This window comes from Acinetobacter sp. CWB-G5, from assembly GCF_019209785.1.
GTDB lineage: Bacteria > Pseudomonadota > Gammaproteobacteria > Pseudomonadales > Moraxellaceae > Acinetobacter > Acinetobacter johnsonii.
In genome coordinates, this window is the sequence record NZ_JAHUTF010000012.1 from 1 (window position 1) to 57,671 (window position 57,671).

Genomic DNA, 57,671 nt, shown 5'->3' on the forward strand with positions numbered 1-57,671 from the left:
GATTTGATTGTTAGTATGCAACATGAGAAGTTACCTTTATTGATTGAGATTCGACACCTTTAATCAAAATCGGTAACTTCTTCTTTTTCAAGCTCTGTGTCAGATTAAGTCGGAACTAATACACATCAGGAATGTATAAAACTCCCCTTGTATCCAACTCCACATAAATTGTCCTTATCGCATAACACCCTGTTGCAGGCTATATTTCCATGACATTCTAAAGGCAGTATCTTTTGAATATTGCTTATACATATCCATATCTACCTTTCTCTGACGTAACATCACTTCATTCAGAATCTTATCAAAAGCCAAATCTTTGGTATGCGGATCAAGATTATTTAGATACTTGCTTTCAAAATCTGCATGTTCCTTGATCTGTTTTAATATATTCACAAACTTCACTTTTTGCTCTTCAGGTGTAGCAGCCCAACCACCGAACCAACGCTCATTAAATGTTTTAATAATTTCATCCAATGGATCTTCTTCTATTTCTCCTCCATGCGCACCACGGGGATTAGAATTTGTCGGATCTAAAATAGTTTCTTCAGAATCTAATTCAATTTGTTGATTGAGTTTTTTACGCTGCAATCCATATGAATTTAAGTCGACAGAATTTAGTAATTCATCCAATGCATCCGCTTCCGGATCTTCAATTTTAAGTTTCGGAATCAAGAATTTTAAGAACCAATACAGCTTTTCCCAAGCTGGAACTTCATACGGTAAAATTGATGCCATCTGACCATAAATCTTCACAAACTGTTTTGCTTTGATTTTGAAATCTGCTTTGTCCTCAGCACTCAATTCTAATTCTGAGTCAAAACGTGCAACAGCGACATCAATAATCGGACTCAGTTTTTCCGCATCTGCTGAATCAAAGTATTTTGTGGCAAAGTCTTCGACTTCCGATGATTCATATACCCCAACAGCATCTAACTCATCTGTTAGTTCGTTAAGTACATTAATATCGGTGGCTTGTGACAAGGTGGTCGAAGTATAGAAACGATCAAAAGATTGTTTGATATCTTCTATTTCATTAAAAAAATCTAATACAAATAAATCTTCGGTTCGCTTACCTAATTTTGGTGCAGAACGGTTTAAACGAGAAAGTGCTTGAACACATAGTACGTCAGCCAACTTTTTATCAACATACATCGTACACAACTTCGGCTGATCAAAGCCAGTTAGATATTTATTGGCAACAATAAGCAATCGATACTGATCTACATTCACACCTGCAGGTTTTTTTTCACCGACATAGCCTCGATCAAACATATCTTTAGTGTCATTGTCAGAGAAACCATTGAGAATTGATTCTGTATATTCAATACCATCAACTTTCTTCTCACCAGAGAATGCAATAATCGGTTTAAATGGATAACCAGCTTGCTCTAGAAGTCGGTCAATCGCTTTGTAATATCGGATAGCAGACTCAATATTTTGAGTCACAATCATCCCTTTAGCTTTTCCTTTTAATTTCTTGGTATTTACAACATGTTGAATAAAATGATCAAACATTACTTCAGCTTTGATATCAATCGTCTGCTGTGTTTTTTCTACATAACTTCTTAAAGTCTTCTGTGCTTTTTTCGTATCAAATAATGGATTGTCTAAAATAGACTTCTCAATCTCATAGAAACTCTTATAGGTCGTATAGTTCGACAGGACATCTAGAATAAACCCTTCTTCAATCGCTTGTTTCATCGAATACAGATCAAAAGGTTTAAATGATCCATCAGCTTGCTTTTCACCAAACTTTTCTAAAGTCGTATTCTTTGGCGTTGCAGTAAAAGCAAAATAGGAGGCATTGCCTTTCATCTTACGTGCCAACATAGCACTTAGAATTTTGTCTTGCGCATCTACACCATCACTATCTTCGTTAGCCTTCCCCATGACTTCATTCATTTTGTTATGAGCGACACCTGATTGAGAACTATGTGCTTCATCAATGATCACAGCAAAACGCTTATCACTTAAATCTGCGATTCCATCAATAATAAATGGGAATTTTTGAATCGTGGTAATGATGATTTTTTTGCCATTTTCTAAAGCAGATTTCAGCTCTGAGGACTTATGGGCATGTGCCATAATATTCTTCACCTCAGAAAACTCCTTGATGTTTTCTTTAAGCTGTTTATCAAGAATACGGCGATCTGTAACAACAATCACTGAGTCAAATAATGGATGTTCAAGTCCTCTACTTCCAGCAACTGATTCCTTTTCACAGTAAGCCTCTATCAACTGAAATGCTGCCCAAGTAATCGAATTCGACTTACCTGAACCTGCGGAATGCTGAATAAGATAAGTCTGTCCTACACCATTGATTGATACATCATGAATGAGACGGCGTACCACACTGAGTTGATGATAACGCGGGAAATAGAGATTCCTTTTATCTAATAAGGTTTTCTCATCACCGTCTAGTCGCACAAAGTGCTGAATGATATTTGCCAGACTCTCTTTTGAAAGTAGTTCTTTCCAAAGATATGCGGTTTTATGCCCTTCTTCATTTGGTGGATTTCCTGCACCTGCATTATGACCTTTGTTAAAAGGCAAGAATAAGGTATTCGCTCCATCAAGCTTCGTTGTCATATAGACTTCATCGGTATCTACAGCCATATGCACGATACAGCGTGCAAAGCTCAGTAATGGCTGTGTGATATCTCGATCTTGTTTATATTGCTTCTGCCCATGATGACGAGCATTCTGCCCAGTCCATTCATTCTTTAATTCAAAGGTAATGATTGGAATACCATTTACAAACACCACCATATCAATTTCTTGTAATGGATTGGCTTTTGAATAGCGTAATTGGCGAGTCACGCTGAAAATGTTCTGCTTGAATCGATCTTTGATCTTTTGTGAACTGCTTGCCAACGGCGCAGGGTACATCAACTGAAAATGTGCTTGATCGACAGCGAGACCTTTTTTAAGTAGATGAACCACCCCATGCTTACGGATCATTCGATCAAAGCGTTCGTAGATTTTTCTTTGCCAATCATGTGGGTTAAATTTCTGAATCTTTGCCAGTTCATCCGATTGCGTTTGCTCTAAAAACTGCCAGAAATATTGAGTATCTAAGACGTAAAGCATGTCGAAATTTGCAGGTGAACCTGATACAAAGCCATTATGAGGTAGAGCAATGTCGGTTAAACCTGCTTTAATATTTTCAAGGCATGTTCCAGTCAGTACCTTTTCAATTGCCATTTCTAAAGCACGTTCATTGGTTAAACTGACCATTAGGCAACCTCTTCTCTTTCTGGGTATTTAATTTCATCTAGTACTTGTTGTTGTGCTTTGATGATATTTTTAAACTCTTGCATTTCTTCATTTGAAGCTAATCTAGAAACTTCACCAGCTTCTAAATTTTTCTCAATGATTTCATTGATAAATTTACCGTTCTTAAACGTAATTCGAAGCCTATTTTGAACTTTTAAACTTGGCATGATCTCTCTGCTAGAAACAGATAAATAATCGAGGTCTGTGCCTGTTAAACCGTATTCTGCTGTCTGCAAGGTGTGATATAAAACATAACTTCTTAGCTCCGCATGTGTCCCACTAAGCTTTGACTTTTTGAGTAAAAAGATAAGATCATCACTTTCCTTTCTAATCTGCGCATCAGAACAATACTTAAAAATATTTGCATCAAGAATAAAATATTTTCTCCAATCATAGATTTGAGCTAAATTTTGATTCCTAATGGCATTCAGTTTTTCAAAGCTGACATCCCCTTCTAACATATCTAATAAGATTTTAAGCTGAGGGGATTTATTATTTTCAGAGACTCTATTGTGATCAAATACAGCTCGCCAATTTTCTGCTCTATCACGATATGAGTTATAGGTAGCCGAACAAAAACTTAAATTTCTTCCGCGTTTAACGAAATAGTTGTTTAAGCTGTTACCTAAGCTTAATAATGACTGATGTAGTCGATATTTCTTGTCTTTGATAAATTCATCGTCAAATAATTTTTTTGCAGTTTCAGCGTAATAAGTAAACTTGTCCATACAGATAATCTGATCATCTATCTTTGCATAATCAAGTAAAAAATCAACGCGACCGTAGAAATAGTTATGCTCTTCATATTTCTTTAATAATTCTTTCCAAGCTGTATCTTGAAGTATGAGTTTGGCTTTTTCAATCTCATGTTCAATATGTGATTTCTCAAAAGCAGTTTTACTACAAAGCTCTATAATGTTCTGATATTGGTGCAAAGTACTAATTTTATCGAGGACATTGTCATGACCAATATAAATTGCTAATTGTTCTAGTGCTTCGAGTACTGAAAGCATCAACTTTTCAGAGTTATAGTAACCCTTAGCATTTTTTACCAACCAGCCACTGATTCTGTTCCAATCCTCAAATTGATCAATATTTTGAATATACTTAGTAAAATAATAAGTGGTTGCGAAGTTCGCTTGCTCTTCATAGGAAGGCTTATCTTTACTTAATATTTCGAAGATCTTGTGTTGTTTTTGATGTGCTACAGCAAAATCTAACAGCGCTGTTAAGTTATCAATCGTATTGTTGACATCATTTGAGAATAAATCTATATATTCAGTTTGCGAAATAAATAAATTAAGTCTCAAACGACTCACTAAACTTTCTATATCTTTTTCATTCGTATAATCAGAATTTTGATTTTTGAATAAATATTTTTGATGCTCACATAGCAAACAGATTTTAAAGAAATGAATAAAACTCGCATCAAAAGATTTATTCCAGTCTTTACTAGCAGTCCAAATTAAATCGGTCCACTTTGTGTCAATACTCTGAAAAAAATGATTTGCTTTGCTTGTCTCAATTTTATTTTCAAGAAAACCCTGAAGCCATGCTTTAAAGTTTTCGAATTCTGTTAGTTGAACCCCTCTGGCATTCATTTTGATATATAGCTCATCGGTTAATGAAAACTCATTCATTGGTAGCAGATAAAAATTCAGAACTGAATAACTACTCAAACTCACCCATAATTTCTCAAGCTCATTCGCCGTCTTTGACCCTAGTAATGAATCCAACTCATCTAACATCGTTAAGATTGAAATAATGGTTGGATCTTTACGCCATACTGCTAAAAACCACGCTTCGTTTTCAATCGCCACGGAAGGCTTACCCATCCATTCCATTTCGACTAACTTCTCAACCAATTGAGAAATGAACAGCTTAGAACTTGTGCGCGTTTGATAACTGAATTTCTGTAATTGTTCTTTGATTAAATCAATTTCATTTATATTTACCTTATTTTTATTCACAAGATAACAATGTAAAAGGAACAAAGTCGTTAGACGTTGTTGCCCATCTAACAATTCAAGTGTTTTTTGATTTAAAGACCCATAGACAAAATCAAGTTCAAGCTCTTGATTTTCAGTCAAACTTTTTACTAAGGCTTGCAAAAATGCTTTACGGATTTGAGTAATCTTTGGATCATTCTTTCGACCCTGTGCGTAATCACGCTGAATTGTAGGAATAACAATATGATATTGTTCCAATGCTTTCCACAATGTCAATTTAGCCATTTTGATCACCCCTCATTTTCATCGTGAAATTCAATACCATATTGTTTAAAGCAGTCTAATAATGCTTTTTTATAGTTTTTCCTGTCCGCTATATCCCACTTCAGCATGTGGTTTACATCATCACTAAAATATTTAGAGAAGACCTGTTGTGATGCCAAAGGAATAAAGTTCGCTGTGTTAGTTTTAGCTAATTCATACAGCTCTTTTTCTGCTTGTAAAACCTTCTTTCTTTTAATAAAAAACGGATCATTCCCTATAGAGCGATTATCGCTTTCTGGTAAAAGACATAAATTATCAAGTGTCTGAATATTTTCTGAAAAACTACCAATCAAGAGTTCTAAAATTTCATTATATTCACTAAACAAAAGCTCTCTTTGTGTAGGATCAGAGACTGTCTCATATTGGCTTAATATATCTCCAAGCTTTTGTTTCAAAATACTATCTGCTATTTCTCCCAATAATGCCTTTTGCTCAGATACCCAAACCTTGATTTGATCATCCTTGCTAGACAACTCCTCACTTTTTTGGGCATGGATATGCTCAATATCCCACTTTACTTGGTTATAGCGTTTAAAAGAAAAACGTGTGTTGTGTCGCTCATATCTAAAAATATTAAATAATACGAGCATCGATTTAATTTTAGGTCGGCATGAGGTGTCATCAACATCATAGAAAACGTGATCAAAATCTAATTCTTTGGCATTATTGTCTTTCTTGAAAAGATTACTTAATTCAAGTTGGATAAAATTTTTTAGCTTCACTTCAAATTCATCTCGTTTACAAACTTGAGCTACAATCCAGATGTCTTGAATAGTTTTATATTTTTGCCCGATCAAATAGCCAATCAGATGATATAAATGATCATTTTCATACCACTCATTTAAATACTGAAACCCTGTGAGAACCTTTAGCCACTCTGTTTCAATTAAATCTTTCACATCTTGGGCTGATTTAAACTTATTGGCGTAATGGATAAAAGTTTGATGATCCACTTTCAGTTTTAACGCTTTTTTATCAGTCGATTTATCCACAATAAGATCAAAAATAAGTTCAATACGCGTGTGTTTATTGGTTTGTTGTGCTGGACTCAAGAATGCCCAAAATTCATCATTTTGTAGCGCTTGCTCTATAGCATCCCATTGATTCGCCATTTCAGTTTGTTTCTGAACTGCAAGATGATCATTCCCATAAGCTTTCGCAATTTTTTGTAAGAATAATGCTTTAATCAACTCTGCATCGGTGAGTGGAATCTTCCCCTGATTCAGTCGGCTAAAGATTTCAATAGATTGCTTTTTTGAATCTTGATCCCGATCTACACGTACAGCGTACCAAATGACTTTTGTATGATGCAGAAGCTTATTTTTCCAATGTTGTCTGTTAAATTCTGAACCCTTTTCTTCAAACCATTTTTTTACAGCTTGATAAGCCGTATAGAAGTAATAAGCATCAATCGTTGATAGGTTATTTTCAGTGAGTCCAGTTAAGTTATTTAAATGCTCTGTACTAGATTCTCTAGTCTCATAACGAAGAGAGAAATATGGTTCATTGGTTAAGTAATTCAAAATAATAAAAATTGTGGTCATCCGTTGCTGACCGTCAATGAGTTCCCAATAGTATTGGGTCCCCTCGGTCTTTCTTTTTACAACTACAGGTTGCAAGCAATAGAAATCACTTTCTTGCTTTGGTTCAAACTCATCAATGTCATCCAGCAATTCCGTAACCTGTTGTTCCTTCCATTTATAGCCTCGTTGATAACTATCAACAAAAAAATGAGCCTTCTGTAATTCACTGATGGTTTTCAATTCCAATGCGTTTTCTTTTTGTTCTAAATAAGAGATAAGTTTGCCTAGTCGATCATCTGCTATTTCAGATAAGTCCGGCTTATCCTCTAAAAGTTGGCTAATCTGTGCCAATAAATTTGCTGTATTCACCCTATACCCCCATTTTTAAATCTTTAATTCTTACTTAATCACTTGATATGCTGCATTCATATATGGTTTAAAGGCTTGCTCAAGCTTTTGTATATGTTCCAAGTGCCAAGCCGTATAACTTTGCCATAAGTCTGGGTTATGCCCTTCGGTATACAGACTAAATTCAATACGGGATGATTTCTTTGCATCTAATCTCAGCCAGTCTAAAGGCTGACCAAATTTGCGTTCAATCTCATCTTTACGCTCATAGAAAAAATCAAATAACAGTTTATTTTCTACAGCTTCTTTTTTCTCAAAAGCGAGATCTACGCGAATCGCTTTCTGCAATAAAAGAAGACGGTAAGAACATTGTGAGATCCCTGTTGCCGAGCTCAGCCAATGATCAGTCTTCGGGCTAATATTGTTATAAAGTGAATTTTCACTTTGTGAAAAATGAGTAAGCAATTGCTCCCAATATTGGTAGCGAATATTGATTTGATCGTCTTGTTTTACTTTGGCGATGGTTTCTTCATCTTCTTTTCGAGAGAGCCGCACCATATATTCCGATGCTTCAGGAACAGGAATAATTTGTTGAATATCCACTAACAATTGTTCGCCTAGTTTATAAGGTGATACCTTGACGCATTTCAGATCAATTTTACGATCAAGTAACCACAATGCGGTATTGGTCACCTCCTTACGAAACTCGCCTGCAACTAAAATAATTCGTTGGCTATTGCGTGGATTGAGTGTCGTAATCGACACGCCCATTTCCTGATGTTCTTCTAAAAAGCGTTCAATCAGTATTTTGGCTGTGTTTTTAACTTGGTCAGCGTCAAACGCATTCGGCTCTAAATCAGGATATGTCGGTCTATTCTTAAACAAATATTTTGCAAAGACATCTTCAATGTCATCTGAGGTAAACGGTGCAACATAAGACGCATATTTGAGTGCCTGCCATACAGCATCACGTCCACTGTCATCACGTTTATTTTCAATCAATACAAGTTGTCCTTTGGTGTCTAATGCCAAAAGATCAAGACGTTCACCAGTTCCATCAAAGCCATCAAATTCTTTTTGGATAATCAGTAGTTCTTCGCCCAATGCTTCAGGATGGTTGACTAACCATTCTTGCAAGTCATAACGCTCTGTCAACTGTTGTTCGCTGAGTTTCGTACCGTCTAATGGTTTCAGTTTTTTATTGGTTGTGTCTACTGTATATAAGCTCATATTCCCCCCGAAATATTAAAAAACCTAGCCAACCGAGGTTCGCTAGGTTTTATCTTTTATGCCACTTTAATTTTGCCTGTGACCGCATCATTAATGAGTGTGGTTTTATATTCCTTTAGCTTTTCAATTTGATCTTTAATATTTCCTATTAAATAACTAAATTTGATTGTTTCAGTTTCAATATACTCAGTAATCAAAGTTTGTTCTTTCAAACAAGGCATACACAAGTAACTATTTTGAATCGTATTTAAATACACACCTGGTTGTGCCGAAAAACCAGCGTTAGCCCATAAGAAGTTTTGATATTTCGGACTTCTAATAAATGATAAAAGAAAGTTAGGATTTAATACTTTCAGTTGAGTTCTTAGAGTTGCCAAACTACGCTGAGTGACAATGTCCTCTTCAAGGTTCTTTACTATTGCCGCCTTACCTAAAGTACCACCAACAATTGCTAATTGAATGTCATCATTACAAATTAAAAATTTTGAACTAATTTCTTTGAAATATTTTTGAGAAACACAACTATCATCCTCTCTAAAAACAAACTCATTATCTATAATATTTCTTACACTTAACAATCTATATCCTTGTTCCACTCTTGGGTATGACCCATGTGTTCCATCATAGATAAATTGACAAGCTCTTTTAAACTTTAAAATCTTCCAATGCTCAGGAATTTCACCAATCCATTCTACACCCGAATCTTTCATCGGTACATTTGAATCTAAACCTTGGGTCACTGCTTTTTGAATGACAATTTGCTTACGTTCATTCAGTAAAGCAATTTGCTGTTCTTTAATGACAATCGCTTGGTCTATTTCAGAAGTTTTCTGATCAAGAAAGGCTACTATTCTTTCTTGATCTTCTATTTCTGGGAACGGCAATAATAATTCAGCAAAATCAGCAAACCTAAAATCTGTAGAACGCTCTCGTATTCCTTTTGCTAGCGATTCGATAAATCCTGCTAAAGCTAAGTTTCGAAGATAATAAGCGTAATAATGAACATTAATACGGTTTTTTATGCGAGGAATACAAGCAGAATATACAGGCGTAGATTTACCATCAGAATCAGAAACACCTATTGCCCCTGCAAATGCATCCATAGCATGAATAACAAGATCACCCTTCCGTATCCCCTGATATCCATGTTCTTTTAGTGCATTAGTAAATCCGTCTGTACGTCTGTTTGATCGTAGCGTCACCTGACCATCACGAAAACACGTTACGATTCCATCATTAGGGCGTATTGGTCGATCTGCTTTTAAAAAGATCCATTTGGCTTTTTCTATTTCCCAATGTCTTGGGATGTGCCCAATCCACTCCACACCTGAGTCTTTATAAGCATCATATTTTTCAAACATCATGCTTCCCCTTAAAGACCCAAAATCTGTGCAATCAAACCATCCGCTTGCTTCTCAAGACTTAAAATATCCTGAGCTACATCTTCTAAGGAACGCAACGGCTTATGCTGGTAGAAATACTTATTAAAGCTCACTTCACAACCAATCTTCACAGAATCCAGATTAATCCACGCTTCAGCCACATGCGGTTTTACTTCATCTAAGAAATACTGATGAATCTGCTGTTTTATCGGTACTGACTCACTATCACGTAAGTCGCTGTTACTTTCATAAGTGGTAAATTCGCCTTTTTTCGCCGTTGCATAATAGCCAAAGTCAGCTAAATCATTTTCTACACAACCCAAGTGTGCAAGCAAATCGGCAAGCTCGGCTTCATTGAGCTTCACGACTTTTTTCACCACTTTTTCTGCGTTTTCGTCATACCAACTCACAGCATTTAAAATATTGTTCTTTTCAGAATTCGACAGCTTAATCTTTAACGCTTTAATTACTTCATCAACTTTCTTCTTAAAAAGGTTAAAGTCAGAAAATTCATCTGTGCCGACTTGTTGCATAATGCTTAAAGCATTGTCCAACGCTGTTTTTAAAGCATTCCAATGCTTCACATCAAATAACTTGGCTTGGGCTTTATTGTTTAGGGTAATTTCTTGCCCTTCACACCATGCCAATACATCTTTCTTAACCGCATCAAGCTTCGCTTCGGTATAGATGTCATCGCCATAGGTGCTATACATATATTCCATTGGATCAGACAAAGACTTATCAAAACGTAAGCTTTGCAAATGCTCTGCGCTAAACTGTGCTTTACGGCGGTCTGGACGCTCAATATTGACTTTGTAATAACCAAAATCTTGGTTATCAAACACTTTGCTCGCAATACCCATTGCCTCATGTTGTTCATCAAGCTGACGTTCTACATCTTGCCCTGCAAGATAGGTCTGCATAATTTCAGCAATATGTTCAGGTGCAAACTCACAGTTTTTATTTCCTAAGTTTTTACGCAACTTACGGAACATTAAACTTGCATCAATCAGCTGTACTTTGCCTTTACGGTGCTTGGGTTTATTATTCGATAACAACCAAATATAGGTGGTAATCCCTGTGTTATAGAACAGGTTATTTGGCAACTGCACAATCGCATTGAGCAAATCATTTTCGATGATATAGCGACGGATATTACTTTCCCCGCCTCCAGCATCACCCGTAAATAAACTTGAACCGTTATGAACTGAGGCAATATGACTACCAATGCCATTATGCTCAGGCGATTTCATCTTATTAACCATTTCCATGAGGAACAGAAGCTGACCATCGCTTGAACGTGGTGTTGCATCACACGATTCTTCATTACCCCAATAGTCTTTCAACTTCACCACAAAACGTGGGTCAACCACATCCGAGCCATCTTTAATATGCTTTTGCTCAGATGCCCAGCTCTTACCATACGGCGGGTTTGACAGCATAAAGTCAAACTTTGTACCGACAAATTCATCTGTAGTGAGTGTTGAACCGACACGGATATTTTCAGGGTTATTGCCCTTAATCATCATGTCTGACTTACAGATTGCATACGTCTCGTCATTGATCTCTTTACCGTACAAAAGCACGTCACGGTTGCCTTTTTCCACGGCATAACGTTCATCAATAAAGTTTTGAGATTCAGTCAACATCCCACCTGAACCGCATGCAGGGTCATAAACCGTAATGGTTAAAGGTAATTTCTCTTGAATTGGGTCAAAGACAAAATGCGTCATTAACTCAATCACTTCGCGTGGGGTAAAGTGCTCACCCGCCTCTTCGTTATTTTCTTCGTTAAATTTACGAATTAATTCCTCAAAGACATAACCCATGCCTAAGTTGGTCAATGCAGGTAAACGGTAGCCGTCTGGGTCTAATGCATCTTCAGGGGTTAAGTTGATGTACGGTGATAAGAACTTCTCGACCACATCTAACAGCACATTTTTATGTGACATGTGGCGAATTTGAGTATAGAGATTAAAGCATTGAATGATTTCTTTAACGTTATCGCTAAAACCATCTAAGTATTCTTCGAAGTTTGCTAATAAAATTTCAGGGTTATTCGATGCCGCTGTGTAGAGTGAACGTAATGTCCACTTTGATGTGTTATAAAACACATAACCTGATGCTTCTTTTAGAGCTACATCATCAAACTCAGTGAGTTCCATTTCGACTTGTTGATATCGTACTTCTTCAACTACTGAATCTTTAGTTGGTTCTAAAAGTGTATCTAAACGGCGTAATACCACCATCGGTAGAATTACATCACGATATTTACCGCGTACATAAACATCTCGAAGACAATCATCAGCGATTGACCAGATAAATGAAACCAATTTGTTATGTACTGAATGATCCATAAGAACCCAAAATAAAGCGTAAATTTTTAATGCCCGTATTTAACACTATTTTAAAGTCGTATGGCAGTGTATATATGGGTAACTTAAGGGTACTAGACCAAACCTTGTCGCTTAACTAACTTACTGATCAATCGAATAGAAAGGTATCTCGTGGATTTAATGCAATTTAATTTTCAAATCTTGATGAAATTTGATTGTAATATGGGAAAAAACTTAGAACAAGCGGTCAAAAAAGCTAGTCAGATTGAAAAAGAAATGAGCATATCTGAATTAAAAGGACTGCTCTGTGATGCTTTAGGTCTTCAAGTTTTAGACAGTCATTCCAGCCAAATGGCTGATCAAGCTGAAGAACTCAAGCTCAGCTTTGCCTATATCCTGAAATGCCTATCCCTCTACCCCTTAAAAGAAGACATTTATAAAAATTGGAATAAGCATGTCGAGCTATTCGATCAAGCTGAATTAGCAAGTTTTTCAGAAGAAAGTGTCGTTGCGTTGCATCACTTCATTCAAAGCATTGTCAGCTCAGGTCATGAACACAGTTATTTATCGCTCGAAAAGATGAGCCAACCTGCACATCTCATCATGTTGCTCTTGATTCATCTCGATACCATTACTACCTTAGACAGTAAAATGCAGCCGCTCTGCTTTAATCAGTTGTTTAAATTTAGATTCAAAAACAAAAAAAAGCGTTATAGTCCATCGAATAGCTTTTCAGAATTTCTCGTCTATTTGGTAACTTCATTATCAGTAAAAAATCCTTTAGACGAAGTTCCGTCAATAAGTGCACTTGAAAGTTATCCCATCAATACATTATTTAAAGATCAAGACAACATAGATGAAAATGAAGAGCATCCAAATATAAAAAAAATACGTCAACTGATTAAAAAAATGAGAGCTGAAGATCGATTCTGCTACTTAACAGATATCGACCTATTTTTTAAATTTCCTTGTGATGTTAGTAAGTTCTTTAGCGGTGAAAACTATGAAAAAGTTGCAGAGTCGAATGCTCGTTTTTTAATTTCACGAACCGTCAATGATAATGATCCCGTTACCTTCAACGATATGAATGCACTGTGGCTGATTTACTACTTCCAATTCCTTGTCTACGAAGGACAGAAAATGAATGCTCCTGATGTTCTACAAGGACTCTGCTCTACTCGTGAGTTTATGGATTTATGGAAAATGTTTTATGCACACAATAGCAAAAAGGCCACTTTTCAGTGGCCTGCTCAATTTGATGATGTAGCTAAGGTCACTTAGACATTGTTGTAGCGACCTAAACCTGAAGGATTGCCTGTCTTACTCGGCCAACCACCTCCGAAACGAATTTCCTCAAAGAAATTTACGGCGTCTTCATAATCAGTCTGTAACCACAAAGGAGAGTCCACATGTGATTTTCTAATCTGTCGCCAAGCATTGTCTTCAAAGGCACAACTAGCGCTTGGGTTGAAATTATGCTCAGGACGAATGATAAAGCTCCAATCATCCTTTTCTGTACCAATTTCTAGCCCAATGTTTAAAGCCCGAACGGTTCTAAACACATTAATCACACAGCCAAGCCCCAATGCGTATATAGGCTGTTTTAATAGCACAACTGATGCACCTAAGATGTGCTCAACTTCAGCAACAGTTTTAGGTTCGTACAAATATTTGTCATTTGCTTCAGAGACCAATAATTTAATTTTCAGATGATCTCTCATTTATGTGGTGGATTATTATCACGACCACCGCCCGAAGGATTTCCTGTGGTACTTGGCCAACCTGCTTTACTCATTATGTTTTTCCTTATTTCATGTTAATTCAGCCTCATATCGAGCTGATAGATACATTATGGAAGAAGTATTTCTTTGATTTTGCCGGAAACACAGCAATTTAGATTAAAAATCAAACAAGTGAATTTCACATATCATTTTGTTTATTTTTCTATGCAAGCCTATACCAATCACATTCCGCAGCCTGATTTGAATAACATGCTTTATTTATTTGTAACTTTACAATAAATGAGAAGTCCTTCGGTATAGTTGCAATTGTCACCGCTGTACTTACACGAAAACAACTTTTTACTGGAACTTTTTTCTCAACAGCCAGTTTTAGCTGAGAAACGAACATATTTCCATGTGCCTAAATTCCTCATATTTTAGATCAGTCTACTAAAAAAATAAGGGAGCTTTTGCTCCCTTCTATTCACGACTCGCCAACTTACTTTCAATCCATTGGTTAATTTCATAAGCTGACCAGCCGATACGGTTTTGAGTGATTTTTACTCTCTTTGGGAAAGTTGGATCATAGTACGGTGAGAATTCGTCCATCATTTCATATATCGTTGAACGACCTACACCGACAAATTTAATGACTTCCTTAATACTAATCAGTTGATTCATTTGAAAAGTTTCACCAACAAACGCATTCATGACATTTACTCCTGATCATTGATGCGAGCGGGTATTCGCTCAAATGATAGGGACTCGGTATAAAATTTTACATTTATGATTTCACGGCCTGAACCGATTGTTGCAACCCCACCTGAATACCTTGAGCTTGCGTTAAGTCATGAGTTTGTTTCCTATCCTGCCGTTCTGAGCTTTCAGTATAAAATTCATCAATAATTTCAATCCCCTCCTCTCCATCTACTTCAAACCGCGCATTCCCATAGCCCTGTAAAGCGGCCTGATCTAAAGCCACTTGGTTAAAACCACACAGCTTACTTTTCTGGTCAATTTCTTTAGCGGTTTGAATTGCCTCTTGCAAATGGATGCCCTCACGGAGTGCTAAGTCCACGTAATACACTGGGGTGCGATAACTTTGAGTAGTGCTCTTGCCTCTCAGTGTGAGTTGTAGCGGTAAACAAGACAGCAATCCATTCGATGCTGCATGGTAGTAGCTGAGTCTTGCTGTCAGAGTACGGATACTATTAAAACCAGTCGTTCTAAAAACGAAAGTCCCGAATTCATCTGAGTCATCGAGATTCACATAGAGACGACCATAAGGCTTACACAGCTCACCTTGTGCCAAAGGACATAAATTAGGAGATGGACAATGGTGATGTTCAACGCCTTGATTGGTTAAGCGCTGACAAGTTTCACCATTACCTATACAAACGGGACGTCCTGTTTGTCGGTCAAATAAACTGTACTCTGCACGTAGATTTAATTCAGGATCATTAAAGATCATCCGTACTGGTATTGAACGAAGTTTCTGATTGGGTGCTTTGGCTCTAAGTTGTTCATCTAAAGGATGTTTCACCCACCCATCCTTATTTTGGATTTGGGAGGTCAAGGTAAATTGATCATCCTTTTCAGGGACGCGTTTGCCATTCTTCTCGACCATCTTGCCAATACTGATTCGTCCGAGTATTGGCGGTGTAATGGCTAGACCTTTAATCATGGTAATTTCCTCTTTGGTTTAAATATGTTGTTTGCTTAAAATGAAATGGGCATAAAAAACCCCATGTGCTGAGGCATGGGGTTTTTAGGTTGGTTAGGTGCTTCAATATTGAGTGGCTAAATGATTTGTCTAGGCTATGTCGCCTTCAATCATCATTGGTATAAATATTGAAGCGCCGTGTACCCTGCTTGTTTTGTGGGTACTGACTGAGATATTCAGGGTGTGACTTAAGCAGAGTCTTTGTGTCTAAACTGATTGAGTCTTTCGACTTCCTCCATGTCACGGAACCCGTTTTAAAGGTCGCTCGTTCAGCGTTTTGCATCTGGCCTTGCAGTTGGTGTTTGAGTAGGTCAAATTGCTGTTGATATTTCTCAACTTGATTGCGCACTCGAATCAGTTGTTCAAACTGTTGATTGGCATCTTCATTTTCAGAAAGATCTGTTGTGCTTAAGGGGATATGTTCAGGATAAAGTAGCTGTAGGGCTTTGGCTGCCGATTCACTGGCATCCGCTTCAGGTGGCGTATCCTTTTTCACACAATCCCAGAAGTAACGTTCAGCATTAATGATGTGTTGAATCACAGACTCAGAACGTGTCACTTTAAAAATGCAGGCTTCATGTCCACAGATCAGCACACAGATATGTGCTGCTTGCTTACCTGTGACTGCCAATTGATGTTGTACTTGGCAAAGCACATATAAAGGCACACCATCTCGCCACAGCTTGGCACCATACTCACCTGCGGTTTTACACTCCAGTATTTGTACATCGGCATCTCCAACAACTGAGTAATCCAAGTTAGCCAACATGAAATTTTTGTCTGGATCAGGGTGTTGTAATACGGCATTGACCCGACGGACTTTATAGTTCGTATGCATGCTGTAGTATTCCGCAACTAAAGGCTCAAGCCTTTTCCCCCAGTACAAGGGTGCATGGCCTTCACTTTCATCTTCTATATTTTGTTGAATCCGTCCTGTCTTAATCATCCACAGTTCCAACATCGACATATAAGGATTGAGACCACAAGCTGCGGCACAGTCACTGCTGCCAATACCCTTGCGTCTGACTTCCAGCCATTCGGCTTGAGTCATATTTTTAGTCTCTACGAAACGTTTTGCTGTAAACAGTTTTGGGCGATTGGTTTGGATATTCAGTGTGGCGTTGTTTGGATGAATTACGGCTGAGTTCATAGCGATTTCCTGTCATTTTTGAATTTTGGGCATAAAAAAAGCCGTGTCCGTAGACACAGCTTTTAAATAAAAAGAGTTAAGTTTTTGTAATGTTGAGCGTTTCAGTATTGCGATGAGTCCGCTTAGGCTAATCAATAGATGCTTTGAAATTAAGCCAACATGCGTAAAGCTTGTTCCAGTCCACGTTGCTTAAGCCCTGCTCCAGCACCAAACCATGCAGAGTCCAGACGGTGATCTTGACTCATGGCACGACGTTCATGATCGGCAAATTCCGTAATTGAGCATAACAATCCATAAGTGGTATCTTTGGCTGAACTGAGTTCTGCCCCACGACCATGCCCATTAAACATGGTCATAACTTTAGACATGGCGCGTCCATTCGGTTCAGTTTTGTTGTCTGGTTTAGTGGGTTGGCCCCCTTGCGCTGCCACATTACGGTAAAACTGAATAATCCCCTCATCTTGTTCCGCATTGCTTAGACTGGTGTTGTTAAACACCGCATCAAAATAAGCTGCTGCTTCAGTCTGCGTGACTTTCCGTTGGCTCAGTTGTTTCATTTCATACATGTGTTCATCCCATGCACGCACTGAAATCCCCAGTTGCTGTTTAATCTTCTGTGCATCAAACTTGGTACTGTGCGGCACTTTGACCACACCCGCACTGCTGTTCTGACCTTTTAAGGCAATCGCCAAGGTGTTGTTACACACTACTCGAATACTGGTAAATTGAGCGGTGGTTGCAAGGGTTCCATCACACGCCGTAGCCAATAAAATATAGCCATTACTAACATCCTTACTCTTTAAAGCCGAAGTCTGCCCTGTTCGTGCCAATGCCCAGAACTTCTTGCCGCCTTTAAGTACCCCTGCGGTTTCTAGTTCAAAGCCCGATTGTTCGGTCAGATCACGATAAAACTCTAAAATCTGTTTAGGCTGGACTTCTTGATAACGCTGACTGACCACAGACAATGGTGCATGGGTATCAGAACGATACAGCACTCGCTGTTCCTCATAAGGCATAATGATGCTTTGCCCACGATCATTTTTAGCCATAAAGCTGACATCTGAAGATTCAATGCGCCAGTCCATGCCAGCCTGCTGTGCCCAGACTTCAATGGGTTGGTTTTGGGTCAGTTGATTACCTAAGCCATGCCAAGGGGTTTGGCCGACATAAGCCATTTGTTCAAGTTGATGTGCCATGTCATTCTCCTAATTGAGTGGATATCTTCATGGCAATAATATGTATCTGAAATAATCTGCAATGTGCCTATAAGGGCAACATTGCAGACACTGTTATGGAAATAAAATAATTAAAAACCTGTCGCCACTCTACTCCTTGGTCGTCCTAAATTTGGAATATAAGGGGGCAACTTTGCTTTACCAAAGACCCGTCCTAATTCGGAGTAGATAGGTCTTCGCGTTGGGTCATCGCAGTATTGATTGGCTTGATAGCCATAATGCATCAATTCAATATACTCATCATATTTAGTCAGATATTGGCAGGCGAATTTAAGATCACGAATCTTCTCCTCATCATGATAATCAACACGTCCAAGCCCATTACGATAATAATTATTCATGACAGCATTACAATTAAAGGCAACGCCTTCTCCCTCAGTAATCACCTCATTCCAATGATTCGCAATAATCTTGCCATGGCTAATACTTTCCTGCACCCGAGAGCCATCTAGAAAGATCACCATGTGTAAGTGGTAGCCTTTTCTGAGCCCATATTCAAGTTTCCAGACATAACCAACTTGTGCATCACCCTGATGCTTTTCACGTAAATAACGAAGTAACAACTCTCGATGCTTAAAGATCAATTCATAGCTTGCATCCGCATCTTCGTGATATCCAAAATCAATACGTACTGCAACAATGCGGGAATAGCGGAGAAACAGCTGATCGATGTATTGATCTAAACTACGATGTTGCCGTGATGCTAGTTGAGCTGATTGTTTAAGCCTAGCCTTACATTGAGGTTGTCTCATGTACTGATGAATATCATAGGCGCAAGTATTCAGGCGTTCGGCAAAATACGGAGAGAAATCACGTGGATCATAATCGACACGTGTTAAATGATGCGCTTGTACGCATTCAAAGAAGATTTGGAAATGTAAAGGATAGTAATCCAGCGGATAATATTGATCTATTTCCCTCACCACTGATAATGCATAAAGAAAATCATTGGCTAAATCTCTAAGATCAGCATAAGGTATCTTGAAATGCTCGTGATACAAGCGTTGTCTGTGCTGTTGATGATTCGGAAGGGAATAGTACTGACGACTATCAAAGAGATCAGTAAATTGCTTAAAGCTCGTAATCGCTGTCACCACCCGCTTGATGTGTACTAGTTCAAACCTAATCTGACAGTTACCGATATTTGCTTAAGACTGTCAGGTTAAATTTGAGCTATTTAGCAAAACTCATCCAATTTTTTACTTGCTCCCCATACCACTCCATAATTTTTACCCGCTCATCCCAATACTGTGCTCTGTTATAAGCGGATCGAATTCTGTTTTGAGGAACATGCGCAAGTTGGCGCTCAATCGCATCGGGATTAAATAAATTTGATTCATTTACAACTGTACTGAATAGCGATCTAAAACCGTGTGTTGTCATTCGACCTGCATAGCCCGAACGCTTAATGACTGCCAAAATGGATTCACTACGCATCGGTTCTTTATTACTTAGACGATGTGGGAAAAGCAATTCTTGATTATGGGTAAGTCTTAAAGCTTTCAGTTCCTCAATCATCATGTCCGTCAACGGTACGCGATGCGGAAGACGATTCTTCATGCGTTCTTCTGGGATATCCCACTTACGCCCTTCCAAATCAAACTCTTCCCAGCGAGCTTGCAGTAATTCACTGACCCGAACACCTGTCAGCATAATTAATATAATGGCATGATGGGTTTGCTGATCGCTTGGGTAAGCTCTGACTTTTCCTAAAAATTCAGGCATCTCTGAAGCTGGTAACGATGCCAAATTTTTTACACGCTTATTTTTCAGCGCATAAACCAAATCACCAGCAGGATTATCGTAGCGATAGCCGTGTGCAATAGCGTACTTCATGACCATGCCACAGCGGGATAAAGTACGCTTAGCCACTTCAAGTGAGCCTCTGGCCTCAATCTTTTTTATGGTCTGTAAAATTTCAGGTGCTTGAATCTGATTAATACGCTTATTTTCTAATGAAAGATACAATTCATCTAGAGATGCTCTGACATTGCTAATGTGCTTCGGGGACCACGTTTCTTTCTGATTCTCAAACCAATCTTCAGCTACTTCTTTAAAGAAAGGCTTTATGTCCTCATGAAGTACTGATTTTGAATGTTTATACTTAAGTTCATAAGCCATTTCTCTAGCTTTTTTCAAACTAAGTTCTGGGTATGGTCCTAGTGACTCAGATTGACGCTTCCCATGAACAGTATAGCGGACATTCCAATACTTCTGACCTTTAGTTGTAATAATCAGCGATAAACCATGTGAATCTGATAGACGATATTGCTTGTCTTTCGGTTGGGCTTTTCTACATTCCGCATCTGTGAGTGACATATCTTTAACCAGAATTTGTTGTGTTAATTTCTGGGTAAATTTTGCCAATTTTTACCCACACAAAGCAAAAATAGGGTCAAATCGCATAGGACAATATCGGACAATACAGCCAATAAAAAAGCCCTTAAACATTGAGTTTAAAGGCTTTTTTAGATTCCAATGGATTACTTCGGAAAGAATTTTGGTGGAGGTGGCGGGAGTTGAACCCGCGTCCGCCAGCACTACGCTCGAGAATACTACATGCTTAGATATCGTCTATTGTTTTAACTCTTTGTGACCCGACGAACAGGGTACAAATTGCGATCCTCTTAATTTAGTACAAAACCCCGAGGCTTGATTTTATACGGACTTGTGTGCGTGCGCTTCAGTCGGACTCTCTAACCACAAGTATTCGGAGAGGCGGACAAGCTGCCCTTAGGCAGCTAGAGCGTATGATTCGTCGTTTGCGACTAAAAAATGCAAATTTGATTTACGAGAGAAAATGCGCTCTCGACATGCATCTATGAGTTTCATCACCAGCGTCGAAGCCAGAAACACCCCCAAAGTAGCGGTAATCATAGCATAGTTGCTAGAAAATACGATCTATTTTCTAAACAAACACACATATTGATGCGCTTAATTACATAATTGCGCTAATATTTTAGTTTTCAAGTCCAACAATAAAATAATTTATGAGCTACTTACTTGCACTCGACCAAGGAACCACTTCGAGTCGTGCCATTATTTTCAATGAACAAGGTCAAGTTCAGGCAACGGCGCAACGCGAAACGCGTATACATACCCCTCAATCAGGCTGGGTAGAACAAGATGCTCAAGAGATTTGGAGCTCACAAATTGCCGTTGTACAGCAGGCTCTGGCCTCTGCTCGTATTTTAGCCAAAGACATCAAAGCCATTGGCCTTACTAACCAAAGAGAAACGACCGTGGTTTGGGATAAACGCACAGGTCAGCCGCTTGCACCAGCCATTATCTGGCAAGACCGTCGTGCATTTGAATGGTGCAATCAACTCCTACAGCAAAACCTAAAAGATAAGATTCAATCCAAAACTGGACTCCGAATTGACCCTTACTTTAGTGCAGGAAAATTGGTCTGGTTACTCGAGCATGTCAATGGTCTACGCACACTGGCTGAACAGGGGCATGTGGCCTTTGGCACGATTGATAGTTGGCTGATTTGGAATCTTACCCAAGGTGCTCAACATGTCATCGAAGTCAGCAATGCCTCTCGCACCATGCTCATGAACTTAAGTACCCAGCAGTGGGATGAAGAGCTGTTAGATTTATTTAATATTCCGTCTGCATTACTGCCAAAAATCATCAACTCGGACACCTATGTCGCCGATACCGCGGCAGGCTTACTCGGTGCCAATATTCCGATTACAGGCATATTAGGCGACCAACAGTCTGCGCTGTTTGGACAGTCCTGTTTTGACATTGGGACTGCCAAAAATACCTATGGCACAGGTTGTTTTATGCTGTTCAATACAGGCGAGACCGTTCAATACAGTAAGAACAAACTGCTTTCGACGCTGGGTTGGAAAACGCAACATCAAACCACTTATGCCCTAGAAGGCAGTGTATTTATGGCCGGTGCGATTGTTCAGTGGCTACGAGATAATTTAGGCATTATTCAAAAAAGTAGCGATGTTGAAAAATTAGCTTGTACAGTTCAAGATACCGATGGCGTCATGCTAGTTCCGGCATTTACTGGACTCGGTGCACCACATTGGGACAGTGAAGCGCGTGCCCTCTTATGTGGAATGTCGCGTGGAACCAATAAGGCCCATATCGCTCGTGCAGCCTTAGAGTCCATTGCCTTTCAAGTCTCTGATGTACTGACCGCCATGCAAGCCGATATCCAGCAGCCGCTGAAAGAGCTCCGCGTCGATGGTGGTGCCAGCCAAAATGACATGCTGATGCAGTTTCAAGCCGATATTTTAAATGTGCCTGTACTACGCCCTAAGATGCAGGAGTCGACCGCATGGGGCGCAGCGGCCATGGCAGGGTTAAGGTGTGGCGTATTTTCAAGTTTGGATGAAATTGCACAGTCTTGGCAGCTTGAACGTGCTTTTGAACCCAAAATGAGTCCAGATCAACGTGAGTTTCACTTACAACAATGGCAATCTGCCTTGAAACGTGCAAAGTCAGAACTTTGATTATTTAACGCTATTGTTTTGAGATATCAAAAACATCATAAAATTGCATAATAAAAAACCGCTTCAAGAAAGCGGTTTTTTATTACCTTAATGCGCATGCCCGCCACCGCCTGCCCCTATTTTAGGTTTAGGGCAGAGCCAAATAATAGATGCTGCAAATAGGAACACCAAGGCCAAGATCAGGAAAATATAGTTTGCCGACAAGGTCAACGCTTCTTTATCCACCAGACTAGAAATATAGCCTAATACACCTTCCGCGCTCATTCCCTGCTGCATCAACACCGACTGGGTTTGATCTGTATGCAAACTACCAACCATTTCGCTACGTGCAACTTTAGTATGGTCGTCCCAAATAGTGACAGCAATAGATGCACCTATCGCCCCAGCCATGGTTCTTAAGAAGTTCATTAAACCTGCGGCAGATGCCATTTCATGCGGCAATACCGATGACAGTGCCATGTTTGATAATGGGATAAAGAAAAATGGTACAGCAAAGCCCTGCAAGATTTGCGGCAATGCCAATGCAAAAAAGTCAGCATCGGTAGTCCAGAACGAGCGCATCAAAGTCACTCCACCCAAGATGCTCAAACCAAAACTGGCCAGTGCACGTTGGTCATATTTGGTTGCCAATTTCGCCACAATGGGTGACATAGCTAAACTACCAAAACCCATGGTTGCGGTTAAATAACCGGCCCAAGTTGCGGTATAACCCAAATTGATCTGTAACCACTGCGGAATCAATACAATACTGCCAAAAAATGCGCCAAAGCCAAAGGCCAGTGCCAAGACAGAAATTGTGAAACTACGGTATCTAAAGATTTGGATATTCACCACTGGATGCCGTTCGGTCAGCTCCCAAATGGTAAAAATCACCAAGCCAATCACAGCCGTTAAAGCCAGTATCACGATCGCAGGGCTATTAAACCAATCACGTTCATGCCCCAAATCGAGCATGAGCTGTAATGCCCCAATCCATAAAATCAGGAGGATCAATCCACCGCGATCAATTTTGAGTTTGGCCGTGGCGGTTTCCGCAGGTTTAAGCAGACGCATCGCTGCAAAAGCACATGCGATCCCAACAGGAATATTAATAAAGAAAATCCAATGCCAAGACATGTTGTCACTGATGGTTCCCCCTAAAATTGGACCAAGAATCGGGCCAACCACTGTCGTCATTGCCCACATGCCCATCGCTTGGGATTGCTTTTCTGGAGGAAAAATCCGCATCAGTAACATCTGACTGAGCGGCATGATCGGGCCACCAAATAAACCTTGACCAATTCGGCAGAAAACTAGCATTTCTAAACTGGTCGATAAACCACACAGTACCGAAAATATGGTGAAGCCAATCAGACTTAAGGTAAAAACCCTCACGCCGCCAAAACGACCTGCGAGCCAGCCTGTTAAGGGAACACAAATCGCTTCAGCCACGGCATAAGAGGTAATCACCCATGTTCCTTGCGAACTTGATACCGCAAGGCTTCCCGTAATATGAGGCACAGAAACATTGGCAATGGTCATGTCCAGCACGACCATAAAGTTGGCCAAAGCGAGGACGAAAGCCGCCAGCATCAGGCGACCACCCTTTAAGTCACCATAGGGAACGTAGTTATTCATGTGCAACTACTTCGATTTCAGATCGATTTGAGCTTCCATCGACAAGCCAACACGTAAAGGATGTTCAGCCAACTCTTTCGGTTCGAGTTGAATACGTACAGGCAAACGCTGTACCACTTTAATCCAGTTACCTGTGGCATTTTGTGCAGGAATCAGCGCGAAGGCAGAACCTGTTCCACCAGAGAAGCCCAAGACCGTGCCATGGAACTCAACCGAGTCACCATAGAGGTCTGAGGTTAAAACCGCTTTTTGACCTGGGCGTACATTTTCAAGCTGGCTTTCTTTAAAGTTTGCATCGACATATAACTGTGAAATTGGAACCACCACCATGAGCACAGAACCTGGCGCCACACGCTGTCCAACTTGAATTTTTCGGCTCGTCACTACCCCATCAAATGGTGCTTTAATTTCAGTACGTTCTAAATCAAGCAAGGCTTGTTTTAGTTTTGCTTGAGCGACCAAAACATCCGGGGTCGAATTTTCATTACTGCCTTGAATTAAAGCTTCATTTGCAGCCAAGTTACTTTGCGCAGCTTTCTGACTGGATTTAGCCTGCGCCCAACCCGCTTGCGCTAAGTTATAGCCTGCTTGCGCATTATTTAAAGCAGCTTGTGCCGTGCTTAATTCTTCTTTAGAAATCGCGCCTGTCGCACTCAACTGCTGACGACGATTCAAGTCATCTTGCGCTTTATCTAACTCCGCTTTGGCTTTAGCCACTTGTGCTTCAGCACTATGAATGGCGTCATCACTCACAAAGACTTGCGAGTTTAGAGAGCTGCTGTTGGCCGCACTTTGTTTATACTGGCGCTGTGCTTTAAGTAATTCGGCCTGAGCTTGCGCTACAGCAATTTCGGCATCACGATGATCGACCAAAACCAACACATCGCCTTGCTTTACAGTTTGCGTGTCACTGACCAACACTTTTTCAACTTGGCCTGTCACCATAGAGGTAATCGAGGCCGTTTCCGCGCCCACATAAGCATTATCAGTTGAAACCGAATGGTTAAAGAACAGTTTCCAAATCAAGAATAAAATGGCAGCAATGATCAGGATCACAGCCACGAAACCTAAGCTTTTCTTACGTTTAGCTTTCAGTGCTTGATCATTGATTTGATCGGCTGGATCAGTATCTGGCAGTGTATTTGGGGCATCTGTCATTGATTTTTCCTAAATCTAACAGACTTGGTCAGCCGGCATCATCCCTACGAAAGGGACATCAGACAAGTATTGTCTGCATTGGTGTCGATGAGAAAGTCACAATAAAATTTGATGCATTCTAAGAGCAAATAATCACATTTTGAGAAAATAAATTGTAACTGCTCAGTCTATTTTAGTTTTCAGCATCCAACTTCCTATTGGATTCTATAAATTTCACTTGAATATTAAAGACTTAATTAATTTAAAACTAATAAGCATAAGAAGCAATCGCTGTTGCAATCGATTTGCCTTCGTCATTGACCATGGTCATGCGCATCGTGCAGCCTTTACGCCCCAATCTTAGAGTTTCAGCACGGGCAATAAAGTATTTTCCACGTCCCGGCGCGAGATAATCGACCCGCATATCGACTGTAGCTAAACGGGATACTTTTTTAATGGTGTCCGCAATCGTGTCAGGTTCCGCTTTTTTATACAGCTCCCCCATCGCTACAATGCCACCAATACTGTCTAAAACCGTTGCAGCCACGCCCCCATGTAAAATTTGGAACGCGACATTGCCAATTAAGTAATCTTGCATATCGATATAGGCTTCAATTTTCCCGTCAACGACTCGCATGGTCATGGTGTTGTGCTTAAAAAATGGCGACGCATTAAAAGCCTTAACCAACTGCTCAAAAACCACATCAATATCCACTTTTGCTCCTAAGTGTATGCTGCCCGTCCAGCTTTTTTCACTACTACTCATAACAATCTGCTTCACTCTTAAAACAATAAAAACCCGTCAATATGTGCCCAAAGCCATAAGATAGGTCTACAATACTGACCTAGTTTAATACCGATTATCGAGATTTGTATGACCTATACGTTCAATCGTCCCGCCTTCCCCGCTACTCGCATGCGCCGTATTCGTAAAAATGAACATCTGCGCTCTATGGTTCGCGAGACCCATTTAACGACAGATCATCTTATCTATCCAGTATTTGTACTGCCGGGACAAAACCAAACGCAAGACATTCCCAGTATGCCGAAGGTGCAGCGTCTATCTGCAGACTTACTCTTAAAAAAAGCAGAACGTTTACTTGAACTTGGCGTATCGAAACTGGCGCTATTTCCAGTGACTCCCCAAGAAGATAAAAGCTTAACTGCCGAAGCAGCATGGCGTGAAGATGGTGTGGTTCAAAACACGCTACGTCTGCTCAAAAAAGAATTACCTGAAATGGTGCTGATTACCGATGGCGCACTTGACCCGTATACCACGCATGGTCAAGACGGCATCATTGATGACACAGGTTATGTACTCAATGACGAAACCGTTGAAGCACTGATCAAACAAGGCTTAAGCCACGCTGAAGCTGGAGCAGATGTCTTTGCGCCAAGTGACATGATGGATGGTCGTATCGGTGCGATTCGTCAAGCCTTTGAAGCCAATGGTCATATCTACACCTCAATCATGGCCTATTCAGCAAAATACGCATCGAGCTTCTATGGCCCTTTCCGTGATGCGGTCGGTTCATCCAGCAATCTTAAAGGTGGCAACAAATACAACTATCAAATGGATGTAGGCAACCGCGCAGAAGCATTACATGAAATTGCCCTTGATATTCAAGAAGGGGCTGACATGGTGATTGTGAAACCGGGTATGCCGTATTTGGACATTGTCCGTGAAGTCAAAGACAACTTCGGCGTGCCGACTTTCGTTTACCAAGTCAGCGGTGAATATGCCATGCTCGCAGCGGCCATCCAAAACGGCTGGTTATCGGACAACGTGATTATTGAATCACTAATGAGCTGCCGCCGCGCGGGTGCAGATGGCATCTGGACCTATTTTGCAGAAGAAGCTGCATTAAAACTAAAAGACATGAAATAAAAGCCTGTTTAGAAGGATTGAGTTGCAATGCATATTGCCATCATTGGCGCAGGAATCAGTGGTTTACTGACAGCGCTTGAGCTGATTGAACATGGTTGTTCGGTTGAGATTTTTGACCAACAGCAAGCGGGACAAGCGGCTTCATGGGCAGGTGGAGGGATTCTTTCCCCGATGTACCCATGGCGCTATCCACAAAGTGTCAATGACCTCGCCAAATATGGCAAAAGCATGTATCAAGCATGGAATGAAAAAATTAGTCCGGTTTCGGGGATAGATTTTGAAATCCACGAAACAGGTATGCTGATTTTTGATGAAGCTGATTTTGACATTGGCCTAAATTATAAAGATCAACACCAAGAACCGATGCAGCATTGTGAGCTTTTGCAACGTGAGCAACTGGAACAGGTCAATTCCCGCATTTCGACGCGCTTTCAACAAGCTATCCATTTTCCGCAATTGGCCAACGTCCGTAATCCTCGACTGCTCAAGTCGATTGTGGAATATCTCAAACGGCAGCCACAAGTCACCTTTCATGAGCAAGCGTGGGTACATACGTTTGACATGCTCAATCAGCAAGTTCAAGGGATAAAAACTGCTGATGGTCAGAGCTATTCGGCAGATCATGTGGTGATTGCGACAGGTGCATGGTCACAACATTGGTCCGAACAACTCCAGTGCAGCATTCCAGTGAACCCCGTACAAGGGCAAATGTTACTGTTTAAAACCCCTGAAAACTGGCTACCAACCATGTGTATGAATCAGGTTATGTATCTGATTCCACGTTTGGATGGTCATATCGTTTGTGGTTCAAGCATGGCGGATGTCGGTTTTGACCAACGCCCGTCTCTACAGACCCAGCAAAATATTTATAAAGCCTGTTTGGATATGGTGCCTGAGCTGGCAGATTTCCCAATTGTGAAGCATTGGGCAGGTCTACGCCCAAGTTCACCAACGGGTGTTCCTTATATCGGCCCCTTCCCTGAAATAGCCAATCTCTGGACAAACTTCGGTCACTATAGAAATGGTCTATGTATGGGGCCTGCATCTGCACGACTGCTACGCGAATTGATGTTAGGCCAAAACTTAACGGTTGACGCCAGTGCCTATAGCCCTGAGCGTTTAGTAAGCTTTGCTTGATCAAACGCTATTTGGGTAAATTTTGCGGTTGAATAATGTGGATCAAGGCTTCTTTTAAAGTGGGATATTTAAACTCAAACCCCTGTGCTTTCAATGCTTCGGGGCGAACAAACTGACCATTCAACACCAGTTGAGACTGCTCGCCTAAAAGTAACTTCAGCATAAAAGCGGGTAAAGAAAGTACAGGTCTACGTTTCAGAATTTGCGCTGCGGTTTGTGCAAATGCTGACTGGGTGACTTTTTCTGGACTGACGACATTAAAGACTTGTGCAGTGGTTTCATGCAGCATTAGAAACTCAATCGCTCGCAGCACATCTTGAATATGCACCCAGACCACAGGTTGCCGACCCGAACCGATACGCCCACATAAGTTCATTTTGATCGGAAACAACATTTGCGGCAAAATGCCGGCCCCACGTCCAAAGACCACGCCTAAACGAATAATTTTGGTATTTTGCGAAGTGTCTTGCCGTGCAGATTGTTCCCATTTTTGACACAACTCTGACATAAAAATAGACTGCGACGCTGACTGCTCATTACAACACTCTGACCATTGTTCAGTCGGATCAATACCGTAATAGCCCACCGCCGAACCCGAAATAATACATTTCGGTTGAATCTTTCTTTTAGCGAGATATTGATAGAGCATCGTCGTCGTTTCAACACGACTGGCGATCAGCTTTTGTTTGCGGGCATCTGTCCACCGCCCCTGAGCAATACTTTCGCCAGCCAAATTCACCACATAATCAATGCGATCATGCTTGAGTTCTTCTAAAGCTCGAATCCAAGTCAAATGCGGGTGAATTTTAGGCAGATTCTTCTGTCGACTTAAGCCGATCACGTCATAATCTTTTTCTAATAAATAATCGAGCAAGTTTGAACCAATAAAGCCACTCGCTCCTGTCACCAATACACGTTCTTTTTGCATAGCGTGATCTCAAATGATGCTTTTGCTCAAACTATAGCATTTAGAAGAAAGCTTTACGATTAATCGATCATTTTTGCCGCCATACGCTCCGCTTGTTTGCCATAAAACCAGTAAGTCAGCACATACAGCGGAATCGCGATCAATAAAATCAGAATCACCACCATACTGATAAACTGTGGTTGTTGGACGTAGAGCATAAAGTTTTGCCAAACTTCGACATCACCTTGCGCAAAGATAAATAAACCTAACATGAGAAAGGCAAAGTTATAGCTCCAAAAAATCAGACTAAAACCTAAAGTGAATTTTTTCCGTTCTACTTGGGTTGGCGCACGGCGCTGCTGCTTAATAAATTTAAGTAAAACCCAAATCATAGCCACCAAATAAGGTACAGCCGTTAATACCGCTCCCATCCCTGTCGGAAGTAGCGCAGCGAGTACACCACAGACACAACCAAAGACAAAACATATGAAAAAAAACCAGAGAAAATATCGTGTTAGCGAAACCATAGCGCTACTTTAAACCCAACCAAAAAATCATTATAAAAAAAAATCATTTTTTTTTCATTTTCATGTCAACCAATCGAAGTTGATGTGCGTTAAATAGGGTACAAGGTCGCAGCAACCGTCAACATTGTACCGGCATCCACAATACGTACGGTGACCTTTCCTAGAGCAATAAGATTGGCTCCAAATTTAAATGTTGTCAGCAGCCGACATTTAAGCGTGAAGCAGTTTTCTTTGACCGACGATTTCATCATCACTCGAATCGTCGGTCTTTATTTTTTGTAGTCCTGATTTTTTCAGTGCTCCCCCACCTCAATAGATGAAGAAGCCCCTAAAAATTTAATATGAGTTTAAGTGCTGGACGTCTTCTGCATCCTGAATGACATAACCATTACGCCCCTGCTCTTTGGCCAAATACAGATTCTGATCGACTTCTTTTAAGAAAGCCATTTTGTCATTTTTCTGGGTTGGGATAATGGTTTTCACCCCTAAACTGACCGATAAACGCTGATCCAATGGCGATGAGCTATGGCAAATATCAGCAGTTCGAATACTCTGTAAAATACGCTCCACCACTTCAATTGCAGACGCTTGTGAGGTATCGGGTAATATCAAAACAAACTCTTCCCCACCAAAACGCGCCACCAAATCACGTGGTCGTGAGACACTTTTTTTCAGTAATTGTGCAATTTGTTTCAAGCAAGCATCACCGAGAATATGGCCATTATAATCGTTATATTGTTTAAAATAATCGATGTCTAGTAACATGAGAGTCAGTGGTTGCTGTTCACGCTGTGCATTGAGCCATTCGCGTTGGTAGCTATCTTCAAAGAAGCGGCGGTTGGCAATCCCCGTTAGACCATCTTGATACGAATATTCTTCCAGTTGCTTTTTCAGTGTTTCTAGCTCTTGTTCCTGTTTTTTACGCTCCGAAATATCGAACATAAATCCAACCAAACTATCGACTTCCCCATCTGGTTTTCGCACTACATGCACCACATCGCGAATCCAAATATATTCTCCATTGATGGTCAGTGCGCGATAGTCTGCTTCATGATCAACCCCCGAAATCGACTGCGCCACACAAAAATCAACCACCCACGCACGATCATTTTCATGCATTCGCATCGCCCAATCTTCGACTGTTCTCCACGAGTCTTGCTTCCAACCCAACACTTTTTCAATTTGTGGGCCAATATAACTAAAGGTTTTAGTTTCCCAATCAATACTCCAAGGAATAGCAAGTGTTGATTCAATCAGCGTCTTATACACCAGATCATTGACAATACGGGGCGAATTGAAAATAGAATCAGACATAGTTACGTTCTCCTTATACCCTGTCCTACTCAATACATGACTTATTTTTTAGACATTCTTCATAAATCATTCTTATAAAGTCTCAAAATTGAATCCGTGATCAATCTTCACATTTCCTTTATGGCTATGACACGATATACAATTTCATAGATTTACATAATACCCCATTAAAAGAACATTTTTTAATCAAAATTTATCTTTTTACTATAGTGTTAATCAAATAAACCTATCACTTTCTTTTTCACATAATCACTCACTAATTTTTCTGTGCAATTTAACTTAACAATAGGCCCTCAACTTTCAGGTCAGAGTTTGTCGTCGTAGTGACAATTATCCATCGCATAATTTTGATTTATGTTAGCTTATAGCTCTATTGCGCTTTGAGCTTGGGGTATCTATGGCTGTTCGTTTTTTTCATACATCTGATTGGCATTTGGGACAGTTTTTTTATAACCATTCCCGTCAGTATGAACATGAACAGTTTTTAGCATGGCTACTGGAGCAAATCAGTGCAAGACAACCGCATGCGCTTTTAATTGCAGGAGACATTTTCGATGTCATCAACCCTGCATCGTCCGCACAAAAGCAACTCTATCAGTTCTTAGCAGATGCGCATGCACGTGCACCGCATATGCAAACCCTGATGATTGCAGGCAACCATGACTCAGGTTACCGCATTGAACAAGTTGAACCGTTACTGGCCAAATACAATGCCAAAGCGGTAGGAGTGATTCATAAAAATAGCCAACAGCAGATCGATCTTGAGCACCTATTGGTCCCGATTTTAGATGAGCAACAAAATACGTTGGCATGGTGCCTGAGCCTGCCCTTTTTACGTCCTGCTGAAATTACAGGCTTTAATGAACACACCACCAATAGCCAAAACGCAATTGCCTATTTGCATCAACAACTGATCGCCGAGGCCAAAGCCCGCAAAACAGCGGATCAAGCCCTGATTTTAATGTCTCATTCACATATGCAAGGCGGTGAAACCTCAGACTCTGAGCGTCCTATTGTGATTGGGAATGAAGAAGCACTCTCAACAGCATTATTTGATGAAATCATTGACTATGTGGCGCTCGGACATTTGCATAAACCGCAAAAAGTCGGTGAAGAGCATATCCGCTATAGTGGCTCCCCCATTCCACTATCTTTTAGTGAAATTAACTATAAACATCAAGTTGTTGAAGTGACACTTGATCCCACACAAAACGATGTCTCCCGTTTTCAATTGAATGTTTTAGCAATACCACGAAGTATTCAACTGCATAAAATACGCGGTGAACTCAATGAGGTACTGGAAAAGCTGCAAGCATTGCCTCAAGGCATCATCTCAGAGATTGATCAACGTGAATATGTCGATATTGAATACCATACTACTGTTCCACCTCAGCCCAATTTAAGACAACAATTCGAAGAGGCTCTACCCAAAGACCGTTATCGTTTAGTCCGTATTTCGCGTCAATATTTAACGACTGATCAAGACCCCAATGCACCAACTAAAGTGAGTTTAGAACCACCTACACCAGAAAAACTGTTTCAGCAAATTTGGGAAAAACAGGGTTATCACAATGATGCAGAAGTGTTAAACGATTTCATGAGCTTAATGCGTGAAGCAGAACAATCCCTTGCAGATGAACACGAGGCTTAAAGGTTTAGTATGAATATTTTATCGATTCGAATTAAGAACCTTGCTTCACTTTCTGGCGAACATCTGATTGATTTTGAAAGCGATCCCCTTGCCAGTGCAGGTCTGATTGCCATTGTGGGGAAAACAGGCGCAGGTAAATCCACCATTTTAGATGCCATGTGTTTGGCCCTGTTTAACCGTATTCCACGGCTAAAAGACAGTGATGGGAAACTTCAAGATGTCGATGGCTCGGAGCTGCTCACCAACTCTCCATTGACCGTACTGCGTCGTGGCACTGCACATGGTTATGCCGAGCTTTGCTTTATTGCACAAGACCAAAAACGCTATATTGCACGTTGGGAATTAAAACGTTCGCGGGAAAAAACCGATGGTAAACTGCAAAGTGTGCAGCGCTCTTTAAAATGTGTCACCGATGGTGTTGTGGTTGCGGATAAAGCCAAAGCCGTCGATGAAAATATCAAACGCATCACTCAGCTCAGTTTTGAACAATTTACTCGTGCCGTTTTATTGGCCCAATCTGAGGTCACCGTTTTTTTAAAAGCACGGGACAATGAACGCGGTGAGTTGCTGGAATATCTAACCAATTCCGCTATTTTTGGGAAAATTGGTCAACTGGCTTATGAGAAAACCAAATCTGTCGCCACGCAGCGCAAAGAACTGGAAAATGTACTGGGTCATATTGAACTGTTAACTGATGAACAAGTCACAGCATTATCGATACAGTTTCAGCAGTGTGACAGGGATTATAAACAGCTTGAAGCTCAAAAGTCGCAACTAGAAAAACAACAACAATGGTTTGAACGCAAACATAAACTCGACAGTGAAATCATTAGCAAACAACAACTCTTCGATACGCAAAGCAAGTTACAACAAGATTTAGCTCCTGAGCGCGAACACTTGGCTCGTTTGGAGATCTTTTCTGAAATTCGTGCTGTGGTATTCCAGCGACAACAGTTACAGCAAACGGTGCAGCAACTGACGCCCCGTATTCAACAACAGCAACAACTGTTCGATCATTTACAGCTTACATTTGAAAGCGAAAAAGCCCAATTCACGCAAGCTGAAATGGCAGTGAATGAACTACAACAGTTTGAACGTACCCATCATGATGCATTAAATGAGGTACGTAAATGTATTCAAGAACGGGATTTTATTGGGGCTGAGTTTAAGAAAGTTCAGGAAAAATTGCAGGCTTTAGAACAGTCTAAACTGCCCCTAACTCAGCAGCAGCAAAAGCTTGAACAGCAGATTCAACATATTGATCGACAGCAAACAGAGTGTAAGCAGCAACTGGAAAGCTCACAACAGTTTACAAGCTTAGACAAAGGTCTCAGCGCCCATACTCAACAGCTAGAACAGTTCATTCATCAATATCAAAAAATTGAACATCAACTCGGGCCACGTGCTCAAACGGAACATCGGCTAGCATCAGAAAAAGAACAATTACAGCAGTCGATACAACAGTTCGGGACGATCGAACAGCTTGAAATCAAAGTTGCGCAGACACAGCAGCAACGCGAGTTGAAAATCAATCAGCTCAGTCAATTCGAGCTGATTGAGCAAAAACTTCAGCAGTTTTTTGACTTACAGGCTGAATCTACAGAACAGCAAGTACAGCTCGACAACGCCAAAACACAGCTTCAAGCCGTGCAACACAATAGCCGACAAGCTGAACAAGCCCTTCAGGCTGCAAAAAGTGAACGCATCCAACTGCAACAGGTTTTGCAACAACAACGACTTTTGCATGCTGAAAATATCGAAGATTTACGCTCGGCACTCCAAGACGGCGAACCCTGTTTAGTCTGTGGCAGTACCTCACATCCTTATAAAGTGGAAGATACTGCGCTCTCCAAGGCCCTGTTTGAGCTTCAACAACAGCAGGAACAACAGGCAACGCTAAAAGAACAGAATTGCTTTGATGACTGGCAGTGCGCGCAGCAACAGCTGACTAAACTGAATACTGAAATAGAACAACGCCAAGCTCTAATTCAGCAACTTTCTGAAAAAATTAGTACTTTGCAACACGTGTTAATCGAGCACAGTCAAACAGCAAATATGGCACTCGACTTCACCCTAACGGCATTGGAGTTGAAGAGTCTATTCATGCAAATGGCTCAGCAATATCAGTTGGATTTGCAACAACTCCAACAACAGTCTGAGCAGTTCCAACACAATATTAAAACCCAGCAACAATGCATCCAAAATATTCAACAGATTGAACATTTACTACAAACAGCGAATGGTTTGCACAACCAAGTTCAGCATATCGTGCAGTGTTTACCTGAAGATGAAAAAACAGCTTGGCAACAGCAGACCACTCAAACCGCTCAGCAAATCTTGATACGTCTAAATACCCGTTCACAACAACTGGAACAGTTGGAACAATGGCGTCAGCAATGCGAACAAACCACACAACAGTTCAAGACCAATCAACTGAATATCGAAAATACCAGTAGGCACATCACTGAAACCAACGAGCAGCTCAATGAGATCAAACAAAAAGGACAGCAAAATACAGAAATAGCCAATCAATTGATCCAACAAATGACTGGCTTAACTGACATCAAAGCCAATGAGTGGCTCATCCAGCACGATCAACATCGCCAACAGACGCAAAGCCATTATCAACAACTGAAACAGCATTTTGAGCAATTGCGCCATCAATTCGAACAGGAAAAAAATCAGCTAGAACAGCTCAAAGCCCAGTTGCAGCAGAATCAGACCAGTGCCAGCCAAGTACAAAATACCCTTCAGCACTGGCTCAATGCGCACCCTGATTTCCATAAGCCTGATTTAGATGCACTGGCTCAAATTAGCTCGGCTCAGGAACAACACATTCGTCAGAAATTACAGCATGCAGAACGCCTAGTAAATGAAGCACATGCTGCATTGAAAACTATGCAAGAGCAGTTGAGTGAACATCTGGGCCATCAACCTGAGATTGACCCAGCACAGTTACAACAGCAAATGCAGGAGCATCAAGCGGCACTGCAAACACAACTTGAAATACGTGACCAGCTCAAACTCAAACTTGAGTTGCATCAGCAAAATGTCGCGAAACAAAAGCAATTTGCAGATCAGATTCAAGCCGTACAACAGGAAGAACACCGTTGGGGGAAAATTTCAGGTCTCATGGGTGACAAAACAGGCAAAAAATTCCGTGATTATGCGCAGCAATATAATCTCGATATTTTACTGGAACATGCCAACCAACAGCTCAACCAACTCTCACAACGTTATACCTTAAAACGTTTAGAACATTCGCTGAGTCTGGCCATTATTGATCATGACATGGATGGAGAGACCCGCTCCGTTGCATCACTCTCTGGGGGCGAGTCTTTCCTGACTGCCCTTGCCCTATCTCTTGCCATTGCCAATATGGCCTCAGGCTCAATGAAAATCGAATCTCTATTTATTGATGAAGGCTTTGGGACTTTAGATGCATCGTCCCTTCACATGGTCATGAATGCTCTCGATCAACTGCAAAACCAAGGACGTAAAGTCGTGCTGATTTCACACATCCAAGAAATGCATGAACGTATTCCTGTGCAAATCCAAGTTAAAGCTTTGGGCGCAGGTGCCAGTACCATTGAGGTGGTGGGATAATTTCAGATTTTTGAAAGTCAAAGTTTGATCTGTTTTAAGACACCATCTCTCGGTTAGAAATAAAGGGAGCATCCTACTTAATGTAAGTGCTCCCTGTGAAATCCAAACGAATGCTTTAATCCGCTGGGAATGCTTTTGGTGGAGGTGCATATTTAGATGTATCTGCGGCTGTGTCTGTAGCCGCCATAGACTGTAGCGGGTAGATCACAGTACCAATTACACCTGTATTTTGGATGGAACCATGATCTGAGTTTGCAGCATAGGCATCTTCAGGTCGACTAAAGGTAAAGGATGCCACCGCAGAGTCACTCTTACGGAAGCCTTCAATAATCAACTCCCCCTGTGGACGAAGCACATACCCTGAATTGCTGCGTGATGCTGCACGTCCATCAATAACATCTAAACCATCGACACTGGCAACCACTTCAAATGTGCTATTGCTATGGTTTTGGTATTTGAGTTGATAACTTTGTCCATCTTTTCCAGATAAATAATACTGCTGACCATCTCGAAATAAAGGCAGTGGACGCTGTGCATCATCTACAATCGAAAAACTGATTTTTCCAGCGGCCAATGACAGACTGTTCACGGCTTTCCCCACGTATTTTTTGCTGGCATAGCGAACTTGTGATTCAGCAATTGGGCTACTGGATAAACGTTTTAAATTGACTTCCGTGACGTTTGAACTGATCTCATCGCCCCACTTGGTGCCTAATTTTTCACTTTTAGCGACCTGAGCATTCTGAACCGTAGATTCCGCACTCATCTCGCTCATTTTGGTATTTGTACTGCTACAAGCTGCTACAAATAAGCTCAGAAGCAGGGAGATAAATAAATAGAGTTTTTTCATTTTGGCTTCATCCTAAATACAATTTTTATCGTTGTCAGGCAATCATTTTTCAGGGTTCATCTGTCTAATCTATAGACGGTTCAATTCATGAGTTTAAATTAAGCCTATTTTTTCAGCAGCCTATTAGTTTTATATAATTGTAAATTAAGCACTTCTCGCGGCCTTCAAGCTCAAGAAGCCCTATTTAAACTTAATGCTGTGAATAATCTCTCGCCCCGAACAAGGCAGTTCCAACGCGAACCATAGTCGACCCAGCTGCAATTGCATCGACCATATCGCCAGACATACCCATGCTTAAGGTATCCCAGTCTTCAGGGTGAACATGCAGCTCTTTTACTTGGTCAAATAACACTTTCGCCGCCTTAAAGGCTTGAGTATTGTTCGGTGCAGGAATCACCATCAACCCACGCAGTTTGATGTGAGGCAACTGACTGATACTTTTTACCAACTCAGCAACTTCATCAGGTTGGCAGCCATCTTTGCTGTCTTGACCATCGATATTGACCTGTAGACAAAGATTTAATGGTGGTTGTGTTATCAGACGCTGCGCCGATAAACGCTCTGCAATAATTAAACGATCAACTCCATGCACCCATGCAAACTGTTCAGCCAAATGTTTGGTTTTATTGCGTTGTACATGCCCAATAAAGTGCCATTCAATGTCTAAATTCTGTAGCGCCTCTATCTTCTGCAAAGCCTCTTGTAAGTAGTTCTCACCAAAGGCGCGTTGACCACAAGCGTACATGTCTCGTAACACTTCGCTCGGATGTGTTTTAGAAACCGCCAAAAGTTCTACAGATTCCACGTCACGACCTGAAATTTCGCAGGCCTGTTGAATTTGGGATAACACGTATTGACGTGAATTTTGCAAGATATTCATTGACGAGGGTCTCATTTCGGTCATCTTTTTTGCTTTGCCTTTCAACAAACTGTTGGTTAAGTTGATTGAAAGCCTTATTATTCTATCAAAATAATTAGCATTTAAATGAACTCGGGGAAATAATGGATATCACAGAATTACTAGCCTTTTCGGCTAAGAACGGGGCATCAGATTTACACTTATCTGCAGGTATGCCACCGATGATTCGTGTCGATGGTGAAGTTCGTCGTATCAATTTACCAGCTTTAGAACACAAAGAAGTGCATAAACTGGTCTATGACATCATGAATGACAAACAACGTCGTGATTTCGAAGAAAAATTAGAAACGGACTTTTCCTTTGAAGTTCCAAGTATTGCTCGTTTTCGTGTGAACGCATTCAACCAAAACCGCGGTGCAGGTGCAGTATTCCGTACCATTCCTTCTAAAGTCCTGACCATGGAAGACTTAGGTTTAGGGCAAACCTTTAAAGAGTTGTGTGAATTACCACGTGGTTTAGTTTTAGTGACGGGGCCTACTGGTTCTGGTAAATCTACCACTTTGGCGGCAATGATCGATTATATTAACGATAACCGCTATGACCATATCTTAACGGTTGAAGACCCAATCGAATTTGTACACCAGTCAAAAAAATGCTTGATCAACCAACGTGAAGTACACCGTGATACGCATGGTTTTAACGAAGCACTGCGTTCTGCACTCCGTGAAGACCCCGATATTATCCTCGTGGGTGAGATGCGTGACCTTGAAACCATTCGTTTGGCGCTCACTGCCGCTGAAACGGGTCACTTGGTCTTCGGTACACTACATACCACCTCTGCGGCAAAAACCATTGACCGTGTGATTGACGTATTCCCTGCTGAAGAAAAAGACATGGTTCGTGCCATGTTATCTGAATCGCTACAAGCCGTGATTTCTCAAACCTTACTCAAGAAAAATGGCGGTGGTCGTGTTGCCGCGCATGAAATCATGATTGGTATTCCTGCCATTCGTAACTTAATTCGTGAAAACAAAGTGGCACAGATGTATTCTGCTATTCAGACTGGTGCAAACTACGGTATGACCACACTGGATCAAAGTCTGAAAAACTTGGTCACCAAAGGGGTGATCAGTCCACAGACTGCGCGTACAGCTGCCAAGCAACCTGAAACCTTCTTATAAGAAAACAATGGATTTGGGGTATAGATATGGATTTTAACGACTTACTCAATTATATGATTCAACAAAAAGCGTCAGATTTATTTATCACTGCTGATGTTGAACCTTCCATGAAAATTAACGGTCAAATTGTGCCTGTGGCTAAGGGTAAGCTGACGGGTGATGTCGCGGGGCAACTGCTCAACTCGATTATGAGTGAAAAACAGCGTAAAGAATTTGCAGATACACGTGAGTGCAACTTCGCGATTATGAATCGGGATAAAACGGCACGTTTTCGTGTCAGTGCCTTTCAACAGCGTGATATGCCAGGTATGGTTTTGCGTCGAATTGAGACGCAAATCCCAACCATGGATGAGTTAAAACTCCCGCCTGTACTCAAAGAGTTAGCCATGACCAAACGTGGCATCATCATCTTTGTGGGTGCAACTGGTACAGGTAAATCGACCTCTTTGGCTTCAATCATTGGTTACCGTAACCAAAACTCGAAAGGTCATATCATTACCATTGAAGACCCAATTGAATTTATTCATGAGCATGCAGGCTGTATCATTACCCAGCGTGAAGTGGGCATTGATACAGACTCTTTTGAAATCGCGCTGAAAAACACCTTACGTCAAGCACCCGATGTGATCCTGATTGGTGAGATTCGTTCCCGTGAAACCATGGATTATGCGATTGCCTTTGCTGAAACAGGTCACTTGGTATTTGCAACGCTGCACGCCAACAACGCCAACCAAGCCATTGACCGTATTATTCACTTCTTTGAAGCAGACCGTCATAGCCAATTGTTTATGGACTTGTCTTTAAACCTTAAAGCGATGGTTGCTCAGCAGTTGATTCCAACACCTGACGGTAATTCACGTCGCGCTGCAATTGAGATTTTGATTAACTCACCGTTAATTTCCGATTTGATCCGTAAAGGTGAAATCCACGAAATTAAAGACCTGATGAAACGTTCTCGTGAACTCGGTATGCAAACCTTTGACCAAGCCTTATTCGATTTGTACAAAGCTAAGCAGATTACCTATAAAGATGCGCTGAAACATGCCGACTCTCCAAACGACTTACGCTTACAAATCAAGTTGTCTGAAGAAGGCGGTGATCGTCTATTGCATGCCAGTGCAAACATCACGTTTGACGGACAAGCTTAAGCATTTATCTAAGCAATAAAAAAGGGCTTCTCATGAAGCCCTTTTTTAGATCTAAATTATTACTTTTTACGCAGTGCTTCTTGGCATTCCGCAGCATCACAGTAACCATATAGGTTGAGTGAGTGACCTGTTAAAGTAAAACCGTGCTTTTCAGCGACTTCGTGCTGCTCATGCTCAATCACTTCGTTGCTAAACTCAACCACTTTGTTGCAGTTTTGACAAACGATATGATCATGATGATCGTCTTGCATGATTTCGAAAACAGAATGGTTATTTTCAAAGTGATGGCGCTGAATAATACCCGCTGCTTCAAACTGCGTTAACACGCGGTAAACAGTTGCTAAACCGACATCTTCACCTTGTTCAAGTAAAGTCTTATAAATATCTTCCGCACTTAAATGGTGTTGCTTTGAATTTTCTAGTAGTTCTAATATTTTAATTCGTGGAAGTGTAACTTTAAGTCCAGCTTTGCGTAGATCTTGATTTGAAATTGGCATGTAAAAAGGTCTCTCAACAAATTTAAAGTTAGAATATGCAACAAAGTGTAGATGCAGTATGATCTATCCGTGGCTCAATTGCATCATAATTAATTTGGGATAGTGTAGCAAAATGCAAAAAATCATGTTGGCGTTATTCGTCACTTCACTGCTCGCAGGCTGTTCGACCTTGGGCGTTTATAAAGTTGATATTCCTCAAGGTACGCCATTAACTCAAGCACAAGCGTCAAAAATACAAGTTGGCATGAGCCATCAACAAGTTCGCTTTTTGCTTGGCAGCCCGACAGTTTCAGATCCAATGAATCCGCTACGTTGGGACTACATCTACAATTATACCCCAGGAACGTATGCTAAAAAAGCCAAGATTCCTGCTGCACAAGGTCAACACCTGAAAGTCTATTTCGACCCAAACGGTATTGTGCAAAAAATTGAAGGCTTAGAAACCATTCCTGCATCTCAGCCGGGCTTACCAGCATCGAAAGAAGCGATTCTAAACGCGCCCCCACTATAAAGCCTTATTCTAAAAAAGAAACCCCTCAACTGAGGGGTTTTTCATATCATTTCGATTGTTTTAAGCGATTGCCTTTTGCAAAGCGACCCACAGGATTATTTTGTGCACGTATCCTTCGAATATCTTTAGGATTAATGCTCAAAGGTCGGTAAATTTCAACACGATCCCCTGCCTGTAAAACCTGTTGAAGGTCTTTCAAGCGGACACCAAAGATGCCCAATTGTAAAGGCTCAGGCAATTCGACCTGCGAACCTATACCACTCAGCTGAATCGCATCTTGTGCCGTCATTCCTTCAGAAAACGGCACACTAATATGAAACTGCTGGTCTGCTGTTGCATAAGCAACCCAGACTTGTTGAAGCATGCGCATTAGATCAATTTTCCAAGTACGGCTACAATTGCCAATACGATAGAAACAGGTAATACCACACGCACGGCAATGCGCCAAATATTATAAAAAGCTTCATTACTAAAGTTCATCGACTTACGTAAATGGCTAATTTTCATAATCCAACCCGCAAAAATGGCATAAATCAAACAAATCACTAAGCCCCACAGTATCAGTAAGATGTTAAAAATCGGGCCAGTGGCTGGAATCAACCACACCAACATTGCAGCTAGCAATACGAGCCACTGAATCACAATATTTAACTGGCGCTGTGCCAACTGCTCACGTGCCATCTGTAACAACACGGCCGCTGCTGCAACCGCAGTTAAAGCAATCGCATACGCAGGCAATGCCGCTTGGACTGCAAAAAATGCAAAAGCAACTACCGCCAAAATTTGTGCAATCCAAATCGGTAAAACAGTCTTGGTTGCAGCATCTTGCTGTTGAACTTGTGCCAAACTATTTTGCCAGTACAGACCGAGTCCTAAACCACTTGCCACCAGAGCCAATACCGTTGCACTGCCCCATTCTGAAAATTCAACTGGTGTCACCTGCCACTCAGCAGTTCCTGTACCAGAAAGATTTGCAAGCACTAAGGAAATCAGCACACCGACCGCCGTTAACGCTAAGGTCAGCAGACGTGGGGCAAAAGACAACGCGATGGCAACCACAGCCAAAGCAATAAAGATTACGGACGATGTCATATCGGCCAGTGCATATTGATTTAATAATTGCGCAGCATTAGACAACATGCCGCTCGCTAAAAAAGGAATAAAGACGACAGCAAGCCATCCCACAAGGCGCCACGTCTGAGAAGCATCGGCATCACGTGTCAAACTCGACAAAGCATTCAATGCCGTGGTTTTTGAACGCTTGGCTAAGGCAATTTCTAAGTAACACACAGGTAAAGCCAAGATCACCATGGTCACTAACCAAAGTAACCAAAAGTCGACCTGACGTTCAACCTGAATTCCCACCAAGGGTGCAAGTGTGGCAATGATAATAAATGATAAACAAAATGCCATCAGCGGCGATAACCATCGTGACAGAGCATTGTCTTGCATGATGCGTTCCTTCAATAAGTCTTGCGCTATTTTGCCTTGCTCGCTTATGAAAATCAAAAACAAAAAGCAAACCATCAAAACTGATGATTTGCTGCGCTAAATATCATTAAAATTTATTGTTTTTATCCCTCGTTTGGCTCACTTATGAAAAGAAACGAGCAAACCAGTTTTTCCCTTTTTTCTTTTCTTTTTCTTTGATAATGCCCATCATATTTTCTTTTACGGCGCCGACATAATCTGCATCATCATGCTGGATATGGTTAATCAGCCATTTCGACAACACTTCATGCAGCTCAGCTTCGATTGAATGACCCAGCTCAAAACGGTCACGATAAGATTCAATTTTTTTAATAAATAAATCATGTACACGTTTGTGCGGTACACGATATTTATAACCCGCCTCTTCTTGGAGAGACTCTTCAAAAGTGAAGTGAGACTGTGTGTAATCAATAATATTTTCTAAAATCTGTTTCACGCGTTCACGGTCAGTATTGACATCAATCGCATCAATTTCATTGATATAATCGAGAATACGACGGTGTTGATCGTCAATCACATCGATACCAGTATTATATTCTGGAACCCACTTCATTATCATTCCGACCACCCAATAAAAATTAATAGATTAATTACATGAATTAATCATATCGATTAGAATTAAAAATAAAAGTGAATCAAATTGGTTGGTTTTATACTATTTTCATTAAATTAAACTTAAGTATTTATTTTAAATAAGTAAATAAATTTAAATCCGACCAAAAGAATCAGTTATTATTTAATCGATTTTATTATTTTATAAGTATGTACCAAAATAAAAGCATGTTTTATTTTATTATCAACATGCTTTTATATTCTAATCATTTTGAAATAAATTAATATTGATCTGCTTTAGTAACGCGTTTTAAAGACGGATCTTTAGCTTCTCGGATTAAACGTTCCACATGGGTCATTTGGTGGCGGATCGCTTTGCCATATTGAAATAAAATCATTTCACCGGGTGCAAATGCCGTCCACGCTTCATTTTGAGTCAACGGTTCGGTAGTAATCACGGCCACGCGATCCTCTGCGGTAGTGACTTGACTAAAATCAACTTCAACATCAATATCGATCAGCTGCGCAGGTTTAAATGGGTACTCACGCACCAACCAATGCAGTTTGGTAATGGCATAACTAAACAGGGCTTGTCCATTCGATAAACAGAAATTGAACGTGCCATGCTCTGCAATTTGTGGAGAAATATCAGTTAATAAATCAAAAACTTGATCTAGACTTGGCTCGGTATAGCCAAACTTGTTCACCAGCTGATCAAGTAAATAGCAAAATGCACGTTCGCTGTCGGTATTACCCACTGGGGTAAAGCGTCCTGACAGTACAGGATCAAAGTTATGCAAATCGCCATTATGGGCAAAAATCCACTGTCGTCCCCACAACTCACGGCTAAATGGATGTGAGTTTTCTAAGTTAATTTTTCCCTGTGTCGCTTTGCGGATATGTGCAATCACATTGCGTGATTTGATCGGATAATTACGAATTAATTCAGCAATCGGCGATTCAACTGCAGATTGATTGTCAACGAATAAACGGCAGGCTTTATCCTCAAAAAAAGCAATCCCGAAACCGTCACAATGGTCTGAAGTAATCCCCGCGCGCTGTGAAAAGCCTCGAAATGAAAAGGTAATATCAGTCGGTGTTGCACAGTTCATTCCGAGCAGTTGGCACATAATATTGATCTTATTTAAACATATTTATTTATGATGGTTTTATTGTGCATGAGTCCACACTGGCTTGCAATTCACAATGCTTCATAACCCGAACACATTCACGCATAAAACTATTTTTATAAAATGCATAGACCTAAAAAAAGCCTCCGAGGAGGCTTTTCAAAATATTTAGTGTTTATTACTGCGATTGGTAATTAATGTACCGACACCATGATCGGTGAAAATCTCCAACAGCGTTGCATGTGGCACACGACCATCCACAATATGCGCGCTTACCACACCACCTTTCACCGCATCTAGAGCACAACCCACTTTCGGAATCATACCGCCGTAAATCACACCCGTTTCAATGAGACGGTCAACTTCTTGAGTGGTTAGACCAGTGAGCAGGTTTTTATTTTCATCTAAAACACCTGAAATATTGGTCAACAAAATCAGCTTTTCAGCACCCAAGGCTTCAGCCACTTTTCCAGCCACTAAATCTGCGTTGATGTTATAGGTGTTACCCTCTTCATCCACACCTAAAGGTGCAATCACAGGAATAAAATCACCACTGGTAAACATTTCCAATACATCAGTTTTAACACTGGTCACTTCACCGACTAGGCCAAGATCAATTTTTTGTACTGTGCCATCTTCCGCAGTTTTTTCCATCAGTAACTTTTGTGCACGCAGCAAGTTACCATCTTTACCCGTTAAACCAATGGCACGACCGCCATGTTGGTTAATCAAGTTCACGATGGATTTATTCACACTACCGCCCAACACCATTTCAACCACTTCCATGGTCGCTGGATCGGTCACTCGCATACCATCAATACGGTCCGACTCACGCCCCAATTGCTTTAAAAACGAATCCACTTGTGGACCACCGCCATGCACCACAATCGGGTTTAAACCGACGGTTTTTAACAAAACGATGTCACGTGCAAACGAGCTCTCAAGCTCAGGATCGGTCATTGCATTGCCACCATATTTCACTACTAGCGTTTTTCCAGCAAAACGTTGAATATACGGCAAAGCTTCGGTCAGGACTTGTGCTTTGTCGAGGCCAGTATGTTGATGTGGCATGTGCCTCTCCTTAATGGGCGTCTAATAGGTCTTGTGCAATCTGCGGATAATCTGCCGTCAGCATGTGCACAAAGTTATGGCGAATTTGATGGAGCCGCTGATCACTGTCCGCGTCGAAACGTACGGTAAAATACTCGCCCGTATTCGATGCTCGAATAATGCCAAATCCATCCTCAAAATCAAGTCTTACGCCATCAATTTTACTCATTTCCGCTTGAAAGTGCTGACTTTGTTTTTCCACATTCGCTAAAACCAGCGCAGGTGAAATCTGATGGGTGCTGATATAAATATCTTCAGTACTAGCACGTTCTGGATAGTCTGCCAGTGCTTCCGACAAAGTGCATTGCTTCAAGCTTAAGTATTCCAACACACGTAGTGCGGCATATAAACCATCGTCATAACCAAAACCACGACCATCATTAAACACATAATGCCCTGCATATTCACCGCCAAAAACAGCATGTCCTTCAGATTGCGCCAAATATTTCCGCAAAAAGGAACTGCCTGTGCGAATCATTTTTGGAATACCTTGATTGGCCAATACTGTATTTCGAACCATGGTGGAACATTTCACATCAAAAACCACTTCATGCTCAGAATGATCGACCAAACACATGTGCGCAAACAAGGACAATAAACGGTCTGCAGAAATGATTACGGCCTTTTCATCAATCAATACAACACGGTCACCATCACCGTCAAAAGCAATACCGACATCAGCATGCTGCTGTTGCACGGCGTTTCGTAGCAGATCTAAATGTTTGGCTTGAGAGGGATCGGGGGCATGTTCAGGAAATTCACCATTGGCCTCACAGCGTAAAGCATGCACCTCACAGCCGAGTTTCTTTAAGACCAAAACGGCACAATGCCCCGCTGAACCGTATAAACCATCCACCACAACTTTATAGGGTCGAGGTTGAGGCATGAGCTGTATATCATTGAGCAATGCCACCTGATAAGCCAGACAATATTCAGGCACGATCTGATGTGACAACGTTTGCCAGTTCATCTCTGCATGGCTGTCAAAATATTCATTTGCATCGCGTGCCACCTGTTGGATTGCCTCAGGTAAAGGAGGCTCACCTTGTATAATCCATTTGATCCCATTATCCGACTTCGGATTGTGGCTGGCTGTCACCATAATTCCATTGCCATCAAACTGGCGTGCCGTGTAATACAACACAGGGCTAGCACAACATCCGATAATTTTCGCATCTAAGCCCTGTGTAAGACATTCTTTGTAAATAATTTCTGCAAAGGCAGGACTACTTTGTCTGGCATCATAACCAATGGCTAGACGTGTCTGCCCAGCATTTAAGTATTGCGTTGCGAGCGCCTGTGCAATGGCACGAATCAGCTCAGCACTCATGACATCCAATTTGCCACGAATGTCATAGGCACGAAAAATATGTGCAGGAAATTTTGGCTGAAAATCCATAGGTCTAACTTCTAATTTATTCATTTTGAGCAATTCATTATCAACTGCCCTTGTTTTTATGCTTAACGCTGCATTTAATTTTACTAAGGATTCAAAAAAAGAGTTGTAACTTTTTATGAACTAAAAATGATCATTCAGCATTAAAACAACAAAGCCTCTTTCAAGGAGAGGCTTTGTTGTTTTAATTTATCACTGACAGATTAGTTTTGACCAGTATGTCCAAAACCACCTGCACCACGTTCTGTCGCTTCAAACTCATTCACAATATCAAACTGTGCTTGAATCACAGGTACGAGTACATACTGTGCAAGACGTTCACCCGGTTCTAAACTGAAAGCAGTTTGACTACGGTTCCAAACTGAAACCATTAACTCACCTTGATAGTCCGAATCAATTAATCCCACCAAGTTACCCAAAACAATGCCGTGCTTATGACCTAGGCCTGAACGCGGTAAAATTAAACCTGCAAAGTGTGGGTCTTCAATATAAATCGACAGACCTGTTTTGACCAAAACAGTTTGTCCTGGTTCAATGACGGTCGCAGCATCAACACATGCACGAAGGTCTAAGCCTGCTGAACCCGTTGTCGCATAGGTTGGCATTGGCCATTCATTGCCTAAACGTGAATCCAACACTTTAACCTGAACTTTCATTCTCTTTTTCCTAGTACAATAAATTTCTAAAACAAAAAAATATTTAGCGCTTAATCAACGCACGTAAATTGTCTAAATAATGCTGCGCTTGTAATTTCGGATCGACATTGCCCGCTAGTTTCTTTTTACGCCCCAGCCACTCCAACTCATCTTGCGGCAACTCATCCAAGAAACGGCTTGGTGTCATTTGCTTCATTTGACCGCCTGCCTTACGTTGTTCTGCAAGCGTGATAGTTAAACCCTGACGGGCACGGGTAATGCCCACGTACATCAGGCGACGCTCTTCCTCAACTGTATCGGCGGCAATCGAGTTTTTATGCGGCAGCAATTCTTCCTCAAGACCAATCAGATAAACATATGGAAACTCAAGACCTTTGGATGCATGCAGCGTCAACAAGTTTACTTTGTCAGTGTCTTCTTCTTCTTGCTGCTGCTCTAACATATCTAGCAACACCATTTTACGAATTACACTTTCAATGTTTTTCTCATCAACATCTTCAGCACGGTTAATCAAACTTTGAATACTGCTATACAGCACTTCAATATTATCTAGCTTGGTTTTTTCCTGTGCAGGCGTCGCCGCAGACTCTTTGACATAGTCGATATAGCCTGCTTCAACCATCATCTTACGGATAATGGGCACAGGTTCATCATCCTCAAGCAACTCACGGGTAAAGGTGGTAATGAAGTCTGCAAACTCCGCCAACTGTGTGGTGGCTTTTTTAGGAATCACCATGGTGAGACGCTGATCACCCGCTGCAGAGAGCAACGACAAATGATTTTCTTGTGCAAACAGACCCAGCTTTTCTAAAGTCACAGGCCCAATGGCACGTTTAGGTGTATTGATAATCCGTAAAAATGCACTGTCATCTTCAGGGTTAATAATGACGCGCAAATAGCTCATCACGTCTTTGATTTCAGCTCGTCCGAAGAACGACTGACCGCCTGATAATTTGTACGGAATCTGCATTTGACGCAGTTGTGTTTCCAGTGCACGTGCTTGGAAATTACCCCGATACAAAATGGCATAATCTTTCCAATTTTTACCATTCATCAGTTTATGGGTAATTAAGTCTTTCACCACGCGTTCTGACTCATCGTCATCATTGCGGCACGTAATCACTCGAATTACTTCACCATGGCCTTTATCTGACCACAGTTTTTTATCAAAAATATGTGGATTGTTACCAATCACGGTATTGGCTGCTTTCAAAATACGACTGGTCGAACGATAGTTCTGTTCGAGCTTAATCACTTTTAAATTGTGAAAATCTTCATTCAGCAAAGCCATGTTTTCAGGCTTGGCACCACGCCATGCGTAGATCGATTGGTCATCATCACCCACCGCAGTGAACTGTCCCATCACCCCGACCAGCAATTTCACCAAAATATACTGCGCGGTGTTGGTGTCTTGATACTCATCGACCAATAAATAGCGAATGCGATTTTGCCAGCGCTCACGAACTTCTGCATTTTCTTGTAAAAGACGCGTCGGCATCACAATTAGGTCATCAAAATCGACCGCATTATAGGCGCGTAAATTACGCTCATACAGTTGATACAAGTGCGCAAACTGAACATCTTCTGCGGTTTCACAGGTGGTGTGTGCTTGCTCAGGCGGAATCAGGTCGTTTTTCCAATCTGAAATCATCTTCATGGCTTTGGCAATCAGTTCTTTACTTTCCGCACCAGATAAATTGTCACGATGCATCAAGTCCATCAAAATACGCTTACAGTCGTCTGCGTCTAAAATAGAAAAATTATTTTTTAATGGCGTGTGTTTCAGCTCTAAACGCAGCATGTTTAGGCCAAAGGTGTGGAAGGTCGAGACTGAAAGCCCTTTTGCCTCTTCACGTGACAGCAGCTTGGTGACACGTTCTTTCATTTCACGTGCTGCTTTGTTGGTAAACGTCATCGCGGTAATACGATAAGCAGGAATGCCGCAGTGTTTCACCAAGTAGGCAATCTTACGGGTAATCACCGAAGTTTTACCTGAACCAGCCCCTGCAAGTACTAACAAGGGTCCTTGAGTGTATTTCATGGCTTCAAGTTGCTTGTCGTTTAATTGACTTGCCAGTGACATAGTCTTTCCTCTATTTCATTCCGAGCTCGATTATAGTCATCTCCGCTACAGATGCATAATGCAAATTCATATTTTAACAGTCATAAAAAAACCACCCGAAGGTGGTTTTTCAGTCTTCAATAAAAATTATTGAATTGCGTAGATACTGATTTCTACACGACGGTTTTGCTCACGGCCTTCAGCAGTCGCGTTAGACGCGATTGGGTTTGCTGAACCTTGACCTTGTGCATTAATACGTGTTGTAGAAACACCTTGAGATGCCAAGTAGCTTGCTACAGATTGCGCACGCGCTTGAGACAGAGGAATGTTGATTGAATCATTACCTGTGCTGTCTGTATAACCTGTTACAAGAATACCGCTCTTGTTATCTTCAGTTAAGGTTTGTGCAACTTTGTTTAAAGTTGAATAAAAGTTCGGCTTGATGTTTGATTTATTGGTATCAAAGGTAATGTTACCCGGCATAACCAAACCTACAGAGCCATCTGGATTACGGTTAACTTCTACACCAGTACCCGCCATTTGTTGGCGAAGTTTCTTCTCTTTGTTGTCAAGGTAAACACCCGTTGCACCACCGACAACTGCGCCAATCGCTGCAGCACGGTTGTTTTGACGGCTCGTGTTTGCGTTTCCTTTAGAAATACCATAACCAGCAGCAGCACCAATTAAGGTTCCTAATGCAGCTTTATCGTATTCTACACCACCAATGTTATTACCAGTGCTTTGACAACCTGTAAGAACCATTGCCCCAACGACTGCGGAAATTGCTAGTGCACGCATCGCATGCCTCCTTCTTTGTGTGTTTTGTTTATAGAACGAATATTGTCGTAAAACGATGATCTAGACCATTGATTTTTTGTTAATAATAAAGCCTTTATTTACAATATGTAATAAAAAATTTCCTTTTCAAGACTTTCTTCGTCACAATTTCTACACAGTTAATGTTTGGTGCTTTTCTATTTGATCATCCCGTACTATATTGACCTTTAGAAAATAGAACGAGTTGCGAAACGCATTATATTTTAGGGTTTATTTTTATGTCATCGCCAAACCAAAAACAACCTTTATTAAAAAAAATCACACGTGGTTTAACTGTTGGTTCAGTCATTACAGGCAGTACTTTTTTTCATGGTCCGCCAGTGCTCGCGCTTGGCCTGACCAAATTGTTTAAAAAATCTAAAAAAGTGGATGAGACCAATATTCAAATCACCAACAGCTGGCTGGCTGTGAACAATTATTTAATCGATCATGTCTTACCCAACACGAAATGGGACATTTCTGTCGACGATGATCTTGAGCTAAGTATGCAGGGCCGTTACCTCATGACTTGCAACCATCAAAGTTGGGTCGACACCACGGTTAACCAATATTTTGGTTTAACCCGTATGCCCCTTACCCGCTTCTTTACCAAGTGGGAACTTATTTTTATTCCATTTGTCGGCCAAGCCTTTAAAATTCTAGGCTTCCCGATGATGAAGCGGCATAGTAAAGAACAAATTGCAAAAAATCCTGCGTTGAAAACACGCGATATGGAAGAGGCACGCAAGTCTTGTGAACAACTGCTTAGCCAACCCTTTACCCTGTTAAACTATTTGGAAGGCACGCGTTTTACGCAAGAAAAACATGCACAGCAGCAGTCGCCTTACCAAAATTTACTTAAACCGAAAGCGGGTGGCTTGGCCTTGGCCTTAAGTATTTTAGGTAATGACATTGATGCCTTGGTAGATATGACCATTGTTTATCCCGACGGCGCACCTGGCTATAGCGAATTTTGGCTCGGGGAAGTCCCACGGATTGCGGTCAATTTACGTAAAATTGATATTCCTGCATGGGTACTCGCTGGAAACTATGAAGACGATGCAGACTTTCGTGAACAATTCCAACAGTGGGTCGATCAACTTTGGACTGAAAAAGACCAGTTGATTGAACAAATGAAAGCCAAATACTCAACCTCCAATTTAACCGAGTAAGGGTCTATGCATGATGCAGAATAACCAAGTCAAAAAGTCTAAATATCATCAGGTTGATCCACAAAGTTTGTATTTCAAACTGTTTTTGATCTATGACATTTTTATGGTGTTTCTCATCATTTTTAACTTGTTTTGTTTGTGTGCTAATTTTTTTATCATGAGCAATATCGGTGGATGGTTTTTCCATGCCATTCACCTAGAAAGTGTCTTAAGCTTCTATCGTGAGCATTTGCATCCGTGGGTTATCACCACAGAAGCTTGGTTTATTCTGTTCTTGATTACTGAATTATTGGTGCGTTGGGGCATTGCCATCGTGTATCGACACCATCGTCGCTGGTTTTTCTTTCCCTTCATTCATTGGTACGAAATTTTAGCCATTATTCCTCATTTACGTTTTTTAAGATTATTTCGTGCGGGGGTGATTGCTTTTCGCCTGCATGAGTTGGGCTATAACGTGATTCCTGAGTCGGTACAAGCCAAGGCCAAATTTTACTACCGCGTGGTGATGGAAGAGCTCTCTGACCGCGTCGTGATTACCGTCTTGGATGGGGTGAAGCACGAATTAAATACCAGTTCGACCCATAAAAAAATTATCCATGATCTCGTCGATCATCACCGGGCTTTATTTGCACAAGCATTGGCTGAAATTTTACAAGAATCTCTCGCCACTGAACTGAAACAACGTCAATATTTTATTGCTCAAAATGTTGGTCTGATTGTGAATCGTGCGATTGAAGATACCCCTGAACTCACCCAATTACTGCGTTTAATCCCAATTGTGGGTGGAAGAATTGAGCAACAAATTCAAAGTATCGGACAACGACTTGGTGAAAACATCACACAAGGTTTACTGGAACCGATGGTGGTGGGAAATCCAGCACAGCCCAATGCCACCTATCGCTTGATAGCTGAAAAAGTCAGTGATTTAAAAATCGATAATCAGTCTTTGGAACAGTTGGTTGAGTCTGTGGTCTATGAAAGTTTGGATGCCATTCGCAAGCAAGTTAAGGTGAAACAGTGGTTAGAAGAGCTTGAAAAAGATGATCAAGCCAAAGAATAAGCATTAAGGTAAAAATATTACAAACGCAGCTAGTGCAATCCTTCATTTTGTTCTAGGATTTGCTCTATTTACAACATCACTTCTTTAGTAAAAAATAAATCTGAGAAGTCTTAAGGAAAAATTATGGCTGATATCCGGATAACTGGCAGAATGGTCAATGCGATTCGCATTACCCTTGACACCAATGATCATGATGCAATCCGACAGCAATTAAGTAAAACATTACAAAATGCATCGACTGCTGGGGCGTTAGTTGTTCTGGAAAGTAGCGTGGAGCAAGAGTTAATTTCCTTGATTCAATTATTGCTGGATCTAGATGTACAGCCGATGGCAGTACAAGAAGGAATTTTGGCGGAACAAGCCCGTGCCATTCAGTTCCCTGTGATTCCAGCGCAAGGTCATGGTATTAGCTCGCAACTTCAAGAAGTCAAAGCAACCAAAGAGCAAGTGGTTGAAGCCCCAGCTCCTGCTGCGACAGCTTCTACCAATGCACCAGTTGCGGCAGCACCTGTCATTCGCCATGCAACTTCATACCATGACGAAATTTTACGTACTGGTCAGTGCTTGGTTCAAAATCAAGGCGATATCATTATTACCGCAGGCATTAACAGTGGCTCGGAAGTGATTGCTTCAGGAAATATACATATTTATGGTAGTGCTCGTGGTAGAGTCATTGCCGGCGCGGGCGGAAACAGCGCTGCACGCATCTTCTGTCATGCTTTAGAAGCCGAATTGGTTTCAATTGCAGGGACCTATTGTGTTGCAGATGATATTCCAGCGCAGCATTTAAAACGCCCAACACATATTTACTTAAATGATCAACAAGAGCTTGTATTTGAAGCGCTTGAATTTTAATGTATAAATAAACACCAAAAGCCCCAAATGATAAATAAGGGGATTTAAACCATAACAGGAGTGGATTCGGTGGCGAAAATTGTTGTCGTAACATCAGGCAAAGGTGGCGTAGGCAAAACTACGACAAGCGCATCTTTTGCAACAGGTTTAGCCCTACGTGGTCACAAAACTGTTGTGATCGATTTTGACGTAGGTTTACGTAACCTTGATTTGATCATGGGTTGTGAACGCCGCGTTGTGTATGATTTTGTCAATGTATTAAATAACGAAGCTCGATTACAACAAGCGCTTATCCGCGATAAAGATATCGAGAATTTATATATTTTACCTGCTTCGCAAACCCGTGATAAAGATGCCTTAACTGATGAAGGCGTAGCACGTGTCATGGATGAGTTGTCACAAGAGTTTGACTACATTATTTGTGACTCACCCGCAGGTATCGAACGCGGTGCAATTTTAGCAATGTACCATGCCGATGAAGCGATTATTGTGACCAATCCTGAAATTTCATCTGTACGTGACTCTGACCGTATTATTGGTATGCTCGATAGCAAAACCAAAAAAGTTGAAATGAATGAAGGTCGTATTCGTAAACACTTGTGTATCACACGTTTCAACCCTGAACGTGCCGATAAACAAGAAATGTTAACCATTGACGACATTTCTAAAGATATTTTACGTGTGCCAACTTTGGGAGTAATTCCTGAATGTAAGAGCGTTTTACAAGCATCGAACGAAGGTAAACCAGTGATTCTCTTTACTGAAGAATCAGCAGGTCAGGCCTATGATGACCTTGTGGCACGTTTCTTAGGTGACGAACGTCCTTACCGTCATATTACGGTGAAGCCTAAAGGCTGGTTAGCACGACTATTTGGAGCGTAGACATGGCAGGATTTTGGAGTAAGCTTTTTAGTAATGATGAAAAACCGTCTAGTGCTCAAACAGCGAAGGATCGTTTGAAAGTCATCGTAGCGTCTGAAAGTGGTTTAGGTAAACGTCTTAGCCAAGACAAAATCGACCAAATGAAGAAAGAAATCATGCAAGTGGTGAATCGCTATGTTCGCGGTGTAGATGAACAGCACATTCAAATGGCTGTACGTTCTGAAGCGAATATTGAAATGCTTGAAATGAATATCAATTTGCCTGAAGAACGTTAATCTGATTTTTGATTAGTCAAGCAAATTGAATCAAGGCAGAATATGCGCAGACACAAGAAAGTATTTTCTTTGTCTCCCATATTTTGCCTTTTTTAATGATTAAACCAGCAAGGAGATTGCTATGGCATTATCTCAGCCAGCAACGTTCAATGAAGAATGGTCAGATGAGCGTGTATTTGCCTACTTAACTCAGCTTCCTCCTGAAGGTGTGAATGGCGATTTTCATGTGTTGTACCATGCATTTAAACACATGCGCCCAAGTGATTATGAGCGACTGCTCACCCAATTTAAAACGGATGGTCGCGACATTAATGCCACCAATCCAGAAGGTCAGCGTATCCATGACGTGATTGCCGCTTATCCACGTCAAGCAGCTCCCTTCTTAGAGGTTTTGGCTAAATTCGCCTAAACCTAGATCTGCTTAATGCGCATGATCTACAAATGCCAGTTCATTTCTAGGAGACTGGCATTTTTTATGACTGTAAAAACCACATCCAAAGTGGAAAAGTCAAACCGAAACACAAAGTTTGCAAACTAATGATTGCTGCCATGAGTTGACTGTCCCCTTGAAAATATTTGGTTAGGACATAGGCTGCTGAGGCCGTTGGGAGCGAGAAGAATACCACCACAATCATGGTTTCAAATGTTGCTAAACCAAATAAAAGACAGCCTACATAGGCTAAAATAGGCACCAAGATTAAACGTCCAAAAGTGTTTAAGATTAGCGCTCGACCCGCATATTTTAACGCATTAAACTGGAGTGCTGCGCCCACACACAAGAGCCCAAGCGGAAGGCTCATCCCTGCTACTAGCTTTAAAGATTGGCTAATGCTCTCGGGCAAATGCATACCTGAAAAATTAAAAATGATCCCAACCAGACAAGCCAGAATCAGCGGATTTTTCGCAACCGACCACGCAATATTTTTATAAGACAGTCCCTGCCCTTGAGAAAAACCAAGTACGGACAGTACATTCACCAATGGAATGACAAAGGCAATAATCATGGCAAAGACTTGCATCCCCGCAGCGCCAAAAATCAAAGCCATACTGGTCAAACCAATATAAGTATTGAAACGAATATGACTCTGTAAATAGACGCCAAATTGCGCCACAGGCGTACCATACAGCGCTTTTAATACCCACAGCACCACACTCATCAGCAAGGTCACAGTAAAGACCACAGCAAGCGCTGGCAAGACTTGCCCGACATTAAAATGAACGGTGGCTAGACTACTGAACAGCAAAACAGGAAACAAAATCCAATAATTCAGTCTTTCAGCGCCTTGCCAAAACTCCACCGTTAAAAAGCGATACCGCTTTAATACATACCCCATGGCAATGAGTACTACCAATGGAATTAATGCATCAATAATTTGCATGACTGGATGCCTAAACTGAATGATTAAGAAAAAGCCTGCAATCCGCAGGCTTTCTTTTTAAACTAAAATTTCTCGCTTACCGTTCGCACCTTGCGCACTCACGATCCCATTTTCTTCCATTTGGTCGACAATCCGCGCGGCACGGTTATAGCCCAAACTAAACTTACGTTGTAGCGAGGACACCGAAACCTTGCGTGTTTCCAATACAAAGGATACGCACTGGTCATAAAGTGCATCACGGTTTGGATCGCCATCACCATCTTCAAAGCCACGAGAACTTGGCTCTTCATCAAATGGCGTTAAGATTTCATCAACATAATTTGGCGAGCCACGTTCACGCCACGCATCACAGATGCGGTTGACTTCATCATCGGCAATAAAGGCACCATGTACACGTTCAGGTTCAATTTTACCCGGGCCTAAGAACAACATATCACCATGACCCAGTAAGTCTTCCGCCCCACCAGCATCCAAAATCGTGCGAGAGTCAATTTTTGAGTTCACACGTAAAGCCACACGTGTTGGAATGTTGGCTTTAATCAGACCCGTAATTACATCGACCGATGGACGCTGCGTCGCAAGTAACAAGTGAATGCCTGCGGCACGTGACTTTTGTGCCAAACGCGTAATCATTTCTTCAGCTTTCTTACCGACCTGCATAATCATATCGGCAAACTCATCCGCCACAATTACAATCGATGGTAATGGAGTCAAACGTGGTGCGCGCTCACCGGCAACCGAATCACTGGCTTTCCAGGTCGGATCAATCAGCTCTTCGCCATTGGCAATCGCTTCTTCCACTTTACGGTTATAGTCCGCAAGCTTACGAATTTTTAAGAAAGACATCAGCTTATAGCGACGTTCCATTTCATTCACACACCAGTTCAAGGCACTGACAGCATCCTTCATGTCCGTGACCACAGGGGTAAGCAAATGTGGAATATCGTTATAGTTAGCAAGTTCTAACTGTTTCGGGTCAATCAAAATTAAACGCAACTCATTCGGCGTATATTTCAATAACATCGATAAAATCATCGAGTTCACTGCAACAGACTTACCTGAACCTGTGGTGCCCGCAACCAGCATATGCGGGGCTTTACCTAAGTCAGCAATGACAGGATTACCTGAAATATCTTTGCCCATTGCCATCGAAAGAATGCTATTCGGATCGGTAAAAGCAGGAATGGTCAACAACTCGATTAAACGCACCATTTCACGTGTGCTATTCGGCACTTCAATCCCGATATACGGTTTACCCGGAATAACTTCAACCACACGTACAGATGCCATGGACATTGAACGTGCCAGATCTCGTGAGATATTGGTAACTTTA

The 57,671-nt window shown here is 41.2% G+C and carries 48 protein-coding genes and 1 other RNA gene (1 of these 49 running past the window's edge); 15 read left to right on the top strand and 34 right to left on the bottom strand.

All coding sequences use genetic code 11. From position 1 onward, the window contains the following. Positions 1-174: 174 nt before the first annotated feature. From KVY11_RS14520 to KVY11_RS14545, 6 genes are read right to left on the bottom strand one after another with little or no spacing between them, the layout of a single operon-like run. On the bottom strand, positions 175-3,237 hold the full coding sequence (locus tag KVY11_RS14520) for a type I restriction endonuclease subunit R (RefSeq protein ID WP_218289340.1): 3,063 nt from the start codon (positions 3,235-3,237) through the stop codon (positions 175-177). Next, a complete protein-coding gene (locus KVY11_RS14525) occupies positions 3,237-5,510 on the bottom strand; it encodes a DUF262 domain-containing protein (RefSeq protein WP_218289341.1) in 2,274 nt (757 codons plus the stop codon). Before KVY11_RS14525 ends, KVY11_RS14520 begins: the two co-directional genes overlap by 1 nt. Positions 5,511-5,515: 5 nt before the next feature. Beyond that, positions 5,516-7,441, bottom strand: a complete 1,926-nt coding sequence (locus KVY11_RS14530; protein ID WP_218289342.1) for a DUF262 domain-containing protein — start codon at positions 7,439-7,441, stop codon at positions 5,516-5,518. Positions 7,442-7,471: 30 nt separating this feature from the next. Then, positions 7,472-8,650 (bottom strand): DUF4268 domain-containing protein, encoded by a 1,179-nt coding sequence (locus KVY11_RS14535; protein WP_218289343.1) that lies wholly within the window; start codon positions 8,648-8,650, stop codon positions 7,472-7,474. A 56-nt stretch (positions 8,651-8,706) separates the two neighbouring features. Then, on the bottom strand, positions 8,707-10,014 hold the full coding sequence (locus KVY11_RS14540; RefSeq protein WP_218289344.1) for a hypothetical protein: 1,308 nt from the start codon (positions 10,012-10,014) through the stop codon (positions 8,707-8,709). An 8-nt stretch (positions 10,015-10,022) separates the two neighbouring features. After that, on the bottom strand, positions 10,023-12,389 hold the full coding sequence (locus KVY11_RS14545) for a class I SAM-dependent DNA methyltransferase (protein WP_218289345.1): 2,367 nt from the start codon (positions 12,387-12,389) through the stop codon (positions 10,023-10,025). A gap of 150 nt (positions 12,390-12,539) precedes the next feature. Between KVY11_RS14545 and KVY11_RS14550 the strand changes: the two genes are divergently transcribed. Further along, the gene (locus KVY11_RS14550; RefSeq protein ID WP_218289346.1) at positions 12,540-13,649 is read left to right on the top strand and encodes a hypothetical protein; all 1,110 of its coding nucleotides are present in this window, start codon (positions 12,540-12,542) and stop codon (positions 13,647-13,649) included. Here KVY11_RS14550 and KVY11_RS14555 read toward each other — a convergent pair. From KVY11_RS14555 to ssrA, 8 genes are all read right to left on the bottom strand, one after another. Beyond that, entirely contained in the window at positions 13,646-14,089 is a 444-nt protein-coding gene (locus KVY11_RS14555; RefSeq protein WP_218289347.1) for a hypothetical protein, read from the bottom strand. The two genes, KVY11_RS14550 and KVY11_RS14555, sit on opposite strands and share 4 nt — an antisense overlap. Positions 14,090-14,569: 480 nt before the next feature. Beyond that, positions 14,570-14,800: an AlpA family transcriptional regulator gene (locus tag KVY11_RS14560; RefSeq protein ID WP_218289348.1), complete on the bottom strand. Its 231-nt coding sequence runs from the start codon at positions 14,798-14,800 to the stop codon at positions 14,570-14,572. 73 nt (positions 14,801-14,873) lie between these two features. Further along, a complete protein-coding gene (locus KVY11_RS14565; protein WP_218289349.1) occupies positions 14,874-15,773 on the bottom strand; it encodes a hydrolase or metal-binding protein in 900 nt (299 codons plus the stop codon). A 145-nt stretch (positions 15,774-15,918) separates the two neighbouring features. Further along, a complete protein-coding gene (locus tag KVY11_RS14570) occupies positions 15,919-16,962 on the bottom strand; it encodes a YqaJ viral recombinase family protein (RefSeq protein WP_218289350.1) in 1,044 nt (347 codons plus the stop codon). A 149-nt stretch (positions 16,963-17,111) separates the two neighbouring features. Next, positions 17,112-18,158: a DUF932 domain-containing protein gene (locus KVY11_RS14575; RefSeq protein WP_218289351.1), complete on the bottom strand. Its 1,047-nt coding sequence runs from the start codon at positions 18,156-18,158 to the stop codon at positions 17,112-17,114. A 110-nt stretch (positions 18,159-18,268) separates the two neighbouring features. Beyond that, positions 18,269-19,291 (bottom strand): inovirus-type Gp2 protein, encoded by a 1,023-nt coding sequence (locus KVY11_RS14580; RefSeq protein ID WP_371315996.1) that lies wholly within the window; start codon positions 19,289-19,291, stop codon positions 18,269-18,271. A gap of 79 nt (positions 19,292-19,370) precedes the next feature. Next, a complete protein-coding gene (locus KVY11_RS14585; RefSeq protein ID WP_218289373.1) occupies positions 19,371-20,516 on the bottom strand; it encodes a tyrosine-type recombinase/integrase in 1,146 nt (381 codons plus the stop codon). A 182-nt stretch (positions 20,517-20,698) separates the two neighbouring features. Then, positions 20,699-21,057: a transfer-messenger RNA gene (gene ssrA, locus KVY11_RS14590) on the bottom strand. 130 nt (positions 21,058-21,187) lie between these two features. Between ssrA and glpK the strand changes: the two genes are divergently transcribed. After that, entirely contained in the window at positions 21,188-22,672 is a 1,485-nt protein-coding gene (glpK, locus tag KVY11_RS14595; protein WP_058952289.1) for a glycerol kinase GlpK, read from the top strand. 87 nt (positions 22,673-22,759) lie between these two features. Here glpK and KVY11_RS14600 read toward each other — a convergent pair whose 3' ends face one another. The 3 genes from KVY11_RS14600 to KVY11_RS14610 form a co-directional block, all read right to left on the bottom strand. Further along, the gene (locus KVY11_RS14600; RefSeq protein WP_218289352.1) at positions 22,760-24,289 is read right to left on the bottom strand and encodes a DHA2 family efflux MFS transporter permease subunit; all 1,530 of its coding nucleotides are present in this window, start codon (positions 24,287-24,289) and stop codon (positions 22,760-22,762) included. Between the two features lie 6 nt (positions 24,290-24,295). Further along, the gene (locus KVY11_RS14605; RefSeq protein ID WP_218289353.1) at positions 24,296-25,447 is read right to left on the bottom strand and encodes an efflux RND transporter periplasmic adaptor subunit; all 1,152 of its coding nucleotides are present in this window, start codon (positions 25,445-25,447) and stop codon (positions 24,296-24,298) included. A gap of 247 nt (positions 25,448-25,694) precedes the next feature. After that, positions 25,695-26,192, bottom strand: a complete 498-nt coding sequence (locus tag KVY11_RS14610; RefSeq protein ID WP_218289354.1) for a thioesterase family protein — start codon at positions 26,190-26,192, stop codon at positions 25,695-25,697. Between the two features lie 108 nt (positions 26,193-26,300). Here KVY11_RS14610 and hemB point away from each other — a divergent pair, with 108 nt between their 5' ends. Together hemB and thiO are read left to right on the top strand one after the other, a co-directional pair. Further along, positions 26,301-27,314: a porphobilinogen synthase gene (hemB, locus tag KVY11_RS14615; protein WP_168158554.1), complete on the top strand. Its 1,014-nt coding sequence runs from the start codon at positions 26,301-26,303 to the stop codon at positions 27,312-27,314. A 27-nt stretch (positions 27,315-27,341) separates the two neighbouring features. Continuing rightward, positions 27,342-28,451 (top strand): glycine oxidase ThiO, encoded by a 1,110-nt coding sequence (gene thiO / locus KVY11_RS14620; protein WP_218289355.1) that lies wholly within the window; start codon positions 27,342-27,344, stop codon positions 28,449-28,451. A 7-nt stretch (positions 28,452-28,458) separates the two neighbouring features. On the opposite strand, the gene KVY11_RS14625 is transcribed toward thiO, so the two are convergent. The 3 genes from KVY11_RS14625 to KVY11_RS14635 all read right to left on the bottom strand — a co-directional run bounded on the left by KVY11_RS14625 (position 28,459) and on the right by KVY11_RS14635 (position 31,199). Then, a complete protein-coding gene (locus tag KVY11_RS14625; RefSeq protein ID WP_218289356.1) occupies positions 28,459-29,379 on the bottom strand; it encodes a TIGR01777 family oxidoreductase in 921 nt (306 codons plus the stop codon). Between the two features lie 59 nt (positions 29,380-29,438). Next, a complete protein-coding gene (locus tag KVY11_RS14630; RefSeq protein WP_218289357.1) occupies positions 29,439-29,885 on the bottom strand; it encodes an ABZJ_00895 family protein in 447 nt (148 codons plus the stop codon). Between the two features lie 336 nt (positions 29,886-30,221). After that, positions 30,222-31,199 (bottom strand): sensor domain-containing diguanylate cyclase, encoded by a 978-nt coding sequence (locus KVY11_RS14635; RefSeq protein WP_218289358.1) that lies wholly within the window; start codon positions 31,197-31,199, stop codon positions 30,222-30,224. A gap of 397 nt (positions 31,200-31,596) precedes the next feature. Here KVY11_RS14635 and KVY11_RS14640 point away from each other — a divergent pair, with 397 nt between their 5' ends. Next, positions 31,597-32,850: an exonuclease SbcCD subunit D gene (locus KVY11_RS14640; RefSeq protein WP_218289359.1), complete on the top strand. Its 1,254-nt coding sequence runs from the start codon at positions 31,597-31,599 to the stop codon at positions 32,848-32,850. A 9-nt stretch (positions 32,851-32,859) separates the two neighbouring features. Next, on the top strand, positions 32,860-36,456 hold the full coding sequence (locus KVY11_RS14645; RefSeq protein ID WP_218289360.1) for an AAA family ATPase: 3,597 nt from the start codon (positions 32,860-32,862) through the stop codon (positions 36,454-36,456). A gap of 115 nt (positions 36,457-36,571) precedes the next feature. Here the strand turns inward: KVY11_RS14645 and KVY11_RS14650 are convergent, their stop codons facing one another. Both KVY11_RS14650 and KVY11_RS14655 read right to left on the bottom strand, forming a co-directional pair. Further along, the gene (locus KVY11_RS14650; protein WP_218289361.1) at positions 36,572-37,306 is read right to left on the bottom strand and encodes a hypothetical protein; all 735 of its coding nucleotides are present in this window, start codon (positions 37,304-37,306) and stop codon (positions 36,572-36,574) included. 190 nt (positions 37,307-37,496) lie between these two features. Next, positions 37,497-38,186, bottom strand: coding sequence for a YggS family pyridoxal phosphate-dependent enzyme (locus KVY11_RS14655; protein WP_168158562.1), 690 nt, complete (start codon positions 38,184-38,186; stop codon positions 37,497-37,499). 122 nt (positions 38,187-38,308) lie between these two features. Between KVY11_RS14655 and KVY11_RS14660 the strand changes: the two genes are divergently transcribed. Then, positions 38,309-39,346: a type IV pilus twitching motility protein PilT gene (locus KVY11_RS14660; protein ID WP_004694862.1), complete on the top strand. Its 1,038-nt coding sequence runs from the start codon at positions 38,309-38,311 to the stop codon at positions 39,344-39,346. 26 nt (positions 39,347-39,372) lie between these two features. Further along, positions 39,373-40,494 carry a PilT/PilU family type 4a pilus ATPase gene (locus KVY11_RS14665; RefSeq protein WP_010326019.1) on the top strand — a complete coding sequence of 374 codons (1,122 nt, stop codon included), beginning with the start codon at positions 39,373-39,375 and terminating at the stop codon, positions 40,492-40,494. Between the two features lie 59 nt (positions 40,495-40,553). Here the strand turns inward: KVY11_RS14665 and fur are convergent, their stop codons facing one another. Then, a complete protein-coding gene (fur, locus tag KVY11_RS14670) occupies positions 40,554-40,991 on the bottom strand; it encodes a ferric iron uptake transcriptional regulator (RefSeq protein ID WP_004694866.1) in 438 nt (145 codons plus the stop codon). A gap of 112 nt (positions 40,992-41,103) precedes the next feature. Here fur and KVY11_RS14675 point away from each other — a divergent pair, with 112 nt between their 5' ends. Beyond that, complete coding sequence (locus tag KVY11_RS14675; protein ID WP_004694868.1) at positions 41,104-41,502, top strand: outer membrane protein assembly factor BamE; 399 nt, start codon at positions 41,104-41,106, stop codon at positions 41,500-41,502. Between the two features lie 46 nt (positions 41,503-41,548). Here KVY11_RS14675 and KVY11_RS14680 read toward each other — a convergent pair whose 3' ends face one another. The 9 genes from KVY11_RS14680 to KVY11_RS14720 all read right to left on the bottom strand — a co-directional run bounded on the left by KVY11_RS14680 (position 41,549) and on the right by KVY11_RS14720 (position 50,697). Beyond that, entirely contained in the window at positions 41,549-41,872 is a 324-nt protein-coding gene (locus tag KVY11_RS14680; protein WP_010326018.1) for an RnfH family protein, read from the bottom strand. Continuing rightward, on the bottom strand, positions 41,872-42,954 hold the full coding sequence (locus KVY11_RS14685; RefSeq protein WP_218289362.1) for a hypothetical protein: 1,083 nt from the start codon (positions 42,952-42,954) through the stop codon (positions 41,872-41,874). The genes KVY11_RS14680 and KVY11_RS14685 overlap by 1 nt, the downstream gene beginning before the upstream one ends. A 142-nt stretch (positions 42,955-43,096) precedes the next feature. Beyond that, entirely contained in the window at positions 43,097-43,552 is a 456-nt protein-coding gene (locus tag KVY11_RS14690) for a bacteriohemerythrin (RefSeq protein ID WP_005400160.1), read from the bottom strand. Positions 43,553-43,826: 274 nt separating this feature from the next. Continuing rightward, on the bottom strand, positions 43,827-44,675 hold the full coding sequence (locus tag KVY11_RS14695) for a class II glutamine amidotransferase (protein ID WP_218289363.1): 849 nt from the start codon (positions 44,673-44,675) through the stop codon (positions 43,827-43,829). Between the two features lie 168 nt (positions 44,676-44,843). Next, complete coding sequence (gene argB, locus KVY11_RS14700) at positions 44,844-45,746, bottom strand: acetylglutamate kinase (protein WP_004984290.1); 903 nt, start codon at positions 45,744-45,746, stop codon at positions 44,844-44,846. A 10-nt stretch (positions 45,747-45,756) separates the two neighbouring features. Further along, a complete protein-coding gene (locus tag KVY11_RS14705) occupies positions 45,757-47,184 on the bottom strand; it encodes a phosphomannomutase/phosphoglucomutase (RefSeq protein WP_218289374.1) in 1,428 nt (475 codons plus the stop codon). Positions 47,185-47,384: 200 nt separating this feature from the next. Further along, positions 47,385-47,837, bottom strand: coding sequence for a dUTP diphosphatase (gene dut, locus KVY11_RS14710; protein ID WP_004694889.1), 453 nt, complete (start codon positions 47,835-47,837; stop codon positions 47,385-47,387). A 43-nt stretch (positions 47,838-47,880) separates the two neighbouring features. Continuing rightward, positions 47,881-49,920 (bottom strand): UvrD-helicase domain-containing protein, encoded by a 2,040-nt coding sequence (locus KVY11_RS14715; RefSeq protein ID WP_004694892.1) that lies wholly within the window; start codon positions 49,918-49,920, stop codon positions 47,881-47,883. A 126-nt stretch (positions 49,921-50,046) separates the two neighbouring features. Continuing rightward, positions 50,047-50,697, bottom strand: a complete 651-nt coding sequence (locus KVY11_RS14720) for an OmpA family protein (protein ID WP_062034242.1) — start codon at positions 50,695-50,697, stop codon at positions 50,047-50,049. Between the two features lie 257 nt (positions 50,698-50,954). Here KVY11_RS14720 and KVY11_RS14725 point away from each other — a divergent pair, with 257 nt between their 5' ends. From KVY11_RS14725 to KVY11_RS14750, 6 genes are all read left to right on the top strand, one after another. Then, positions 50,955-51,887, top strand: coding sequence for an acyltransferase (locus KVY11_RS14725; RefSeq protein ID WP_218289364.1), 933 nt, complete (start codon positions 50,955-50,957; stop codon positions 51,885-51,887). Between the two features lie 10 nt (positions 51,888-51,897). Continuing rightward, the gene (locus KVY11_RS14730; protein ID WP_371315997.1) at positions 51,898-52,947 is read left to right on the top strand and encodes a preprotein translocase subunit SecA; all 1,050 of its coding nucleotides are present in this window, start codon (positions 51,898-51,900) and stop codon (positions 52,945-52,947) included. Between the two features lie 123 nt (positions 52,948-53,070). Next, the gene (minC, locus tag KVY11_RS14735) at positions 53,071-53,802 is read left to right on the top strand and encodes a septum site-determining protein MinC (RefSeq protein WP_114837467.1); all 732 of its coding nucleotides are present in this window, start codon (positions 53,071-53,073) and stop codon (positions 53,800-53,802) included. Positions 53,803-53,871: 69 nt separating this feature from the next. Beyond that, positions 53,872-54,684, top strand: a complete 813-nt coding sequence (gene minD, locus KVY11_RS14740; protein WP_039889843.1) for a septum site-determining protein MinD — start codon at positions 53,872-53,874, stop codon at positions 54,682-54,684. A gap of 2 nt (positions 54,685-54,686) precedes the next feature. Then, the gene (gene minE, locus KVY11_RS14745) at positions 54,687-54,959 is read left to right on the top strand and encodes a cell division topological specificity factor MinE (RefSeq protein ID WP_004694905.1); all 273 of its coding nucleotides are present in this window, start codon (positions 54,687-54,689) and stop codon (positions 54,957-54,959) included. A 121-nt stretch (positions 54,960-55,080) separates the two neighbouring features. Next, entirely contained in the window at positions 55,081-55,368 is a 288-nt protein-coding gene (locus KVY11_RS14750) for a PA4642 family protein (RefSeq protein ID WP_004694907.1), read from the top strand. 64 nt (positions 55,369-55,432) lie between these two features. On the opposite strand, the gene KVY11_RS14755 is transcribed toward KVY11_RS14750, so the two are convergent. Both KVY11_RS14755 and KVY11_RS14760 read right to left on the bottom strand, forming a co-directional pair. Then, positions 55,433-56,338: an AEC family transporter gene (locus KVY11_RS14755; RefSeq protein ID WP_218289365.1), complete on the bottom strand. Its 906-nt coding sequence runs from the start codon at positions 56,336-56,338 to the stop codon at positions 55,433-55,435. Between the two features lie 57 nt (positions 56,339-56,395). Then, on the bottom strand, positions 56,396-57,671 hold the 3' end of the coding sequence (locus tag KVY11_RS14760) for a DNA translocase FtsK (protein ID WP_218289366.1). 1,820 nt of this gene lie beyond the right edge of the window; only the last 1,276 of its 3,096 coding nucleotides appear in the window; the start codon falls outside the window, past its right edge; the stop codon is at positions 56,396-56,398.

Bases quoted from the DNA above. Each gene is read 5' to 3' on its own strand.
- KVY11_RS14520 (WP_218289340.1), bottom strand. From the start codon at position 3,237: ATGGTCAGTTTAACCAATGAACGTGCTTTAGAAATGGCAATTGAAAAG.
- KVY11_RS14525 (WP_218289341.1), bottom strand. From the start codon at position 5,510: ATGGCTAAATTGACATTGTGGAAAGCATTGGAACAATATCATATTGTT.
- KVY11_RS14535 (WP_218289343.1), bottom strand. From the start codon at position 8,650: ATGAGCTTATATACAGTAGACACAACCAATAAAAAACTGAAACCATTA.
- KVY11_RS14540 (WP_218289344.1), bottom strand. From the start codon at position 10,014: ATGATGTTTGAAAAATATGATGCTTATAAAGACTCAGGTGTGGAGTGG.
- KVY11_RS14545 (WP_218289345.1), bottom strand. From the start codon at position 12,389: ATGGATCATTCAGTACATAACAAATTGGTTTCATTTATCTGGTCAATC.
- KVY11_RS14555 (WP_218289347.1), bottom strand. From the start codon at position 14,089: ATGAGAGATCATCTGAAAATTAAATTATTGGTCTCTGAAGCAAATGAC.
- KVY11_RS14560 (WP_218289348.1), bottom strand. From the start codon at position 14,800: ATGAATGCGTTTGTTGGTGAAACTTTTCAAATGAATCAACTGATTAGT.
- KVY11_RS14565 (WP_218289349.1), bottom strand. From the start codon at position 15,773: ATGATTAAAGGTCTAGCCATTACACCGCCAATACTCGGACGAATCAGT.
- KVY11_RS14570 (WP_218289350.1), bottom strand. From the start codon at position 16,962: ATGAACTCAGCCGTAATTCATCCAAACAACGCCACACTGAATATCCAA.
- KVY11_RS14575 (WP_218289351.1), bottom strand. From the start codon at position 18,158: ATGGCACATCAACTTGAACAAATGGCTTATGTCGGCCAAACCCCTTGG.
- KVY11_RS14585 (WP_218289373.1), bottom strand. From the start codon at position 20,516: ATGTCACTCACAGATGCGGAATGTAGAAAAGCCCAACCGAAAGACAAG.
- glpK (WP_058952289.1), top strand. From the start codon at position 21,188: ATGAGCTACTTACTTGCACTCGACCAAGGAACCACTTCGAGTCGTGCC.
- KVY11_RS14600 (WP_218289352.1), bottom strand. From the start codon at position 24,289: ATGAATAACTACGTTCCCTATGGTGACTTAAAGGGTGGTCGCCTGATG.
- KVY11_RS14605 (WP_218289353.1), bottom strand. From the start codon at position 25,447: ATGACAGATGCCCCAAATACACTGCCAGATACTGATCCAGCCGATCAA.
- KVY11_RS14610 (WP_218289354.1), bottom strand. From the start codon at position 26,192: ATGAGTAGTAGTGAAAAAAGCTGGACGGGCAGCATACACTTAGGAGCA.
- hemB (WP_168158554.1), top strand. From the start codon at position 26,301: ATGACCTATACGTTCAATCGTCCCGCCTTCCCCGCTACTCGCATGCGC.
- thiO (WP_218289355.1), top strand. From the start codon at position 27,342: ATGCATATTGCCATCATTGGCGCAGGAATCAGTGGTTTACTGACAGCG.
- KVY11_RS14625 (WP_218289356.1), bottom strand. From the start codon at position 29,379: ATGCAAAAAGAACGTGTATTGGTGACAGGAGCGAGTGGCTTTATTGGT.
- KVY11_RS14630 (WP_218289357.1), bottom strand. From the start codon at position 29,885: ATGGTTTCGCTAACACGATATTTTCTCTGGTTTTTTTTCATATGTTTT.
- KVY11_RS14635 (WP_218289358.1), bottom strand. From the start codon at position 31,199: ATGTCTGATTCTATTTTCAATTCGCCCCGTATTGTCAATGATCTGGTG.
- KVY11_RS14640 (WP_218289359.1), top strand. From the start codon at position 31,597: ATGGCTGTTCGTTTTTTTCATACATCTGATTGGCATTTGGGACAGTTT.
- KVY11_RS14645 (WP_218289360.1), top strand. From the start codon at position 32,860: ATGAATATTTTATCGATTCGAATTAAGAACCTTGCTTCACTTTCTGGC.
- KVY11_RS14650 (WP_218289361.1), bottom strand. From the start codon at position 37,306: ATGAAAAAACTCTATTTATTTATCTCCCTGCTTCTGAGCTTATTTGTA.
- KVY11_RS14655 (WP_168158562.1), bottom strand. From the start codon at position 38,186: ATGAATATCTTGCAAAATTCACGTCAATACGTGTTATCCCAAATTCAA.
- KVY11_RS14660 (WP_004694862.1), top strand. From the start codon at position 38,309: ATGGATATCACAGAATTACTAGCCTTTTCGGCTAAGAACGGGGCATCA.
- KVY11_RS14665 (WP_010326019.1), top strand. From the start codon at position 39,373: ATGGATTTTAACGACTTACTCAATTATATGATTCAACAAAAAGCGTCA.
- fur (WP_004694866.1), bottom strand. From the start codon at position 40,991: ATGCCAATTTCAAATCAAGATCTACGCAAAGCTGGACTTAAAGTTACA.
- KVY11_RS14675 (WP_004694868.1), top strand. From the start codon at position 41,104: ATGCAAAAAATCATGTTGGCGTTATTCGTCACTTCACTGCTCGCAGGC.
- KVY11_RS14680 (WP_010326018.1), bottom strand. From the start codon at position 41,872: ATGCGCATGCTTCAACAAGTCTGGGTTGCTTATGCAACAGCAGACCAG.
- KVY11_RS14685 (WP_218289362.1), bottom strand. From the start codon at position 42,954: ATGCAAGACAATGCTCTGTCACGATGGTTATCGCCGCTGATGGCATTT.
- KVY11_RS14690 (WP_005400160.1), bottom strand. From the start codon at position 43,552: ATGATAATGAAGTGGGTTCCAGAATATAATACTGGTATCGATGTGATT.
- KVY11_RS14695 (WP_218289363.1), bottom strand. From the start codon at position 44,675: ATGTGCCAACTGCTCGGAATGAACTGTGCAACACCGACTGATATTACC.
- argB (WP_004984290.1), bottom strand. From the start codon at position 45,746: ATGCCACATCAACATACTGGCCTCGACAAAGCACAAGTCCTGACCGAA.
- KVY11_RS14705 (WP_218289374.1), bottom strand. From the start codon at position 47,184: ATGGATTTTCAGCCAAAATTTCCTGCACATATTTTTCGTGCCTATGAC.
- dut (WP_004694889.1), bottom strand. From the start codon at position 47,837: ATGAAAGTTCAGGTTAAAGTGTTGGATTCACGTTTAGGCAATGAATGG.
- KVY11_RS14715 (WP_004694892.1), bottom strand. From the start codon at position 49,920: ATGTCACTGGCAAGTCAATTAAACGACAAGCAACTTGAAGCCATGAAA.
- KVY11_RS14720 (WP_062034242.1), bottom strand. From the start codon at position 50,697: ATGCGTGCACTAGCAATTTCCGCAGTCGTTGGGGCAATGGTTCTTACA.
- KVY11_RS14725 (WP_218289364.1), top strand. From the start codon at position 50,955: ATGTCATCGCCAAACCAAAAACAACCTTTATTAAAAAAAATCACACGT.
- KVY11_RS14730 (WP_371315997.1), top strand. From the start codon at position 51,898: ATGATGCAGAATAACCAAGTCAAAAAGTCTAAATATCATCAGGTTGAT.
- minC (WP_114837467.1), top strand. From the start codon at position 53,071: ATGGCTGATATCCGGATAACTGGCAGAATGGTCAATGCGATTCGCATT.
- minE (WP_004694905.1), top strand. From the start codon at position 54,687: ATGGCAGGATTTTGGAGTAAGCTTTTTAGTAATGATGAAAAACCGTCT.
- KVY11_RS14750 (WP_004694907.1), top strand. From the start codon at position 55,081: ATGGCATTATCTCAGCCAGCAACGTTCAATGAAGAATGGTCAGATGAG.
- KVY11_RS14755 (WP_218289365.1), bottom strand. From the start codon at position 56,338: ATGCAAATTATTGATGCATTAATTCCATTGGTAGTACTCATTGCCATG.